Consider the following 54,383-nt stretch of genomic DNA (forward strand, 5'->3'; position numbering starts at 1 on the left):
AATCCAAAAAAACCGAGCTCATCTGACCGGAGCTTCGGTTCCGTCGTCGGATGAGCGACGGAACCCGCAAGGCTCAGGCTTCAGCCGGTTGTGTGTGCGCATTCGAAGGTGGTTCTTCCATCGGTCGGCTCCTGAAAGGACTTCGCGTGCACGCCACCCCTCATCAATCTCCTGACTTTTCCGGGCTCTGGATCCCGCTCGTCACGCCGTTCCGCGGCGGCGCCGTGGATCACACCGCACTGGCCCGACTGGTCGAACGGCTCGCGCCGACGGGCATCGCCGGCTTCGTGGTCTGCGGCTCGACCGGCGAGGCTGCCGCACTCGATGAAGACGAGCAGTTGGCAGTGCTCGACACGGTCGCCCGCGCCGCGCCCTCATTGCAGCGCATCATGGGGATCTCGGGCTATCACCTCGGCAAGACGCTCGACTGGGTGAGACGACTCGCAGAGCGGGGGATCGCCGGGCTGCTGGTTCCAGCGCCGAACTACATCCGTCCTTCGCAGAACGGCATCCGCGATTGGTTCGAGGCGATTGCCGAGGCGAGCGCCGTTCCGATCGTGATCTACGACATTCCGTACCGCACCGGCATTTCGATCGCGCGGGACACCCTGCTCTCGCTGGCCGCCCATCCGCACATTTGCGCGATCAAGGACTGCGGCGGCGACGCGGCGAAGACGCGTGCGCTGATCGCAGATGGGCGCCTTCAGGTGCTTGCCGGAGAGGATGCCCAGATGTTCAGCACCGTCGCTGAAGGCGGCGCCGGCGCAATCGCCGCGAGCGCGCATGTGCAGACCGAGCGATTCGCCAATGTGCTTCGTCTGCTGGGCGAAGAGAAGCTCAAGGAAGCGCGGGCTCTATGGCAGCCGCTGCTCCCGCTGATCGAGGCGCTTTTTGCCGATGCGAACCCCGGTCCGGTCAAGGCCTTGCTCGCGCATGAAGGGCTGATCGCCGATGAGTTGCGCCCGCCAATGACGCGCTCTGCGGCGAATCTGCTGGATCGCCTGCTGGCGATCGACGCCGCGATCAGCCGCCAGTGACCGGCGGAAAGAACGCCACCTCGCTGCCATCGCGCAGCGCGGCCTGGTCGTTGCTCATGACCTGATCGAGCGCCATGCGCACCGCACGGCCTCGCGCCAGGGCGCTGGCGTGCGGCTCGCCGCGGGCGATGAGTTCATCGCGCAGTGCGCCGAGGTTCGTCGCCGCGGTGTCGATCGCCTCGCCACCTGTTCCGAGCGCTTCGCGCACCGAGGCGAAATAGCGGACGTTGATCTTCATGCTCAGGCCAGCAACGATGCAAAGGGGATGAACTGGACCATGTCTCCTGCCTTGAAAGGCTGGCCGGCGGGCGTGTCGATCACGCCGTCGCCCCAAACGGTGGAAGTCAGTACACCAGAGCTCTGGTTGGAGAACAGATCCAGACCACCCGCGGCATTGCGACGTGCACGCAGGAATTCGCGACGACGATCGGCGCGCGGCCAATCGAAATCGGCGCGCATCGCCACCGGCTCGACCGCGACGCGCTTCGCACCTTGCAGCGTGAGGAGGAAGGGCCTCACGAGCAGCAGGAAGGTCAGGAAGCTCGACACCGGATTGCCGGGAAGGCCGGTCAGATGAGCCTCCCCGATGCGGCCATAGGCGAAGGGCTTGCCGGGCTTCATCGACAGCGACCAGAGTTCGAGGCTGCCCAGATGCTGCACGGCGGCCTTGATGTGATCTTCCTCGCCGACAGAGACGCCGCCGGTGGTGATGATCAGGTCGTTGCGCTGGGCTGCTTCGCGCAGCGCCTCGATGGTCGCCTCGCGCCGGTCCGGCACGATGCCGAGGTCGTTGACTTCACAGCCGAAGCGCTTGAGCAGCGCGCGCATGAAGAAGCGATTGGAGTTGTAGATGGAACCCGGCTTCATCGCGTCGGGTGCCACCTCGCCGGGCATCACGAGTTCGTCGCCGGTCGACAGCAGCGCGACACGCGGACGCTTCGACACCTCGAGCTGGGCGAAGCCGACGCTCGCCGCCAAGCCCAGGCCGGCGGGAGTCAGCCGGTCGCCCTTCGAGAGAACAACGTCGCCGGCGGCGACGTCCTCGCCGGCGCGACGGATCCATTGCCCTTGAGACGGCGCGATTTCGATGCGCACAGTGCCCAGGCTGCCTTCCTCGGGCATGGCTTGCGTGTCTTCCTGCATCACGACCGCATCCGCACCCTCGGGAATCTGCGCGCCGGTGAAGATCCGCGCTGCAGTGCCGGCGGCGAGCGACGTGCCGACGGTGCCGGCGGGGATGCGCTGGGCGACGCGCAATACGGCTCCCGCAGTCGCGCAATCCGCCGCGCGAACCGCGTAACCATCCATCGAACTGTTGTCGCGCGGTGGCACGGTGAGCCCCGAGACAACATCCTGCGCAAGCACCCGGCCGTCGGCCTCGAAAGTCGAGACGCTCTCGCTGCCAAGTCGGGGCGATGCGGCAGCGAGCAAACGCGAAAGCGCTTCGTCGAGCGCCATCAGAGGGGGACGCGAGGATGTTTCAGCCATGGTGCTTCACCTTGTATTCGAATCGATCGGCATGCAGCAGGAGCCACTCGGCGATGCCATCGACGTCGTCGAGGTCAAAGATCGGCAGTTCCGTGGCTTGCGGCAGGCTCTGCGGGGTGTTGGTGGCGATGCCGACGATAAAGCGGTCTTCGGTGTAGCGCACGGGGCGGGCGTCTTCGCCCTCCGCCGGCGCGCGCCAGACTTCAAGCTTGCGCAGATCGCTGTGCTTGAAACCTTCCACCAGCACCCAGTCGACGCCCGAATCGAGTTCCGCAAGCAGGTCGTGCACATCGAGCTGAGTCGGCCTGTCGAACTCACGAATGAGTGCCAGGCGCTTGTCCGAGCCGACCACCACTTCGAAGGCCCCCGCCTCGCGATGCCGAAAGGTGTCCTTGCCCGGATGGTCGATGTCGAACTTGTGATGCGCGTGCTTGACCACCGACACGCGCTGGCCCTTCCGTTTGAGCACGGGGATCAGGCGCTCGACGAGCGTCGTCTTTCCCGCACCGGAGAAGCCGGCGAAGCCGATGACTTTCATGAAATCTCCCCCAGGCTTCGCGCACTTCGTGTCGCTGCGCCACCCCCCTCGCAGGGGGCGCACCCGGCGGCCCGGCCAAGCCGGTTCCGCGGGTGCCCTGGGTTGGGCAACGCCAGTTTCATCTCAATCGCAATGCTTCGCGATGTAAGCCTTGACCGCCTCCGCGTCGGCAGGGAGTTTGACGACCCGCTTGGGCAAGTCCTCGATGCCTTCGAAACGCGCGGGACGCTCCGGCTCATGGCCCAGGGCCTCCACGATGGTCTCAGCGAACTTGATCGGCAGCGCGGTTTCGAGAACGATCATCGGGACACCCGGCGTGAGATGTTCGCGCGCGGCCTTGAGGCCGTCGGCCGTGTGCGTATCGATCAAGGTCGCGAATCGCTTGTCGGTATCGCGGATCGTCGCGAGACGATCGGCATGCGTGCTGCGGCTGCTTGCAAAGCCGAACTGGCTTGCTGCCTTTGCGAAGACCGGGTCCTGGCTGAGGTCGAAGCGTCCGGTGCGACCCAGATCGTCTTCGAACAGTGCGCGACTCTTGGCCGCATCGCGACCCACCAGGTCGAAGATGAATCGCTCGAAGTTGCTGGCCTTCGAGATGTCCATCGAAGGGCTCGAGGTCTCGTGCGTATCGGCGGCCGAGCGCACGCGGTAGACACCAGTCCGGAAGAACTCGTCGAGCACATCGTTCTCGTTCGTCGCCACAACGAGCGTGCGGATCGGCAAGCCCATCATCCGCGCCACGTGGCCCGCGCAGACGTTGCCGAAGTTGCCCGAGGGCACGGTGAAGCTCACCGGCTTGTCGTTGCTCGCCGTGGCCTGGAAGTAGCCGGCGAAGTAATAGACCACCTGCGCCAGCAGGCGTGCCCAATTGATCGAGTTGACGGTGCCGATCTTGTATTTGCGCTTGAAGGCAAGATCGTTCGACACCGCCTTGACGATGTCCTGGCAGTCGTCGAAGACGCCCGCGATGGCGATGTTGTGGATGTTCTCGTCCTGCAGGCTGAACATCTGCGCCTGCTGGAACGGGCTCATGCGCCCGTCCGGCGAGGTCATGAAGACACGCACGCCCTTCTTGCTGCGCATGGCGTACTCGGCGGCGCTGCCGGTATCACCGCTGGTCGCGCCAAGGATGTTGAGTTGCTCACCACGGCGCACCAGTTCGTACTCGAACAGGTTGCCGAGGAGCTGCATCGCCATGTCCTTGAAGGCCAGCGTCGGGCCATTGGACAGGGCTTCGAGGTAGACGCCGTCTTCCAACTCGCGCAGGGGCACGATGTCGGACGTACCGAACACTTCCTCGGTGTAGGTCTTGGCGCAGATCGCCTTCAGGTCCGCCGCAGGAATGTCGTCGACGTAGAGCGAGAGGATTTCGAACGCCAGCTCGGCATAAGGCAACCCGCGCCATGTGGCGAGCGTGGCGGCATCGACCTTCGGGTACTGCTCCGGCAGGTACAGGCCGCCATCGGGCGCGAGGCCTTCCAGCAGGATTTCGCAGAAGCGGCGACGTTCGGGGTGGCCGCGCGTGGAAAGGTAGCGCATCAGGAAAGCTCTTCCTTGCGAAGACGAATGATCGGGGCGAGCACGGTCGGCAATGCCTGCACCTGGGCAAGCACCTCGTCGAGCGTGCCTTCGCGCGTGTCGTGCGTGAGGATGATGAGGTCAGTCTGCGTCGAGCCTTCGCCGCCCACTTCGTCGGCTTCGCGCTGCAGCACCGCGTCGATGCTGATCCCGGCGCTCGCGAGCAGACCAGTGACTTTGGCGAGCACGCCGGCTTCGTCGGCCACGCGCATGCGCAAGTAGTAGCTGGTCACCACTTCCGACATGGGCAGGACCTTGAGGTCGCTCATCGCATCGGGATGGAATGCAAGGTGCGGCACGCGATGGGCCGCATCGGCGGTGTGCAGGCGCGCGATGTCGACCAGGTCGGCGATGACCGCGCTGGCGGTCGGCTCGCTACCCGCGCCCTTGCCGTAGTAGAGGGTGGTGCCTACGGCGTCGCCGTTGACCACGACGGCATTCATCGCGCCTTCGACATTGGCGAGCAGACGCTTCGACGGCACCAGCGAGGGATGCACGCGCAACTCGATGCCGTTTGCCTTTCGCTTGGTCACGCCCAGCAGCTTGATGCGATAGCCGAGCTGCTCGGCGTACTTGATGTCCTGCGCGGCGAGCTTGGTGATGCCTTCGACATGGGCCTTGTCGAACTGCACCGGGATGCCGAACGCGATCGCGCTCATGAGCGTGACCTTGTGTGCTGCATCGACGCCTTCGATGTCGAAGGTCGGATCGGCTTCTGCATAGCCGAGGCGCTGCGCTTCTTTCAGCACGGTGTCGAAGTCGAGGCCCTTGTCCCGCATCTCCGACAGGATGAAGTTGGTGGTGCCATTGATGATTCCGGCAATCCACTGGATGCTGTTTGCCGTGAGCCCTTCGCGCAGTGCCTTGATGATCGGGATCCCGCCCGCGACGGCGGCCTCGAATGCGACCATGACGCCCTTGGCATGTGCTGCCGCGAAGATCTCGGTGCCGTGCACGGCAAGCAGCGCTTTGTTGGCAGTCACCACGTGCTTGCCGGCAGCAATCGCTTCGAGCACGAGTTGCTTCGCGATGCCATAGCCGCCGATGAGCTCGATCACGATGTCGATGTCGGGGTTGGCGATGACCGCGCGCGCGTCGTCGACCACCTTCACGCCTTCGCCGACGACGGCCTTGGCACGCGCTGCGTCGAGGTCGGCGACCATGGTGATCTCGATCCCACGGCCAGCCCGGCGCTTGATTTCTTCCTGATTGCGCTGGAGCACCTTGAAGGTGCCGCTACCGACCGTGCCGATGCCGAGCAGGCCAACTTGAATGGGTTTCATGATTTCGTCTTCAATGCGGAAAAGCGGAAGGCAAGGCCCAGGATCAGGCGAGCCGGTTTCGGTAGCGTTCGAGGAAGGCGGCGATGCGATTGATAGCCTCGCGCAGGTCCTCCTCGTGGGGCAGGAAAACAATGCGGAAATGGTCGGGCGTCTTCCAGTTGAAGCCGGTGCCCTGAACCAGCATCACCTTGGTCTCCTTGAGCAAGTCGAGGAAGAACTGGCGGTCGTCCTCGATCGGATAGACCCTCGGGTCCAGCTTCGGGAACATGTAGAGCGCCGCGCTCGGCTTGACGCAGGTCACGCCCGGGATCGCGGTGATGAGCTCATAGGCCAGGTCGCGCTGACGGCGAAGGCGTCCGCCGGGGCCGACGAGTTCGTTGATGCTTTGGTAGCCGCCAAGCGCCGTCTGGATCGCCCATTGGCCCGGCACGTTGGCGCACAGGCGCATGTTCGAGAGCATGTTGAGCCCCTCGATGTAGTCGCGCGCAATCTTCTTGTCGCCTGAGACCACCAGCCAGCCGGCGCGATAACCGCACGAGCGATAGCTCTTGGACAGCGAGTTGAAGGTGAGCGTGAGCACGTCCTTCGACAGGCTCGCGATGGCTGTGTGCTTCACGCCGTCGTAGAGCACCTTGTCGTAGACCTCGTCAGCGAAGATCACCAGGCCGTGCTCTCGCGCGATTTCGACGATGCCTTTAAGTAGCTCATCTGAATACAGAGCACCAGTGGGATTGTTCGGGTTGATGACGACGATGCCCTTGGTACGCGGCGTGACCTTAGCGCGGATGTCGTCGAGGCTCGGCATCCAGCCGTTGTCCTCATCGCAAAGGTAGTGCACGGGCTTGCCACCCGAGAGGCTCGCGACCGCGGTCCAGAGCGGATAGTCGGGCGCGGGCAGCAGCAGTTCGTCGCCGTCGTTGAGAAGCGCGTTGGTCGCCATCGCGATCAGCTCGCTCGCACCGTTGCCGAGATAGATGTCGTCGAGCGTGACGCCTGCAATCCCCTGCTTCTGCGTCTCGTGCATCACCGCCTTGCGCGCCGCGAAGATGCCCTTGCTGTCCGAATAGCCGGCCGAAGCAGGCAGGTTGCGGATCATGTCCTGCTGGACCTCTTCGGGTGCATCGAAGCCGAACACGGCGAGATTGCCGATGTTGAGCTTGATGATCTTCTGGCCCTCTTCCTCCATCTGCTTGGCGGCGTCCATGATCGGGCCACGGATGTCGTAGAGCACGTTGGCCAGCTTGGCCGATTTCTTGAGCGGTTTCAAAGTCCCTCCAAGGGGGTCTGCGCAGGGGAAAACCTATAATTTGACCACAGTTCCCCGCCCTTCCCGATGAAGCTCCAGCCTGATAAATCCGACGTCCAGACACTGACTGCACATGGCCCGGGCTGGGTCGCCATCAACAACGAACGGGTCGAATCCAGCGTCGTCGTCGGCTCCCGTGGTGAGCGCTTCCCGTGGAACTGCGCGCGCTTCGATGAATTGGGGCCGGAGCACTTCGCGCAACTGGCATCGCTGGGCGCGGAATTGATCATTTTCGGAAGCGGATCGCGCATCCGGTTTCCGAAGCCGGTCTGGCTCCAGGCGCTCATGGCTCAGCGAACCGGCGTCGAGACCATGGACACGGCTGCCGCCTGTCGCACCTACAACATCCTCGCCAGCGAAGGCCGCCATGTGGTCGCGGCCCTCCTTATTGAGGATGTCCCGGGCGGGCAGTAGGAGGCATTTCGAGGTAAAATCGCGGGCTGCAAACCGGCGGCACGCCCTCATCTAGCAACGACCAATCCCCTCCGTGCTCGATTCGATCGGGCATGGAATCAAACCGGAGAAAACAAGTTTCATGGCGATCGTTGTCAACAAACCCATTCCCGAATTCGACGCCAATGCTACCGGCGGCCTGAAGGTCTCGAACACCTCGCATCTCGGCCAAGTCCTGGTGATGTACTTCTATCCCAAGGACAACACCCCAGGCTGCACGACCGAAGCCATGCAGTTCCGCGATCGTTACAAGGATTTCGAAAAAGCTGGCGCCACGGTGTTCGGCGTGTCGCGCGACAACATGAAGTCGCATGACGAATTCAAGGCCAAGCTCGAGCTCCCCTTCGAACTGATTGCAGATACTGAAGAAAAGATGTGCCACATGTTCGGCGTCGTCAAGAACAAGATCATGTACGGCAAGAAGGTCAAGGGCATCGAACGCAGCACCTTCCTCATCGGTGCGGACGGTGTTCTCAAGGCTGAGTGGCGCGGGCTCAAGGTGCCCGGCCATGTCGACGAGGTACTCAAAGCTGTCAAGGCGCTCAAGAAAGCAGCCTGATTCACCAAGTGTGAGGTTTTGCGCACCCCCGTTGGAGGCGCGCAACTAACAGAGGAAGTGACACTCGCGATGTGCATAATGGCTTCATGCCGTTGAGTTCCGCGACCGCATCCATCGAACAAAGCCGCCAGGTTCTTCAGGCGGCTTTTTCATTTTCTGGCCCCTTCATTCTTGCGAGCGAACCGCCCCATGCCCCTGCCCCCCGCCCCTACGAAACGTGCCTCCATGCTTTCGCCGAGCGCGCACGACGCGCCCGCCCGGTCTTCGCAGGGCCGAAGCGGTCGCCGTTCAACTGACAGGAAATCGGAAGACGGCGGCGCGACAGGGCCGCGGCCACTCGAACTATTCGATCGTCACGCTGACGAGGCCGGGGGAAGCGTCGAAACGCTACCCGCCCTGAAGGCGAAAGCCCCGGCTCCAGTGGCGAAGGCGCCTTCGCCCAGCACGTCCGAAACACCGGAGACGGCGGCCGTAGTCTTGCGTCAAGCTCAGCCACGCGCCAAACGCAGCAAGGCGAACGGCCCGGTCAAGCTTTTCGTGCTCGACACCAACGTGCTGCTGCACGATCCGATGTGTCTCTTCCGCTTCGAAGAGCACGACATCTTCCTGCCGATGATCGTTCTGGAAGAGCTCGACGGGCACAAGAAGGGCACCACGGAAGTCGCCCGCAACGGTCGCCAAGCCAGCCGGACCCTGGACGCCCTCGCCGCAGCGCAGGGAGCGGACATCGGCAAAGGCCTGAAACTCGACACCACCGGCCATCGCGAGTCCGGCGGCAAGCTTTTCTTCCAGACGGAGCCGCTCGAATACACCTTGCCGACCAGCCTGCCGCAGGGCAAGGCCGACAACCAGATTCTGGGCGTCGTCCAGGCGCTGAGCGACCTGAATTCGAAAGACGCGCCCGGCCGGCCGAAGCGAGAAGTCGTACTGGTGTCGAAGGACATCAACATGCGCGTCAAGGCGCGCGCACTGGGCCTGCATGCAGACGACTACCAGAACGACAAGACGCTGGATGACGGCGACCTGCTCTACTCCGGCTCGCTTGCGCTACCGCCGGATTTCTGGACCCGCCAGAGCAAGACCATCGAAAGCTGGCAAAGCGGCAGCAGCACGTTCTACCGCGTCAGCGGGCCGATCGTCCCGAACCTCTTCATCAACCAGTTCATCTACTTCGAAGCGCCCGGCGAGCCAAGCATGTATGCAAGGGTCACCGAAATCCGCGACAAGACGGCGGTGCTCAAGACGCTGAAAGACTACGGCTCCGTCAAGAACGCCGTTTGGGGCGTGAACACGCGCAATCGCGAACAGAACTTCGCGATGAATCTGCTGATGGATCCCGAGGTCGACTTCGTGACGCTGACCGGTACAGCCGGCACCGGCAAGACGCTGATGGCGCTCGCGTCAGGTCTCACTCAGGTTCTCGATGACCGCCGCTACACCGAGATCATCATGACCCGCGCCACCGTGAGCGTCGGCGAAGACATCGGCTTCCTGCCGGGAACCGAGGAAGAAAAGATGGGCCCATGGATGGGCGCGCTCGACGACAACCTCGAGTTCCTCGCCAAGGGTGACAGTGGTGGCGCAGGCGAATGGGGTCGCGCCGCGACGAATGAGCTCATCCGCAGCAAGATCAAGATCAAGAGCATGAACTTCATGCGCGGGCGAACCTTCCTGAACAAATACGTGATCATCGACGAGGCCCAGAACCTCACGCCGAAGCAGATGAAGACGCTGGTCACTCGGGCAGGCCCGGGCACGAAGATCATTTGCATGGGCAACCTGGCGCAGATCGATACGCCATACCTGACAGAAGGCTCCTCCGGCCTGACCTTCGCGGTCGACAAGTTCAAGGGCTGGCCGCACAGCGGCCACATCACGCTGGCGCGCGGCGAACGCTCGCGCTTGGCCGACTTCGCCAGCGAAGTGCTCTAGCGACGGCAACTCAACCGGTGCGCCCGGTTGAGTATTCATGCTGACAACACTCCTGACAGAACGTTGTCAGCAGCTGTCGCGCAGCATCTAGGCTTCTTTCACTGCCCAAGGAAGCTGATCATGTCCACCACCATCAACTGGTTCGAAATCCCTGTCGCCGATCTGGATCGCGCACAGACGTTCTACGAAGAACTGCTCGGCCGGAAGCTGAAGCGAGAATCCTTCGGCGGCGAACCGATGGCTGTCTTCCCCTACGAAGAGCCGGCAACCGGAGGTTGCCTCACAGCCGGCCAAACCCGTGCTGCAGCCGCCGGCAGCGGTGTCCGCATCTATCTCGACTGCATGCCAAGCATCGATGAAGCCATTTCCCGGGGCGTTGCCGCTGGCGGGCAGATCATCGAGCCGAAATCCGAGCTCCCGGCGGGGATGGGTTTCATCGCGCATCTGCGAGACACCGAAGGCAATGAAGTCGGGCTGCACGCGCTGGCCTGACACACCTCTTCTGGCGGCGCTCGAGACGAGGCCGCAATCCGACTCGCTCCACACCCGGAGCGGTGAGTCTTGATACGGAGCAAGTCATGCAACCTCAACTTCAACGACTGGGTGCGTTCAACGTCGCAGGGCTGACCGCGCGGACCACCAACCGTGACGAAAACGACCCCGAGGCCGCGCGAATCGGTACTCTGTGGAATCGCTTCTTCGATGAGCGCATCTACGAGAAGACGCCTCGTCGGATCGCCGATATGCACCTCTATGGCGTCTATTCGGCCTATGAAACCGACGCTAACGGCGCCTTCGACATCACCACAGGCGTCGCGGTCGCCGATGGTCCGGAAGCAGTGCACATTGAAGGCGGCGACTACCTCGTCTTCTCCGGACAAGGCGCCATGCCCCGGATGGTCCTCGCAGTGTGGGAAGCGATCTGGCAATATTTTGATAACCATCCGGAAATCAGGCGCCGCTATCGAAGCGACTTCGAGGCATACGCCGGCCCGGAGCAGGTCGCCATTCACATTGGAGTCGAACTGGACTGACATGAATCCGACCCTCAGCGCGCGCGGAAAGACCTGGCGGGAACGACTCGCCGGTCGGCTCCTTATCGTCGAAGACTTCGCAAAGAAGCGGATGGGGAGCTGACTGCCAGCATGCGCCGCGCTGATCGCCTCTTTCAGATTGTCCAGATCATTCGCGGGCGGCGGCTCACGACTGCCGCCTTCCTCGCCCAACGCCTGGAGATTTCGGAGCGCACTGTCTATAGAGACATCGCAGATCTCCAGCGTCAGGGCGTGCCGGTCGACGGCGAGGCCGGCGTCGGCTACCGCATTGGTTCGGGCTTCGACCTTCCACCGCTCATGTTCACTCAAGATGAGGCCGCGGCGTTGGTTGCCTCGGCCCGGCTCGCGCAGAGCTGGGTCGACACCGCAATGGCGCGGGACATCGAATCCGCGCTCGGAAAGATTCTTTCCGTGCTGCCACCCGCGGCTCGCGTTTCAGCGGAAAGTCTCGCGCTCTATGCACCGGCCTACGTGCTTGACGACGGTACGCGCACGCGACTCCAGATATTGCGAGAAGCCGTGCAATCGCGGCACAAAGTCCGGATGGACTATCACGATGTCGTCAGCCTGCCAACGCAGCGCACGGTGCGCCCCCTAGGTTGTTTCTATTGGGGAAAGGTCTGGACCTTTTCAGCCTGGTGCGAACTCAGGGAAGACTTCCGTGCCTTCAGGCTCGATCGCATCGATCAGATCGAAGTCCTGCCCGAGCGCTTCCGCGATGAACCGGGCAAGACACTTGCCGACATGCTGAGAAACCTGCAGGCAAACTCCCGCAAGGCCGAATCTGCCAAACAGGACTAGAAATCGTCGCCACCCATGGCGAGATTTTCGAACTTGGTCAACGGCTTCAGGAACGCGAGCTTCACAGTGCCGGTCGGCCCGTTCCGGTGCTTGCTGATGATCACTTCCGCGACGCCCGGCTCCTTGCTGTCCTTGTTGTAGTAGTCGTCGCGGTAGATGAACATGATCAGGTCGGCATCCTGTTCGATCGCGCCCGATTCACGCAGATCGCTCATCATCGGACGCTTGTCGGTACGGCTTTCGACGCCGCGGCTCAGCTGCGACAGCGCAATCACTGGGCACTTGAGCTCTTTCGCAAGCATCTTCAATCCGCGCGAGATTTCGCCCACGGCGGTAGCGCGGTTCTCGTCGTTCATGCTGCTCGACACGCTCATGAGCTGAAGGTAGTCGACCACGATCAAGCCCAGCTTGCCGTACTGCCGCGCGAGCCGGCGCGCGTTGGCGCGAAGCTCGCTGGTGGTTAGGCCCGGTGTTTCGTCGATGTGCAGCGACACATTGCGCAGCTTTTCGATGGCTTCCGTGAGCCGCGGCCACTCGTCGTCGGTGAGCTTGCCGGTTCGCAGGTGCCCCTGGTCGATGCGCCCAATCGAGCCGACGATACGAACAGCCAATTGCGACGCGCCCATTTCCATGGAGAACACTGCGACGGGCAACCCCTCATTCAGCGCAACATGTTCAGCAATGTTGATGGCCAGCGAAGTCTTCCCCATCGACGGACGCGCAGCAAGCACGATCATGTCGCCCGGCTGAAGTCCCGAGGTCATCTTGTCGAACTCGTAGAAGCCCGTTCGAACGCCGGTGATGTCGTTCGGGTTCTCGGCCATTTCCGTCACGCGATCGAGCAGCTCGACCACCAGCGCATCCATGGCCTGGAAGCCCTGCTTCATCCGCGTGCCTTCTTCGCCGATGTTGAAGATCTTTTGTTCGGCCTCGTCGAGGATCTTGTCGACCGCCTTGCCCTGCGTGTTGAAGGCATTCGTCGCAATCTCATCGCTGGCGGCTACGAGTTTCCGCAGGATCGATCGCTCGCGGACGATTTCGGCGTAGCGCCTGATGTTGCTCGCGCTCGGCACATACTGGGCAAGCGAGTTGAGGTAGGCGAGGCCGCCGATTTCCTCGGCCTTGCCAAGGCTCTGCAATTGCTCGTAGACCGTGATCACGTCGGCCGGCTTACTGGCGTTGATCAGCGCGCCGATTGCGGCATAGATCAGCTTGTGCTCGTGACGATAGAAGTCGCTGTCGACAACCACGTCGCCCATCCGGTCCCATGCGCCGTTGTCCAGAAGGAGGCCGCCGAGAACGCTCGATTCGGCTTCGATCGAATGCGGCGGGATGCGCAATTGCGCGATCTGGCGATCGTTCGAAGGGTCGTTATCTGCGTAGGAAAAGACGGCGGACATGAGGCTCCTTGCAACCCTGCATGCTAAGCCGCGCGACGCGCGGCGTCACGTGGACAAGGCTGTGAATATTCGGTGATCTTCCGGTGAACGACGCGGGATAACGCGGTCACCAAAAAAAGAAAAGCCGCCCGAAGGCGGCTTTCGAGACGGGCGTGGCCCGCAGTGCGATCAGGCGCTCTCGCCGTAGACCGTCACGTTGATTTCGACGACCACGTCTGTGTGCAGTGCAACGCTTACAGTGCTGTCGCCAACGACCTTGATCGGGCCGCTGGGCATGCGCACTTGCGACTTGGCGACCTTGTAGCCGAGCTTGTTCAGTTCATCGGCGACGTCGTGGTTCGTGACCGAGCCGAACAGACGGCCATCGACACCAGCCTTTTGCGTCAGCTTGACCGCCGTGCCGGCGAGCTTTTCGCCTTGGGCTTGAGCTTCAGCCAGCTTGGCGGCAGCGGCCTTCTCGAGTTCGGCGCGCTTGGCTTCGAATTCGGCCTTGGCGGCTTCCGTCGCGCGACGAGCGCGGCCCGAAGGGATCAGGTAGTTGCGTGCGTAGCCGTCCTTGACCTTGACGATCTCGCCGAGCACACCGAGGTTGACAACCTTGTCCAGAAGAATGACTTGCATGATGTCCAGTTCCTTAGACGCGGTGTTGGTCGCTGTACGGCACCAGTGCGAGGAAGCGTGCGCGCTTGATCGCGGTGTTCAGCTGACGTTGGTAGATGGCACGCGTACCGGTGAGGCGCGCGGGGATGATCTTGCCGTTTTCGCTGATGAAATCGCGAAGGGTATCGACGTCCTTGTAGTCGATTTCCTCAACGCCAGCGACGGTGAAGCGGCAGAAGCGCTTGCGCTTGAACAGTAGCGACTGGGTGTTGCGCTTCGGACGCTTGTCCTTGTTGAATTTCTTGAACGTGGCCATTTGGGACCTCTTGTCGAAAATTAATCTTGCTGAAAATCCTGGATGTGCAGAACCGGATGCTTGCCGTTACCCGGAGTGGCAAGGAAACCCTGAAATATCCAGAGACTTCCCAGTGCCTGCCGTGCCAGTCGCTCCGCGACTGAACCGAACGCCACGGCCTTGATGGCCGCCTTCACCTTCCTTGATTGACCCGCTTCGTCGATCGTGGACTCGTGTTCGAGTCTGGCGTCGACTGCGGGCAGGCCGGCGGGCGTGAAACGCAGGGCTCCGATTTCGGCGACGCAGGCAGTCAGCATGAGCTGATTGACCGCGGCGGCACTCACACCATCAGTTGTTGTTGGCGGCGTACTCGGCCTGCTGCGCCTTGCGCGCTTCTTCGCGCTCGACCGTCTTCATCATCGACGAAGGACCGGTGTCGGCCTTCTTCTTGACCACGGTCAGGTGACGCAGGACGGCGTCGTTGAACTTGAACGCGTGCTCGAGTTCGGCCATGACAGCTTGCTCAGCCTCGATGTTCACGCACAGGTAGTGCGCCTTGTTGAGCTTGTTGATCTGATAGGCCAGTTGACGACGGCCCCAGTCTTCGACGCGATGAATCTTGCCGCCGCCGGCGGTGATCATGCCCTTGTAGCGCTCCAGCATGGCCGGAACTTGCTCGCTTTGATCCGGATGGATCAGCAAAATGATTTCGTAGTGACGCATGGCACTCCTTGTGGATCTTCCGTAGAAGGGATAAAGCCACCCGCAGCGTCAGTTGCAGTGTGGCAAGGCAAAGCCGGAAATTATAGCAGGCTCATTCGCCAATGAGCGCGCGCTCCAACGCCGCAGCCTTGTCGGGGCCTACGGCGGACTGGATCTTCGGGAACAACTCGCGGAGCTGCTCGAACGTCGACGTACCCTCGACAGCCAGATTGAGCCTGAACCCACGCAGCCCAAGACTTGCCGTGAGTTGCGTCGCGATGGGATACGCATCCTTGTAACGCTGCTGTGAGGAACGTCCGGACGGAGGCAGTGCCACGACGGCATCTGACGCTGGATGAGAAGCGACCGGAACGGGCTGCGCCGGACTGGGAGCCGGCACCTCCGAGACGAGCCGCTCGAGCAAGCCCAGTTCGACAAGTTGATCGATGTCCTCACGGACGATGCCCATCCCAGACTCGATCACCTCGTCCACCGAACGCCGGCCGTCGAAAAGGATGAACGCCGACCGCTGGCGCGGCGTAAGCCGCACCGACCGATCCTTGAGCACCCGATGCCCGGTTTCTGTCTTGATAAGAATCATGCTTTCCTCGACGCCAGACGGGGAGGACCAAGCGGCTTGTTGCCGGTGTTGGTGCATTGCGCCCCTTGGGGTCAGAAGTTTGACACCAAAGATGCATCTGGTTGCAAATACATCAGCCTGACGCGGGGATTACAGCGTTTCGTGTGACAGAAGTCGTTGCGCGGCGATGACAGTCGCCCGGCGCGCAACGCCGGTCTAGTTCAACGGGTAGCGAGCTGCGTCCAGGTGTCGATCACACTGTCAGGATTGAGCGAAATCGACTCGATTCCCTGCTCCGCCAGCCAGACGGCGAAATCAGGATGGTCGCTGGGACCTTGCCCGCAGATGCCGACGTACTTGCCCTGCGCCTTGCACGCGCTGATGACGCGGCCAAGCAAAGCCTTCACAGCCGGATCGCGCTCATCGAAGTCCGCGGCGAGCAGTTCCAGTCCCGAGTCGCGATCCAGTCCCAGGGTGAGCTGGGTCAGGTCGTTGGACCCGATCGAGAAGCCGTCGAAGTATTTGAGGAACTCGTCCGGCAGCACAGCATTGCTGGGCACCTCGCACATCATGATCAGCTTGAGTTCGTTCTCGCCGCGCTTCAGACCGTGCTCGCCCAGGAGACCGGTCACACGCTCGGCCTGGCCCAGCGTGCGCACAAACGGCACCATGATCTGGACGTTCGCCAGGCCCATTTCGCCGCGCACGCGCTTGAGTGCTTCGCACTCCATGGCGAACGCCTCGCCGAAATCTGCGCTGAGGTAGCGCGCCGCGCCACGGAAGCCGAGCATCGGGTTTTCTTCCTCCGGCTCATAGCGGCTGCCGCCGATGAGCTTCCGGTACTCGTTGGACTTGAAGTCGGAAAGCCGCACGATCACTGGCTTGGGCCAGAACGCTGCTGCAATGGTTGCGATCCCTTCAGCCACCTTGTCGACGTAGAACGCACGCGGCGAAGCGTGGCCGCGTGCCACCGATTCGACTGCCTTCTTCAGGTCGGCATCAACATTCGGGTAGTCGAGGATGGCCTTCGGATGCACCCCGATGTTGTTGTTGATGATGAACTCGAGACGAGCCAACCCCACGCCCTGGTTCGGCAACTGGGCAAAGTCGAAAGCCAACTGGGGATTGCCGACGTTCATCATGACCTTGACGTCGATCTGCGGCATCTCGCCGCGCTGGACTTCGGTCACTTCGGTTTCAAGAAGCCCGTCGTAGATGAAGCCAGTGTCGCCCTCGGCGCAGCTGACGGTAACGAGCGTGCCGTCCTTCAGCAGATCGGTCGCGTCGCCGCATCCCACCACGGCGGGGATACCCAGTTCGCGCGCGATGATCGCCGCGTGGCAAGTGCGTCCGCCCCGATTGGTGACGATCGCCGAAGCGCGCTTCATGACCGGCTCCCAGTTCGGATCGGTCATGTCGGTCACCAGCACATCGCCGGGTTGCACCTTGTCCATCTCATTGATGCTGTGGACCAGGCGAACCGGACCCGTCCCGATCTTCTGCCCGATGGCACGGCCTTCGGCCAGCACAGCGCCCTTGCCGAGCAGCTTGTAGCGCTGCTCCGCCTTGCCGGCCTGCTGGCTCTTCACGGTCTCGGGGCGGGCCTGAAGGATGTAGAGCTGGCCATCGGTGCCGTCCTTGCCCCACTCGATGTCCATCGGGCGGCCGTAGTGCTCTTCGATCACTAGCGCGTACTTGGCGAGTTGCTCGACGTCCGCGTCGGTCAGCGAATAGCGGTTGCGCTGTTCCGCCGGCACGTCGGTGGTCTTGACGAGCTTGCCAGTGGAGGCTTTCTCGGCGGCCGTGGCGAATTCCATCTGGATCAGCTTCGAACCGAGGTTGCGGCGAATCACTGCACGTTTGCCAGCGCGGAGAGTCGGCTTGTGCACGTAGAACTCGTCAGGATTGACGGCGCCCTGCACCACCGTTTCGCCGAGACCGTAGCTGGACGTGATGAACACGACATCCTGGAAGCCGGATTCGGTATCGATGGTGAACATGACCCCGGCGGCCCCGAGGTCGCTGCGAACCATCCGCTGGACACCGGCCGACAGTGCCACCACGTCATGCGCGAAACCCTTGTGCACCCGGTAGCTGATCGCGCGGTCGTTGTAGAGGGACGCGAAGACCTCCTTCATCTTGTGAAGGACGTCCTCGATGCCGACCACGTTCAGGAAGGTCTCCTGCTGACCCGCGAAGGAGGCATCCGGCAAATCCTCCGCAGTGGCCGACGAGCGCACGGCGAAACTTGCCTGCGGATTGCCGGCCGAAAGGGTTGCGAACGCAGATTCGATCGCCTTCTGCAGATCGGCCGGGAAAGGCTGGGCCTCGACCATCGACCGGATCTCGGCGCCGGCTGCGGCAAGCGCGCGAACGTCTTCGGTGTCCAGCTTTGCCAGACGCGCATTGATCTTGTCGGCCAGGCCGTCATGCGCCAGGAACTGGCGGAAGGCATGGGCGGTGGTCGCGAAGCCCGTCGGGACGCGCACACCCTGCGGCAACTGGGAAATCATCTCGCCGAGGCTGGCGTTCTTGCCACCGACCGACTCGACGTCGGTCATCCTCAGGTTTTCGAACGGTACGACCAAGGCGGTCGCTTCGAAGAGTGCAGACATGGGAAAGCTCCAGAAGTTGAAACTGATGCTGCATGCAGGCGGCGCAACGCGATCATTTTTGTTGCTCTGGGCGCTGGGGCGGATGCATGGGAGGAATTCGGGCGGGGATCGAACGGCGGGATTCCCGATAATGGGCCGGATTGTAGGCGCGCCGCGATCCGGCGCGCGGTTCCGGACAAGGCCCACAGATCATGCACACGCGCACCGTTTTTTTTGTTTCCGACGGGACTGGCATCACGGCCGAAACCTTCGGCAATGCCGTTCTCGCCCAGTTCGAGATGAAGCCGCGCCATGTGAGGCTGCCCTTCACCGACACTGTGGACAAGGCGCATCAGGCGGTCCGGCGAATCAACCACACCGCGGAACTGGAAGGCGTTCGCCCCATCGTCTTCACGACGCTGGCCAACATGGAAGTGCTCGGGGTGATCGAGACCGAGTGCAAAGGCATGCTGCTCGACATGTTCGGTACGTTCGTCCGGCCGCTGGAGATCGAGCTGGCCATGAAATCGAATCACCGGATCGGCCGCTTCAGCGATGTGAGCAAAAGCAAGGAATACAACGAGCGGATCCAGGCGATCGATTTCAGCCTGGCGCATGACGACGGCCAGAGCAACAGGGATCTCGAGAGCGCCGACGTCATTTTGGTGGGCGTCAGCCGCAGCGGGAAGACGCCTACTTCGCTCTACCTGGCCATGCAGCACGGATTGAAGGCCGCCAACTACCCGCTGATTCCAGAGGACTTCGATCGCAGGCAATTGCCCCCTGCACTGCTGCCGCACCGCAAGAAGATCTTCGGCCTCACGATCCAGCCGGAGCGCCTGGCTGAAATCCGCAACGAGCGCCGCCCCAATTCCCGCTACGCCAGTATCGAAAACTGTCGACATGAAGTCAGCGAAGCCGAGGCGATGATGCGACGAGCCGGCATCCGCTGGCTCTCGACCACCACCAAGTCAATCGAAGAGATCGCAACGACCATCCTGCAGGAGTTGCGGCCAGAGCGCCTCACCTACTGAGGCGCCCAGCCCGACATCAGGCGGCCACGGGCTCCGCCTCGGCGGGTGCCGACGTCCGGATCAGGTGGTCGAAGGCGCTCAGCGCCGCCTTCGCACCTTCGCCGGCCGCAATGATGATCTGCTTGAACGGCACGGTCGTCGCATCGCCCGCCGCAAACACCCCAGGGACCGAGGTCTGGCCACGCGCATCCACGATGATCTCGCCGTGCTTCGACAGTTCGACTGTTCCCTTGAGCCAGTCAGTGTTCGGAACAAGCCCGATCTGGATGAACACGCCTTGCAGCTCCACCTGATGACTCTGGCCAGTCGCGCGGTCCTTGTAGGTCAGGGCGTTGACCTTCTGCTTGTCGCCGTTGATTTCCGTGGTCTGCGCATTGGTGATCACCGTGACGTTCGGGAGGCTGCGCAGCTTGCGTTGCAGCACCGCGTCAGCGCGCAGTTGCTTGTCGAATTCGATCAACGTGACGTGGCCGACGATGCCGGCCAGGTCGATTGCTGCTTCGACACCCGAGTTGCCGCCGCCAATCACCGCAACCCGCTTGCCCTTGAACAGTGGGCCATCGCAGTGCGGGCAGTAGGCCACACCCTTGTTCTTGTATTCCTGCTCGCCCGGCACATTGATGTTGCGCCAACGCGCACCAGTCGAGATCACGACTGAACGGCTCTTGAGCGAGGCGCCGCTTTCGAGCTTGACCTCGATCAGGTCACCGGACGGCACGAGCGCCGCAGCGCGCTGCAGATTCATGATGTCCACGTCGTAGTCGCGCACATGCTCTTCAAGCGCGAGCGCGAACCTGGGGCCCTCGGTTTCCTTGATCGAGATGAAGTTCTCGATCCCCATGGTGTCGAGCACCTGTCCGCCGAAGCGCTCCGAAGCCACGCCGGTGCGAATTCCCTTGCGCGCCGCGTAAACGGCAGCAGCGGCGCCCGCTGGCCCGCCACCCACGATGAGCACGTCGAACGGATCCTTTGCGGCAATCTTCTTCGCCTCGCGCTCCACGCCGCTGGAATCCAGCTTCGCGAGAATTTCTTCCAGGGTCATGCGGCCTTGGCCGAACTCAGTGCCATTCAGGAACACCGTCGGCACCGCCATGATCTGGCGCTCCTTGACTTCGTCCTGGAACAGCGAGCCATCGACCATCGTCGTCTTGATGCGCGGGTTCTGAACCGCCATGAGGTTCAGTGCCTGCACGACGTCCGGGCAGTTGTGGCACGTGAGCGAGATATAGATCTCGAATTCGAGATCGCCGTCGAGTGCACGGATCTGATCGAGCACGGCCTGCTCGACCTTTGGCGGGTAGCCGCCAACCTGCAGCAACGCCAGCACCAGAGAAGTGAATTCATGTCCCATCGGCAGACCGGCAAAGCGCGGGCCATGGTTTTCGCTCGGGCGGTTGATCGAGAAAGACGGCTTGCGATGGTTGTCACCGCGGCTTTCAAGAACCTTGATGAGCGAAGACGACTCCGCCACGTCCTTCAACAGTGCCTGCAGGTCGCTGGAGGCCTTGCTGTCGTCGAGCGATGCGACGATTTCGATCGGTTGCGTGATGCGATCGAGGTAGCTTTTGAGTTGCGATTTGGTGCCTGCGTCGAGCATGTGGACTCACTTCTGAATGCGAACGGAAACAAAAAGGCCCGGGAGCTTGCGCGCCCGGGCCACGGCGCGGGAAGACTGCTTAGATCTTGCCGACGAGGTCGAACGAAGGCTTGAGCGTTTCAGCGCCTTCGGTCCACTTGGCGGGGCAAACTTCACCCGGGTGAGCAGCGACGTATTGCGCAGCCTTCACGCGGCGGAGGAGTTCGGCAGCGTCGCGACCGATGCCGTTGTCATGCACTTCGATCGTCTTGATCTTGCCGGCAGGATCGATAACGAAGGTGCCGCGGTATGCAAGACCGGCGTCCTCACCCTCTTCGATCAGCACCTGGAAGGCGCGTGCCAGTTGCTGGCTCGGATCGCCGATCAGCGGGTACTTGACCTTGCCGATGGTTTCCGACGTGTCGTGCCAGGCCTTGTGCGTGAAGTGGGTGTCGGTCGACACGCCGTAGATTTCGACGCCCAGCTTCTGGAATTCGGCGTAGTTGTCAGCGAGGTCGCCGAGCTCGGTCGGGCACACGAAGGTGAAGTCAGCCGGATAGAACACGACAACAGACCACTTGCCCTTGAAGCTCTCTTCGGAGACGGGCACGAACTTGCCGTTGTGATAGGCGGTGGCCTTGAAAGGCACGACTTCGGTGTTGATCAGGGACATTGATGAGTTCCTAGTTGGCTAATGAAAAAGGCGAGCCATCAGTATAACTACTAATACACGCCTTCTGATAGCCATGACCTATTAAATGCATTGGGCGCCCCTATGCGCAGCATCGTCTCGGCAAACCCCAATGCGAACGCCTATCAGCATCACACTCATGCAGACCGCCCGCGCATGGGATTGGCTTGCAGCGCGACTGATCCCGTTCACAATCGATCGTTTCAAGAAGAAGGAAAAGATCATGAAGGGCGACCCACAAGTCATCGATCATCTACAGGCTCAACTCAAGAATGAGCTGACTGCAATCAACCAGTACTTCCTCCACTACCGGATGCTCAAGCACTGGGGCCTCGACAAGCTGGCCAAGAAGGAATATGAGGAGTCCATCGGCGAGATGAAGCATGCGGACAAGCTAATGGACCGCATCTTCATGCTCGACGGACTGCCGAACCTGCAGGATCTCGCCAAGCTCAACGTAGGCGAAGACGTTCCAGAGATCCTCGAATGCGATCTCAAGGCGGAAGTGGGAGCGCAGGCCACGATCAAGGCTGGCATTGCACACTGCGAATCAGTGCGTGACTACGTGTCTCGCGACATCCTTCAGGAAATACTGGACGACACCGAGGAACACATCGACTTCCTCGAAACGCAGATCGACCTGCTCGGCAAGGTCGGGCTGCAGAACTACCTCCAATCCCAGATGGGCGAGATCGAGTAAGTCGCTCAGTCATCTCCCGCGCCCTCGCCTTTTGTTGGCCGGGGCGCTTTTTTTTGATTCGCCGGATCGAACCGATTCACCTTTCCTCGGCCGCAGCGACAGGCGCCCAGACACGGCAAGTTGGACTGCTCCCCTTTGGGGTTGATAGTTATTGCAAATGCGAAGAATTCGTATTTATAATCGTGCCCTCTTCAGTACAGCCAGCAAGTCGCTTACAGGCCATGATCGTTTGCGTATGTCGCCGAGTCTCCGACCGTGAAATCGCACGCCACGTGCGAGCCGGCATGACGTTCGACGAAGTGCAGTTTGAACTTGGTGTTGCCACTCAATGCGGTCAATGCGAAGGTTGCGCGCGCGAAGTAGTCGCTCAGTGCAGCGCCTCGCATCCGATCGCAGCGCTCCATCGCGATACCGGACCAACAGCGATCCAGCTTGCCAATTCCATCAAGGAAAGCAAAGCATGGAACTCTTCGCGGCCCTCGGCGGCAGTCTGATCTTTGTCGCCAGCTCGGTCTGGTGGATTCTTCGCAAGTAACTCGTAGCGGTTTTGCTGCAACGGGCACCTCCAAGGGTGCCCGCACTCCAATGGCTCATCGTGTCTGACCGCTTTTCAGCTCCCCCTTCTGCCCTCGGGCTCTCGCGAAACGCCGTCATTGCGGGCGGCGTGGTGTTATTGCATATCGCTGCCCTTTGGGCGCTGCAGAGCGGACTTCTGCGCCGCGCTGCTGAAATCGTGATCCCGGTCGAGATCCTCAGCGAATTCGTCGAGCCTCCCAAGCCCAAGGAACCGCCGCCGCCACCGCCTCCCCCACCGGAGCCCAAGCGGCAGATCACCAAGACGCCTCCGCCACCTCGGCCGCAGGCGATTCGCGAGCCCAAGCCCGCTCCCAACGCGCCGACCGGCAGCCTCGAGCCACCTCCGCCGCCGGCGCCCATCGCCGCACCCGCACCGCCGGAGCCACCTGCTCCGCCGCCCGCGCCACCAGCACCGCCTTCGGTTCAGTTGCCGTCGAGCAACGCTGATTACCTGCAGAACCCGAAGCCGGTCTATCCAGCGATGAGCAAACGCCTCGGCGAACAGGGCAAGACGATCGTGCGCGTTCTCATCGGTGTGGACGGCCTACCCAAGCAGGCAAGCATTTTTCGGTCAAGCGGCTACGAGCGACTGGACGAGGCAGCACGCCAGGCCGTCATGAGTTGGCGCTACGTGCCAGGCAAGCGCAATGGCGTCGTTGAACCGATGGAGTTCAACGTCCCGATCAACTGGGTTCTCAATTAAATTTTCTGGAGTAGCTTCGTATGGATTCCCAATTTGGCCTGATGAACGTCTGGCATCAAGGTGACTTCGTCACCAAGGCCGTGGCAGTGCTGTTGATCGGCATGTCGCTCGCATCCTGGATCGTCATCCTGATCAAGGCGCTCGACGTCGTCCGGTACAAGCGTCTCGCCAAGCATTCGCAGGATTTCTGGCACAGCGAAGACTTCGCGACCGCGCTCAACAAGCTTGGCAGCGATGACGGCAATCCTTTCCGTGCGCTCGCGCTCGAAGGCCGCGAAGCTGCAGCTCATCATCGCAACACCAAGGCGCATCTCCATGACGCACTGGACGTGAGCGACTGGATCACGCGCGCACTTCGCAACGGCATCGACGAATTCACTGCTCGCCTGCAGACGGGTCTCGCCGTGCTGGCGTCGGTTGGCTCGACCGCGCCGTTCATCGGGCTGTTCGGCACGGTGTGGGGGATCTATCACGCCCTGATGAGCATCGGCTCCGCCGGCCAAGCAACGATCGACAAGGTCGCCGGCCCCATTGGCGAGGCACTGATCATGACGGCCCTGGGCTTGGCGGTCGCGATCCCTGCCGTGCTCGGCTACAACGCCCTCGTCCGCGGCAACAAGTTCGTGCTGACCAAGCTCAATAGCTTCGCCCACGACCTGCATGCCTACTTCGTGACTGGCGCGCGTGTTCAGAGCGGCGGAGAAGCCACAGTTGTCGCACTCAAGAAGGGCTGATCACCATGGCCTTCGGAACCCAAGACGAGCCCGATGAGGTGATGAACGAGATCAACATGACGCCGCTGGTCGACGTCATGCTGGTTCTTCTGATCATCTTCATCATTACCGTGCCGGTCATGAAGCACGCGGTGAACATCGACCTGCCGCGCGCGAGCAGCGAACCGGAGCAGACCAAGCCGCAGAACATTCTGTTCACGGTCGCCGCTGATGGGAGCTACTACTGGAACGAGCAGAAGATCGAGGATTCGGAATTGCTCCCGCGCATGGCCGCTGAAGCCGCGAAGGATCCCCAACCCGAACTGCACATCCGCGGCGACAAGGCTGTGCGTTACGAGCGCGTTGCGCAAGCTATGTCGGCCGCTCGGGAAGCGGGCGTGCGCAAGATCGGTTTCGTGACCGAGCCTGATTCAAAGTGATGCGACGCTGAGCGAACCCGCTCAGCGAAAAAATCTATCGCGACGATTGACTTTTTATTGCGAATCATTATCATTTGCACATCGCCTCGATAAACGGGATTTTCAAGATGCAAGTAACGCCAAATGCCTTTTCCGTCCTGAACCACCCTTCGCTGGACCAATCCGGCGGTGGCCGTGCTTCCAGTGATGCGGCTGTGCGTCCCGCCCCGCTCGTCGAAAGCGCTGAGCTTCTCAAGGGCAACAAGACCGTGGGCATCATGCACAACGGTTCCCTCTATCGCTTGCAAGCCACCAAATTCGGTAAGCTGATCCTGACCAAGTAACGTCAGCTCGCCCCTCGCGCAAGTTTCATCGTGGGGCGACTCAAGGAGACCATCTCCGAGGGTCGTTTTTTGCTAGCCAACGGTTCGCCGACTAGCCATGCACTTTTTTCCATAGTGGACACCAAATAAAAACGCCGACCCTGGGTCGGCGTTTTTCATTTGAGCCTACTGATCAAAGACCGAGTGCAGCGATTCCAGCTCGCGCGATCTGCGCGTCCTCGTTCGATTTGACGCCGCTCACACCAACCGCACCGATGACGTGTCCGTCCTTCACGATCGGCACACCGCCTTCAAGCAGACCCTGAACGCCCGGCGCAGTGAGGAAGGATGTGCGACCGCCATTGATCATGTCCTCGTAGGTCTTGCTTTCGCGGCGCCCCATTGCAGCGGTATGGGCCTTGGCGGGCGCGATGTGGGAAGAAAGCGCTGCGGCGCCGTCGAGGCGCTGCAACCAGAGCAGATTGCCGCCGTCGTCAGCGATCGCGATGGTCACTGCCCAATTGTTCTTGACGGCTTCGGCTTCGGCGGCCGCAGCGATCGCCTTGACATCGGCGAGTTCGAGGAAAGACTTGGTTTTCATGGATCGTCCCAGAAAGTTGCGCAACCTAGAAGCATAGCGCTCGCAAGTGGTCGATCGCGAAGCCTGCTAACACCGTTCGAATCCAGGTATTTGTTTTTGCGCCCTCTTGTGGCGCCCTAGAATGCGCCCCAACTGCGCGCTGCAGCACATTTGTGGAGTTTCAGCAATGAACGATCCTGTCAACACACTCGCCACCTCCGCCGGCTACGGCCAGGCACTGCCCCAGGCGGAGCGTCATCGCGTTCTGCGCAACACCTATTGGCTTCTCGCCCTGAGTCTCCTTCCGACGGTTCTCGGCGCGTGGCTCGGGGTTGCTACGGGCATCACCCGCTCGCTCACGGGCGGCGTCGGACTGATCGTGTTCCTCGCTGGCGCCTATGGCTTCATATTCGCGATCGAGAAGACCAAGAATTCCGGTGCCGGCGTTCCAGTGCTCCTGGGCTTCACGTTCTTCATGGGCCTGATGCTCTCGCGCCTGATTGCGATGGTGCTCGGATTCAAGAACGGGCCCGAGCTCGTCATGACCGCATTCGGTGGCACTGCCGGCGTGTTCTTTGTCATGGCGTCCCTCGCGACGGTGGTCAAGCGCGATCTTTCAGGGATGTCCAAGTGGCTGTTTGTCGGCGCCATGGTGTTGATGGTCGGCGCGATCATTAACGTCTTCGTCGGTTCGACCGCGGGCATGCTCGCAATTTCGGTCGCGGCGATCGGCATCTTCTCGGCGTACATGCTGTACGACCTCAAGCAGATCATCGACGGCGGCGAAACCAACTACATCAGCGCGACCCTCGCGCTGTACCTGGATCTGTTCAACGTCTTCCAGAGCCTTCTGTCGCTGCTGGGCATCCTGGGTGGCGAGCGCGACTGAACTGAAAGCGCCTCGCTCCACCAAAAAAGGGGCCTGACGGACCCTTTTTCATGCCAGATCGAACACCGCGATTGACTCGACGTGCGCGGTGTGCGGAAACATGTTCACCACGCCCGCAAACGTGCATCGATAGCCGGCCTGATGGACCAGCAAACCCGCATCGCGGGCCAGTGTCGACGGATTGCAGCTCACATAAACGATGCGCTTGGGCGGCACCCATCCCGCCTTCAGTTCCGGCTGTTGATGCAGGTCCGCCAAGGCCTTCGCCAGCGCGAACGCGCCTTCGCGCGGCGGATCGACCAACCACTTTTCAGCGGAGCCGTCAGCCACAAGCATTTCAGGCGTCATTTCGAACAGATTGCGTGCGACGAAGCGGGTCGCGGCAAGTTCGCGCCGAGTCGCCGTGGCGGGACGGTTCCGTTCGAAATTGTCTGTCGCACGAGCCACCAGCGTGTCGCTGCCTTCGATGCCCAACACTTCGGCCGCCCGACTCGCGAGCGGTAGCGTGAAGTTGCCCAGCCCGCAGAACCAGTCGATGACCCGTTCGTCCGGTTGGACGTCGAGCAACCGGAGCGCCCGACTGACGAGCACCCGATTGATGTGCGGATTGACCTGGGTGAAATCCGTCGGCTTGAACGGCATTCTGACGCCGAACTCGGGCAATTCATAAGCCAGCCCCGCGCCGCCTTCCTCGAGCAACTTGACGGTGTCCGGCCCCTTGGCCTGCAGCCACCATTGCACGCCCTCGTGCTGCACCGCGAATGCCTTCAGGCGATCAATGTCCGCACCCGACAGGGGCTCCAGATGTCGCAGCACGAGTGCAATCACTCCCAGACCAAGCCCATCCGTCGCATCGCCGCATGCGAGTTCGATCTGCGGACAGGTATCGCGCGCATCCAACGAACCGATCAGCTCACGCAGCGGCATCAGCATGTCGCTGACCTGCCGCGGCAGCACTGGGCATACCTTCATGTCCGCCAGATAGCGGCTCTTGCGCTCATGGAAGCCGATGAGCACCGTCCCCTTCTTGATCACATGTCGCACCGAAAGGCGCGCGCGATACCGGTAGTGCCATGCCGGCCCTTCAAGCGGACGCAGGATGCTCTCAGGCCGGACTTTGCCGAGGTGCCAAAGGTTGTCCTCCAACGCCCGTTGCTTCACGGCCACTTGCGCAGCGGCATCGAGGTGCTGCATCTTGCAGCCACCGCAGGCACCGGCATGCAAGCCGAAGTGCGGACAACCAGGCCGCACGCGCTGGGACGACTCGCGGCCGATCTTCGTGACCGTGCCCTGCTCCCAGTTGTTCTTCTTGCGGTGCACATTGAGTTGCACCTGCTCGAAGGGCAATGCGCCTTCGATGAAGACGACCATTCCGTTTGCCTTGTGCGCTACGCCCTGCGCATCGAGATCGAGCGATTCGACCTGCAGCCATTCATCGTTGGAGCGCTGTTGCTCCTCGTTCTTCACTTTCGAATCCGTCATTCCCCGATTGTCTCAGGCAGCGCGCCCGAGTCCGGAGCTCACAGAAGAGCGTCGCGCTGTACGCCGGCCCGCGCCAACTGCCGTCGCATCTTGGCAAGCGCCTCGTTCTGAATCTGCCGTACCCGCTCGCGCGTCAGACCAAGGCGAACGCTCAACACCTCGAGCGTTTCAGGATCGCGGTCATGCAGACCGTAGCGGCCTTCGAGCACCTCGCGTTCACGCTCGGTGAGAGCCAGGATCCAATGATCGAGGAGCCGCTCGATCTCATGCGTCTGCGTGACCCCGGTGGGATCGCCCCCCTCATCGTCCGACGCCACCGTGTCGGCGAGCGTGAAGCTGTCTTCACCACGATCACTGCCGGCGTCCAGCGAACGCGGCGCCTCTGCGAGCGCCAGAAGATCAGCCACTTCCTGGACTTCGCGGCCCAGCAACGCGGCAACATCTTCGACGCGAATGCCGTCAGGTCGACGGGCCAAGAACTCGGGATCACCCTCCAGCGTCCGACGTGCGCGCATCACTTGCTGCAGTTCGCGCACGACATGAACCGGCAGACGGATCGCGCGCGCCTGCATCATCGCGGCACGTTCGATCGATTGCCGGATCCACCAGGTCGCGTAGGTGGAAAAGCGGAACCCCCGCTCCGGCTCAAACTTGTTGATCGCATGCATCAGCCCGAGGTTGCCTTCCTCGATCAGATCCGCCATCGGTACGCCGCGACCGAGATAGCCCTTGGCGATGTTCACGACGAGGCGAAGGTTGTGCTCGATCATGGACTGCCGCGCGGCGAAGTCCCCGCCCCGCGCAGCGCACGCGGTTCGATACTCCTCCTCGGGAGTGAACAGCTCGGTCCGGCGAATTTCACGCAGGTAAAGCGTGAGCGAATCGCCGCTCTCACCCGAAAGGTCGACAGCGACCGCGCTTCGCAGGTTCTCGTCGCGCCCGTCGCTTGCTACGCCGTCGATCGGATCGTGGGCGTTCGTGTTCCCGGATTCACCAGCGTGTCCGAATTCGTGAGCCGATGTTCCGCCGTTACCCGCCGCTCGCCGCACGACCGGAGTGCGATAAGGGCGAGAGTTGGCCATGGCACGTTAGCGTGGCGGCAGGTACCGAGCCGGGTCGACCGGCTTGCCCTGACGGCGTATTTCGAAGTGCAGCTTGACGCGGTCAGCGTCGCTGTTGCCCATCTCGGCAATCTTCTGTCCCTTCTGCACGGACTGGTCCTCCTTGACCAACAGCGTACGGTTGTGCGCGTAAGCGGTCAGATAGGTGTTGTTGTGCTTCAGGATGATGAGATTGCCGTAGCCCCTCAAGCCGGCGCCGGCGTAGACCACGCGACCATCTGCAGCCGCGAGAACCGAATCGCCGGCCTTGCCGCTGATGTCGAGGCCCTTGTTCTTGGCCTCGTCGAAGCCCGCGATCAAGGTACCTTGCGCAGGCCAGATCCAACCCACATCCTCGTCACCCGATGCCGATGCTGCGGGCGGAGTCGGCGATGCGGTCACAGGCGCGGGCGGCTTGGCGGTGCCATTTGTGGTCGCATTGGCAGACGACGCAGCCGCGGCAGCCGTGGCGGGTGCGACGATTGGTTGCGTCACCGGTCGGGAGGCGGCGCCAGATGCCTCCGTGGTCGATGCGACCGGCGGTGCCAACGGCGCCGCTGCCCCACCCACAGGCGGGATCACACGCAACACCTGTCCCACTTCGATAAGGTCAGGGTTGTCGAGATTGTTCCACTTCGCGATGTTCTGCCAGCTCTGGCCTGTCTCCGCACCAATACGGCGAATCGTGTCGCCGGGTCGCACCGCGTAGTAGCCGGGCTTGCCGTAGTTTTCGATGCCTGGCAGCGGCTTGCCCGACGGATCGGTGGTAATCGGGGGCACACCGATCCCAGGTTGGACGCTCGTTGTGCCAGCAGCAGGCGCGCGTGTCATCGCGCCGCGATCCTCGACAGGCACCGGTCCGCTCGGCGTTGAACATCCCACAATCACGAGCGCAACTGCCAGCGTCATGCCGGCAAGCCAGCCCCGATTGCCAATACCCTGCATGTGTTCTTCCTTCAAGCAATTCCCGATTTTAGGGGGACAAAGTGAACCGCCTCAAGAACGCGGCGCTCGATTCCACGTGCGGTTTTGTCAATGACAACGAGGGCTTGTCCGCCGGTCGATGATCGGGTCGGTGCGACGATCCTGCCGCCCACGGCGAGTTGTGCGACCCACGCTTCGGGCACTGCCTCTCCGCCTGCTGCAGCGATGATGCCGGCGTACGGCGCGCCCTTGGCGTAGCCGACCATTCCATCTCCCAACAAGAGGTGAACGGTCGCGAGACGAAACGGCCGCAGATTCGCGCGCGCACGCTCGTGAAGCCCTCGCAGTCGCTCGATGCTGTAGACCTCGCTCGCCACATGACTCAGCACTGCAGCCTGATAGCCGCAGCCCGTGCCGATCTCGAGGACGCGACCCAATCGATCGGCCGGTTTGTTCGCGAGCGAAGGCGCTCCGAGCAACAGCTCGATCATGCGCGCAACCACGTTCGGCTTTGAGATGGTCTGCCCCAGTCCGATCGGCAGGCTGGTGTCTTCGTAGGCCTGATTGACCAGCGCACTATCGACAAACATGTGTCGCTCGACCGTGCCCATTGCCCGTAGCACGCGCCCATCGGCGATGCCTTGAGCAGCAAGGCGTTGCACCATGCGCGCGCGCACAGCATCCGATGCCATGGATGGTGTCGCGTGCACCGTGGGTCTCGCGGGCGTTGGCGAAGTCCGTCCGCGAACTGCCGGAGGTGCCCCGGTCGTCAGCCGCGCCGGGAATCCAGGACGTTGGCCTGCCATGTCAGGAAGACTCGCCGAGTCTCGCCACCGTGTCTCGCCAGTTGCCCAGACAGGCATGGTCGGTCAGGTCGATCTGCAATGGCGTCAATGCGACATGGCCCGCCGCCGTCGCATGGAAGTCGGTGCCCTCTCCACTGTCCTTGGCGCCACCTGCGCCGGCGATCCAATACATGGTCTCGCCGCGCGGGCTATCCTGGGTGATCACTTTCTCGGCGGCATGACGGCGGCCGAGCCTGCACACCTTCACCGGCTTCAACTCTTCGAATGGCAGGTTGGGGATGTTGACGTTGAGCAGGAATGCAGGGCCGCCGATCATCTTCTCGCGTTTGATCTGCTGGACGAGTCTTCTGGCTGCACGGGCGGCCGCATCGATGTGCGCCCAACCCTTTTCGATCTGGGAGAAGGCAATGGCAGGAATGCCGAACAGATAGGCCTCCATCGCCGCACCGACGGTGCCAGAGTAGATCGTGTCGTCACCCATATTGGCGCCGTTGTTGATGCCCGAAACCACAAGGTCCGGTTTGTAGTCAAGCAAGCCCTTCAGGGCGATGTGCACGCAATCCGCCGGCGTACCGGTCACATAGCGAAAACCGTTGTGCGCGGCATGCACGTATAGCGGCGCAGCAAGCGTCAGTGCGTTGGACTTGGCGCTGTTGTTGTGCTCGGGTGCGACCACCTCGACGTCAGCCACATCCTTCAATGCGTCGTGCAGCGCCACGATGCCTGGAGCCTGGTAACCGTCGTCGTTCGAAATAAGTATCTTCATGGGCGTCTGGAAGTCCGAAAGATTGTAGGCGGCAGGTGCGTCGCGGCTGGGACAACAGCGCCCTTGCCCGAGGCCTATCATGGCCCGCTCTCTCAATCATCACCCCCGCCTCATCTACAGGAGACACGAGCATGCATGCATGGCTCTGCGAAAACCCCGTCGGCGTCGATGCGCTGACATGGAAAGAACTGCCGACACCACAGCCAGGCCCCGGCCAGGTCCTGGTCGAAATCAAGGCAGCGAGCCTGAACTTTCCCGATCTTCTGATCGTCCAGAACAAGTACCAGATCAAGCCCCCGCTGCCGTTCGTGCCAGGATCTGAATATGCCGGCGTGGTCGCGGCGGTCGGCGAAGGCGTCAAGAACCTGCGCGTGGGTCAGAACGTCGCCTGTCTTTCCGGCACTGGCGGCTTTGGCACTCACACGCTCGCACCAGCGGCCCTGTGCATGCCATTGCCCGACGGATTTGGTCATGTCGATGCGGCTGCATTCATCATGATTTACGCGACGTCATGGCATGCGCTGATGGATCGCGCCCAATTGAAGGCCGGTGAAACCGTCCTGGTTCTCGGCGCCGCAGGTGGCGTCGGCACGGCTGCAATTCAGATTGCAAAAGCGGCCGGCGCCAAGGTGATCGCCGCGGCCTCCACCGATGAGAAATGCGAGCTTTGCAAGTCCATTGGCGCAGATGCGACGATCAACTACACGACCCACGGTCTTCCCAATGCATTCCGCGATGCAGTCAAGGCCGCGACCGACGGCAAAGGACCCGATGTGATTTACGACCCGGTCGGCGGCGAATTCGCCGAGCCCGCATTCCGGTCGATTGGATGGCGCGGCCGCTATCTTGTCGTCGGTTTCGCTGCAGGCCCCATTCCCTCGCTGCCGCTGAATTTGGCGCTTCTCAAAGGCGCCTCGCTGGTCGGCGTGTTCTGGGGAGATTTCGCCAAGCGCGAACCCAAGGCGAATGCGCATATGATGGCCGAATTGGCCAAATGGTATGGCGAGGGAAAGATCAAGCCGGTGATCGACAGCACCATGCCTATGGCGGACCTGAAGGCTGCCTACGCGCACATGGGCTCGCGCGGCGTGAAGGGCAAGCTGGTCCTCGTCAACTGAGGCGCAGCGCGACAAGCCAACAAAAAAGCCCGCGAATCGCGGGCTTTTTTACTGAAGACCAGGGGTTACTTGATTTCGAAGTCCGACAGCGATTTCCCCGCAGCCAGCGCTTCCGTTACCCAGCGCGGCTTGCGACCACGGCCACCAGACCATGTCTCTCCTGTCGGGCTGCGGTACTTTGCAGCTGCCTTTGCAGGAGCCGCGACCACATTCCTTCTGCCGCCACGCGCCGCAAGTTTCAGATCGGAGGCAGTCAAACCGTATTCCGCGATCTTCCTGCGTACTTCCTCGATCACACCAGCCCGCTCTTGATTCCTGAGCTCTTCGGCTTGCTTGCGCAATTGCGCAATCTGCTCGTCGTGCTTCTTGATCTGGGAATTGATGTCGGCAAGGGTTGAGGCCATCGGTGCTAATCCTCCGAATTGGAAAGCAAAAATTTTAATTGAGATTCCAATTACAGCAACCGAGACGCGCAAAAAAAAGCGCCGACCCAAGGGTCGGCGCTTTTTGATCAATGCAGTTTGGGGTGGCTGATGGGACTCGAACCCACGACGACCAGAATCACAATCTGGGACTCTACCAACTGAGCTACAGCCACCGCAGAGCCCGCAATTGTAGCGTGAAAAAGCTACCTTTCGGCGCCGATCGCAGAATCAGATGGCTTCGGGACCAAGATTTCGGCCTTGAAGCGGTTCTTCAGCATGTCGTAGTAGGCGGCCGTCTCGGCGGCTCCCACAGCTTGCCCGAACTGTTCACCTTCCTGCTTGGCCACCTCCGGCGCGGGCGGCGTGCGCGGCACGTTCTTCACGACCCGCACGACGGCGAAGCCTTGGGCGCCCAGGTCGGCACCGACCAGCGCGGGCAACTTGGCACCGTCGGCCCGCAGCGCAGCCTCGATCACTTGCGGCGGTTGCGCCTGCGGCTCAAGCCGCGAGACCGTGACAGGAGAACCGAATGCGGCACCAGCCGGATCGGCCTGCCAAGCCTTGAGCTTGGCCGCCCCCTCCGCCTTCGCAAGGGCCGCCGAACGCTCAGCGACGAGCTGTGCGCGGACCTTTTCCTTGACTTCATCGAACGGCATTGCGCGCGCCGGCGAGTACTGCGTGACCCGGCCGGCCGCGAGCTGGTTCGCCCCGACCTCGATGGCCTCAGTGTTGTGCTTGCGCTCCAGCGAATCGGGCGCAAAAAGCGCGTTCAGGAAATTCCGGTTTGCCAGGGGGCCGGCAGCGCCCGGCGTAGGCACGCGTCGAACGTTGGTCGCCGTCTGGATGGTGAGGTTCAGCTTCTCCGCTGCCGGCTTCAGGCTGTCGGGCTGCTGATAGACGATATCGGTGAACGTTTCGGCCGCCTTGGCGAACTCCTGGGTCGCCTGTTGGCTCCGGACTTCGTTCTCGATCGTCGCACGGACCTTCTCGAACGGCGGCACAACTGCCGGCTTGATGTCACTCAAGTGAATGATGTGAAAGCCGAATTCGGATTCGACAACGTTGCTGATCTCACCCTTCTTGAGTGCGAACAACGCGTCCTCGAAAGGCTTGACCATGGCGCCGCGCGTCACGAAGTCGAGGTCACCGCCCTTCTCTGCGGAGACGGGATCCTGCGAATTCTTGCGCGCCACGTCCGCGAAGGTGGCAGGCGCCTTGCGAACTTCGGCGAGCAGTTCCTCTGCCTTTGCGCGAGCCTTCTCGCGGTCGGCGGCGGGTGCGCCTGCAGGAACGGCAATCAGGATATGGCTTGCGCGACGCTCTTCCTTGCTACCGAAGCGGGCGCTGTTCTGGTCGTAGTAGCTGCGCAGATCCGCATCGCTGATCGCGATGTTCTTCTTGGCTGCTTCGAGATCAAGCAGCAGGTATTCGACATTCGCTTCTTCCGGCGCCTGGAACTGCGCGGAATGATCCTTGTAGAAAGTCTGCAGATCTTCGTCGGTGACATTGACCTTGGAAGCGAAATCGGCCGGCTTGAAAAGCGCCACCTGGATCTCGCGACGGTCATAGAAAGCATTGAGCGTTGCAGCGGCTTGTGCGGCGCTCGCGAACGCAGTCCCGGAAATCCCGAGCGACACCTGCTGCGTCGCAAGCTCTGCGCGAATCGCGGCTTCGTATTGTTCCGGCGTGCGGCCGGTGGCCCGCATGAAGCCTTCGCGATCGAACTTGCCGTCAGGCGTCCGGAAGGCGGCGAGCCCGGTATTTTCCGCAAAGAGACGCGCAAGCCGTTCTTCGGAAACCGTCATGTTCGACTTCGCGGCGGCGGCTGCCAGCACGCGATCGCGAACCATGCGCTCCAGCGTGGCATAGCGCGCGGCGTCCGAATCGAGCATGGCGGGCTCGATGTTCGGCGCCTGCTGGCGGATGCGATCGACCTCGTTGCGGTGCTGTTGCTCCCACTCCGGGCGCGTGATGTCGGCGCCATCCACGCGCGCCACTTTCTCGGCCTTGCCGCTTCCCTCGTAGCGATTGACGCCGAACAGCACGAACGAAGGAATGATCAGCAAGAACAAGAACCCCATGATGATCTTGTTGTACTTGCGGAAGGAATCAAACATGCTGGAGCACTCTCTTTGACGGATTGCGAAACGGCAACAAAAAAGGCGAACGCTTTGTTCGCCTTTTGTGTCGGGTGGTGGGTGCTGAGGGGTTCGAACCCCCGACCTACGCCTTGTAAGGGCGCCGCTCTACCAGCTGAGCTAAGCACCCCACCGTAAACATCGATCTCAGTTCAATGCGTCCTTGAGCGCTTTGCCGGGACGGAACTTCGGAATCTTGGCGGCCTTGATTTTAATCGCGTCGCCGGTGCGCGGATTGCGACCGGTGCGCGCAGCGCGCTTGCCCACAGCGAAAGTACCGAAACCGACGAGCGACACCGAGCCGCCTTTCTTGAGCGTGGTCCGAATGGCGCCGATGGTGGACTCGAGTGCGCGCGTGGCGGCTGCTTTGGAAATGTCGGCGTTTTTTGCGATGTGCTCAATCAGTTCGGTCTTGTTCACAAGGGCCCCTTGTAGAAAAAATGTTGATCAGGGTCAGAAGCGATCACGTCCTCGCGACGAATGCCGCGAGGTGCGAATAGGAAATTGGGTGACAGTTCTGACGCGCCGGCAGCGCACTGCCGACAGGGATTACAACCACTGGTCTACGGGGTGTCAATACGACACTCACCCCATAGACCACAACGAGGAGCGCGATTCTAGTGGCCTTTTGCGATGCCCTTTCAGAGGGCCTCTGCAATGGCCTTTCCGAGATCGGTCGTGCGCCCGCTTCCGCCGATGTCGGGCGTCCTCGGTGCACCGCTTCCGGGGTCGAGAACCTTTTCGATGGCGGCCAGGATCGCATCGTGCGCAGCCTTGTGGCCAAGGAACTCCAGCATCATCGCGCCGCACCAGATCTGGCCAATCGGGTTGGCAATGCCCTTGCCGGCGATGTCCGGCGCAGAGCCGTGAACGGGCTCGAACAGCGAAGGCGTCGTGCGCTCGGGATTGAGGTTCGCGCTTGGCGCAATGCCGATCGTGCCGGTGCACGCGGGGCCCAGATCCGAAAGGATGTCGCCGAAGAGATTGCTCGCCACCACCACGTCGAAGAAGTCCGGCCGCTGCACGAAGTGCGCGGTCAGGATGTCGATGTGGAACTTGTCGAGCTTCACGCCTGGGTAGTTCTTCGACATCGCCGCGACCCGCTCGTCCCAGTAAGGCATCGTGATCGAAATGCCGTTGGACTTGGTCGCGCTAGTGAGATGCTTCTTCGGCCGCGACTGCGCGAGCTCGAACGCAAACTTCAGCACCCGGTCGACACCGAGGCGCGACATCACCGTTTCCTGAACCACGATCTCGCGCGCCGTGCCTTCGTACATGCGGCCGCCGATGCTCGAGTATTCGCCCTCGGTGTTTTCACGGACGATGTACATGTCGATCTCGCCCGGCTGTCTCGGCGTGCCGTCGCGGCGAACCACGGGCGCCACGATGCCGGGCATCAAGCGCGCCGGCCGCAGATTGATGTACTGGTCGAACTCGCGCCGGAACAACAGCAGCGAGCCCCAAAGCGACACATGGTCCGCAATCTTCTCGGGCCAGCCGACCGCGCCGAAGAAGATGGCGTCATGGCCGCCGATCTGCTCCTTCCAGTTGTCGGGCAACATCTTCCCGTGCTTCTCGTAGTAGTCCCAGCTCGAGAAATCAAAGTGATCGAACTTCAGGTCGATGCCGAACTTGCGCGCTGCCGCGTCGAGCACACGCAGCCCCTCGGGCACGGTTTCCTTGCCGATGCCGTCGCCGGCGATGACTGCGATTCGTTGGGTACTCATGACTCAATCCTTGTTGGTTGCGTTGAAAAACGAAAGGGCCTCGGCGACCAGTTCGGCGGGAGCTTCTTCGGGAATGTAGTGGCCGCAAGCCAGCGTACCGCCGGTGACGTCCCGCGCCAGGTCGCGCCAGTACGCGAGTACGTCGAAGCACCGACCCACCACACCATGCTCGCCCCACAACACCCGCAGCGGCATGTCCAGCTTGCGGCCGGCGGCGATATCGGCGCGATCATGTTCGAGGTCGATCGTGGCAGAGGCGCGATAGTCCTCGCAGATCGAGCGCGCCGTGCCGTCGATGGCCGCGCAGCGCTCGTACTCGGCGAGCGCTTCAGGCGCGAACGGCGCGAGCCCTGCGTGCCTTCCGCCCATCACGCTTCGTACGTAGCGCGCTGCATCTGACGCGATGAGTGCCTCCGGAAGCGGCGGCGGCTGGATCAGGAAGAACCAATGCCAGTAGGCGCGCGCGAAGGCTTCCGTGGTGTTCTGGTACATCGCCAGCGTCGGCGCGATGTCGAGCAGCATCAAGCGCTCGACTGCCTCGGGATGATCGGCCGCGAGCCGATGCGCGACGCGGGCGCCGCGGTCATGCGCGAGAACGCCGAAACGCTCGAAGCCGTGTGCTCGCATGACCGACAACGCATCAAGCGCCATCTCCCGCTTGCTGTATCGAACATGCGCCTCGTCCGCCTCGGGTCGACCGGAGTCACCGTAGCCGCGCAGGTCCATCGTGACCACGGTGAACTGCTGCGCCAGCATCGGCGCGACGCGATGCCAGATGGTGTGCGTCTGCGGGTGCCCGTGGAGCAGCAACAGCGGCGCACCGCTGCCTCCCACTTTCCCGTGCAGACGCACGCCGTCGCGCGAGAGATCGAAGGAAGTGAACGAAGCGAACATGGGGCGCATTGTGCGTTGCGCATTGCTCCCGCATCAAGCAACAATCGGCCAATTCATACTTTCCGACTTGGCAGCAATGGAACGCAGCGATCTGGAACTCGTCGTGGCCATCCGCGACCGCGGCAGCCTGGCGGCAGCGGCGCTCGCGCTCGACGTGGTTCCTTCGGTCGTGACCAAGCGACTGGGCGCGCTCGAAGCCCGGCTGGGGCAACGCCTGTTCGAGCGGACGACACGCAGGCTGAGCGCGACTGCGGAGGGCGAAGCGGTATGCCTGCATGCTCGCGCACTCCTCGACGGTTTTGCGGCGCTAGAGAACGAGCTCGGAGAGCGCCAGACCCAATTGAGCGGCACGATCCGGCTGGTCGCCACCTTCGGTTTCGGCCGGTTGTGGCTCGGGCCGGCGCTGGCCTCGTTCAACGAGCGCCACCCAGGCTTGCATATTCAGCTCACCCTTGCCGAGAGGCTTCCCGAGCTCGGCGCCGAGGGCTATGACGGCGCCGTGTGGTTGTGGGCGCCCCAAGCCCGTCATGCGGGGGATTGGGTAACGAGGCGGATCGCGCGCAACCAGCGCGTCCTCGCGGCCTCGCCCGCCTATCTGGCGCGACGAGGCGTCCCCGCCGACGTCGCCGCGCTCGCATCGCACGACTGCCTCGTGGCGCGTGAGAACAGCAGCGGCGATGAACGCGAATTCGCAGTCTGGACGCTGCGCCACCTCAAGGACGGCACCAATGCCCGCGTGCGCGTGCGGGGCCCGCTTTCCAGCAACTCAGGCGAACTGGTGCGCGATTGGTGCCTCGCCGGCCGGGGCGTGATGCTGCGCAGCCTCTGGGACATCGCACCCGGCCTCGCGTCCGGGCAACTCGTCCGCGTGCTGCCGCAGTTCGCGATGCCGGACGCCGACATCCAGTGGGTTGCACCTTGGCGGCCGAAAACACCGAAGCGCGTTCGGCTGCTGATCGATTTCCTCGTCGAGCGCTTCCGCAACGAGCCGTGGAAAGCCGCGGGCGGCCGCTTGCCCTGAAGCCCTTCAGCGCTGGCCGCGGACCGCGAGGCTCACGCCCACGGCCGTCATCGCGATGCCGACCAGCGTCATCGCGGTGATCGGTTCGGCGAACAGGATCCAGGCCATCACGGCAGTGCACGGCGGCACGAGGTACAACAGGCTCGTGACGGCGGTGGCGGTGCCACGCTGGATCAGCATGTAGAGCAGCGAACTGCCGCCGAGCGACAAGGCCAGCACCGACCACGCCATCGCGCCGCCCGACGACAGGTTCCATTGGATGTTCTCGGATTCCATCGCCGCAAAGGGCAAGGTCACGATGAACGCCGCGCCAAGCTGGATCGCGTTGGCGCTTCGCACGTCGCAGGGCGCCACGAATCGCTTCTGGTAGAGCGTGCCTGCGGTGATCGAGAGCAGCGCCGTGATCGCCAGCGACATCGTGAGCACGCTGACTTCGCCGCCCTGCTCCAGCTTGCGCCACACCACGAGCACCAGACCCGCAAAGCCGAGCAGCAGACCGAGCCATTGCCGGCCGGTGACCACGCCGCCGCGCAAGGATAGCCAGACCGCGGTCAGGACCGGCTGGATACCCACGAGCAGCGCGACCAGCCCCGATCCCATGCCGGCCCTGACGGCTGCCCACACGCCGCCCAGATAGCCCGCCTGCATCAGCACGCCGGTGACCGCGAGGTGCCCCCACTGAACGCGGTTGCGCGGCCAAGCGACGCGCGCGAGCACGACCCACACGAAGAAGCAGATCACCGAAAGCGCATAGCGCACGACGAGGAACTTGAGCGGAGGCGCGTAGGGCATGCCGTAGCGCGCCACGATGAAGCCGGTGCTCCAGATGAGCACGAAGACCCCCGGCATGGCCCGCAGCCAGCCCGCCGGGCGGGCCGTGTCGATCATTTGGCGCGCGCCCGGATCTCGGGAATGGCCTTTTGCAGGTAGTAGACCATCGACCAGACGGTGAGGACGGCGGAGATCCAGATCAGCCATTGCCCCCACGCGCCGGTGTCGATCACGCCAAAGAGCATGCCGTTGAAGAGCAGGAACGGAATCGCGACCATCTGCACCGTGGTCTTGATCTTGCCGACCATGTGGACCGCGACACTCTTGCCGGCACCGATCTGCGCCATCCACTCGCGCAGGGCCGAAATGGCGATCTCGCGGCCAATGATGATCAGCGCCACGAAGACGTCAGTGCGATTGAGATGCACGAGCACGAGCAGCGATGCGCAGACGAGGAACTTGTCGGCCACCGGATCGAGAAACGCACCGAAGGCGGAAGTCTGGTTGAGCTTGCGCGCGAGGAACCCGTCGAGCCAGTCGGTCGCCGCGAACACGATGAACATGACCGTGGCGATGAGATTGCGCGTCGGCTCCGATAGCGGCAGGTAGAACACACCCACGATCAGCGGAATCGCGACGATGCGCGCCCAGGTCATGATCGTTGGCAGGGTCCAGAACATTGCGAGGAGTATATGCACACCCCCAGCCTCGCCCACTTCGTGTGGCTCTGCACCCCCTTGCAGGGGGCAACGCCTGCGGCCCGGCAGGAGCCGGTTCCGCGGCGTTTCACGAACGGGGCCTGGCTGCGCCGGCCCCTCGCTCTCTCAATGCAGGGCTTTGTAGATTTCTTCGGCCAGGTCTTGGGCTATGCCTTCTACCGATGCGATGTCTTCTACGCTGGCGGCTGCTACGCCGCGGATGCCGCCGAAGCGTTGCAAGAGGCGCGCGCGGCGCTTGGGGCCGATTCCGGGGATGTCTTCGAGTTGGCTGCCGCCGACGCGTACCTTCGCGCGCTTGGCGCGCATGCCGGTGATTGCGAAGCGGTGTGCTTCGTCGCGGATTTGCGCGACGAGCATCAGCGCCGCCGAATCGCGGCCGAGGTAGACCTTTTCGCGGCCGTCGGCAAACACGAGTTCTTCGAGGCCGACCTTGCGGCCTTCGCCCTTTTCGACGCCGACGATCAAGGACAGCGGCAAACCGAGTTCGCTGAACACTTCGCGGGCCATCGACACTTGGCCCTTGCCGCCGTCGACCAGCACCAGGTCCGGCATGCGTGCCGATCGCGTGCCCGCGGGCGCGTCCGAACCTGCGCCAGCCGCATCGCCGGCGGGTGGCGCATCGGTCTCGGCGGCCATGGCCTCGGCGAGCTTGCCGTAGCGGCGATGCAGCACCTGGCGCATCGCGGCGTAGTCGTCGCCGGGGGTGATGCCGTCGATGTTGTAGCGGCGGTACTCACGGTTTTGCATCGCATGGTGCTCGAAGACCACGCACGACGCCTGCGTCGCTTCGCCGGCGGTATGCGAGATGTCGAAGCACTCGACGCGGAAGTTCTCGAGGTCGTCCGGCGCGAGTTCGAGCGCGTCGACCAGCGCGCGGGTGCGCGCCTGCTGCGATCCTTCTTCCGCAAGCAGCCGCGCGAGTTGCAGGCTGGCGTTCTTGCTCGCCATCTCCAGCCAGTGCCGCCGCTGCTCGCGCGGCTGGAACACTGCCGTGATGCGAGTCCCCGCCTGCTGGGAGATGGCCTCGATCAGCTCGCGGCTCACCAGTTCGCTGAGCACCAGCGTTGCCGGCACTGGCACGTCGATGTAGTGCTGCGCGATGAAGGCCTCCAGCACCTGCACCTCGACGGGCGGGGGCGGGAGGGCATCGTCATCTTCCGAACCCTCGCCGTGCTGGATCAGGGCGGCATCCTCGACGTGCACCGGGAAGTACGCCCGGTCGCCGAGATGCCGCCCGCCCCGCACCATCGCAAGATTGACGCAGGCCTTTCCGCCCTGGACCTTGACCGCAAGGATGTCCACGTCCTTGTCCGAAGCGATCTCGACCGACTGCTGGTGCAGCACGCGCGACAGCGCCGACATCTGGTTGCGCAGCTCGGCCGCCTGCTCGAATTCGAGCTTTTCGGCGTGCGCCATCATTCGCGCTTCGAGCTGGGTCAATACCGCCTGGGTGTCGCCCAGGAGGAAAGCCTCTGCATTGGCCACGTCCTGCGCGTAGTCCGGCGGCGAGATGTATCCAACGCACGGCCCGCTGCAGCGCTTGATCTGGTAGAGCAGGCAGGGCCGCGTGCGATTGCTGTAGACCGTGTCCTCGCAGGTCCGCAGCCTGAACACCTTCTGCAGGAGCTGGATCGATTCCTTCACCGCCCAGGCGCTCGGATAGGGCCCGAAGTAGCGGTGCTTGCGATCAACCGAGCCGCGGTAATACGCCAGCCGCGGAAACTCGTGCGACGCGATCTTCAGGTACGGGTAGCTCTTGTCGTCGCGAAACAGGATGTTGTAGCGCGGCTTGAGCGTCTTGATCAGGTTGTTCTCGAGCAGCAGCGCCTCGGCCTCGGAGCGCACCACCGTGGTCTCCATCCGCGCGATCTTCGAGATCATGTGGCCGATGCGCGTGCCGGCGTGGTTCTTCTGGAAGTAGTTCGCGACGCGCTTCTTCAGGTTGCGCGCCTTGCCCACATAGAGCACCGCGCCCGCCGAATCGAAATAGCGGTAGACGCCCGGCAGTTGCGGCAGTGCCGCGACTTCATTGAGCAGTTGTTCGGAATGCGTTTCTGACATCGGTTTACTGGGGAGCCGCTTCCACGGGCACCGGCTCGCACCGGACTTCGGTCTTCACGGAATTGGCGATGAAGCATGCGTCATGCGCCGCATGGTGCATTTCCTCGATCTGTGCAGTCGAGGGAAGGCGCTCGCCCGAGAACTGCACTTCTGGCCGCAGCGTGACAACGGTCATTACGATCTTGCCCGCCGCGTTGGCACCCATACGGCCGACGGCGCGGTCGAGGTAGCGCTCCACGCAGAAGCCTCTCGAAGCCGCGATCGACAGGAACCACAGCATGTGGCAACTCGACAGCGAAGCAACGAAGGCTTCCTCTGGATCGACGCCAGCAGGATCGGACAGCGGCACCGGCACCACGTGCGGCGACGACGAGCCCACCAGTTCGGCGCCGCCGTCGAAGCGGATCGCATGGCGGCGGCTGTATCGGTTGCCGACGAAGTCCTGGCCGTCGCGCCGCCAGGTGATTTCGGCTGTGTGCTGGGCCATGGATGCTGTCTCCGGTGAATCGTTTTGGGGCTGTAGAGTATCCCGCGATGCGTTGGGACATTTTCTGCAAGGTGATCGACAACCACGGCGACGTCGGCGTCTGCTGGCGGCTCGCGGCCGGGCTCGCGGGCCGCGGCGAAAAAGTGCGCCTCTGGATCGACGAACCATCCGCACTGGCATGGATGGCGCCCGCCGGATGCCACGGTGTCACGGTGGTTCATTGGACCGACCGCGACGCCGGGTGGCGCGCCGGCGGCGCACCGGCTCCGGATGTGCTGATCGAGGCGTTCGGCTGCGATCCGGCACCGGAGGTCATCTCGCTTTTCGCGAATCAGCAACAGGCCGAGGCGGCCCGGCATCGTTGGATCAACCTCGAATATCTCTCCGCGGAACCGTACGTCGAGCGGTTGCATCGCCTCCCCTCGCCAGTCTTCAGGGATCCCGGCGCGGGCCTGACCAAGCACTTTTTCTATCCCGGATTCACCAACGCGACCGGTGGCCTGCTGCGCGAAACCGACCTCATGGCGCGTCGCGAGCGCTTCGACCGCGCCGAATGGCTGGCAGCGCGCGGAATTCCCTGGCAAGGCGAAAGGCTGGTGTCGCTGTTCTGCTACGAACCACAAGCCCTCGGCAACCTGATCGGGCAACTGGAAAGCGCCGGCGAGCCGACCCGCTTGCTGGTCACCGCTGGCCGCGCCACCGCCGCACTCCCACCCGGGCCGGACCAGCGCGGGGCCCTGTCGATCTCCTGGCTGCCCTATATGTCGCACACCGATTTCGACCATCTGCTCTGGGCCTGCGACCTCAATTTCGTCCGCGGCGAGGATTCGCTGGTCCGCGCGCTCTGGGCGGGCGCGCCGTTCGTGTGGCAGATCTATCCGCAGGACGACGACGCGCACCACACCAAACTCGACGCCTTCCTCGACTGGTTGAACGCGCCACGCTCGCTGCGGGATTTTCATCACCGCTGGAACGGCTTTTCTCCGAGTCTCCTGCCCGTGCTCGACCGCGCGACGCTCGCGGAATGGGGCTCGGCGGCCCGTGCAGCGCGCGACTCTCTGCTGGAGCAGGAGGATCTTTTGACCCGCCTGATTCGTTTCGTGACCCAAAAAAGCTAAAATTACGGGCTTTGCGAAATTCCGGCCTGGACAGCCCCGATCGCCAGATCGCCCCCGGCACCAGCCCTTTTCGCCGAACCCGCCGCGGTGCAATTGCAACGAGCGGCCTACATCCAGAGATCCTGATTATGAAAATCGCTCAAGAAATTCGCGCCGGCAACGTGATCATGCACGGCAAGGACCCCATGGTCGTCCTCAAGACCGAATACAGCCGCGGCGGCCGAAATTCCGCCACCGTGCGCATGAAGCTCAAGAGCCTGATCGCCAACTTCAACACCGAAGTGGTCTTCAAGGCCGACGACAAGATGGAGCAGATCATCCTCGAGAAGAAGGAGTGCACCTACTCCTACTTCGCCGACCCGATGTACGTCTGCATGGACACCGAATACAACCAGTACGAAGTCGAAGCCGAGAACATGGGCGACGCCCTCAACTACCTCGAAGACGGCATGCCGGTCGAAGTGGTGTTCTACGACGGCAAGGCGATCTCGGTCGAACTGCCGACCAGCGTCGAGCGCGAAATCACCTGGACCGAGCCGGCCGTCAAGGGCGATACCTCGGGCAAGGTCATGAAGCCCGCGAAGATCGCCACCGGCTTTGAAGTCGGCGTGCCGCTGTTCGTCTCGCAAGGAGACCGCATCGAAATCGACACGCGCACCGGCGAATACCGCAAGCGCGTCTGAGCGATTTGAGCGCTCACTCTAAAAGGCTCCTCCGGGAGCCTTTTTTGCGTCCATGCACCATGAATGGGCCCGGAACCTGCAAGGCGCAAAATGCTCACCCGCTTCTCGCGCAAACACATGTCCAACAATACACACGACCTTCACGACAAACGGCTCGCCGACGCATGGGCCACCCTGCAGGCCCACGCGGACAAGGGACTTCCGCTCCATACCGATCCCTCGCGGCTGGCCTTCGCCGACCCTGAATTCCTCCTTCGCCGCGAAACGCGCGGCCTGCGCATGCAGCTCGAGCTCATGAAGCCCGACATCGAGATGCGCGCCCACGGCATCGAGAACACGGTCGTGGTGTTCGGCAGCGCGCGCTTCCGCAGCGAGGAAGAATCCGGCGCGCTGATCGCCCAGGCCGAAGCCTCGGGCGACACCGCAGCCGCCGAGCGCTGGCGCAGGCTCGCGCGGAGCTCGCACTACTACGAGAAGGCGCGCGCCTTCGGCAAGCTGGTGGCCCAGTACAGCAACGACCGCGATCCGGAAGACAAGCTCTTCATCTGCACCGGCGGCGGCCCGGGCATCATGCAGGCCGCCAATCGCGGCGCCTACGAAGGCGGCGGTATTTCAGTCGGCCTCGCGATCGCCCTGCCGATGGAGGAAGAAGCCAACCCCTACGTCACGCCGGCGCTGAGCTTCAAGTTCCACTACTTCGCGATCCGCAAGATGCATTTCATGATGCGTGCGAAGGCGCTGGTCGCTTTTCCGGGCGGATTTGGAACGCTGGACGAGCTGTTCGAGGTCATCACGCTCGTGCAGACGCGCAAGGCGAAGCCGGTGCCGATCGTGCTCTTCGGATCGGACTACTGGAAGCAGTTGATCAACTTCGAGTTCCTCGCTGAGGAAGGCGTGATCTCCCCGGGGGACGTGAAGCTCATCGAATACGTCGACGCGCCTGAGGACGCCTGGACATACATCAAGCGTTTCTATAAGTTGTAGCTCGCCCCCAGGCTCGCGCACTTCGTGTCGCTCTCCACCCCCTGCCGGGGGCAACACCAGCGGCCCGGCGGAGCCGGTTCCGCGGTGTTCCTGGCTTCTCCATGCCCGGTCAATGCGTTGCGGGGTTTTCGGGCGGAGGGGCCTGCAGGCCCCAGACGGAGCGTGTGCCGAGGGCGACCACCCCGCCGACGATCCAGAACACACCTGCCACGCCGATCACTGCGCCGGCAGCGCCGAACAGCATCGGCATCGCGACGCTCGAGGCGTTGAGGGTCATCACGCGAAGACCCAGCGCCTCGCCGTGGCGCTCGTGCGGTGTGATCTGGTGGAGCATGCTCATCACCATCGGCTGCACCGCGCCGAGTGCAATGCCCAGCACGACGGAGCACACACCCATGCCGATCGCCGTGGTCATCAGGGGATAGGCGGCAAAGACGAGCGCGGTGATCACGTTCGATGCGGTGATGACGGCGCGCTCGCTGAAGCGGGATGCAACCAGCGGCAGCACGACGCGAATGGCAGCGGCCGCAACCGCGAAGGCGCCGAGGATGGTGCCGATCGTCGATGCGCTGAGGCCGCGCTCATGGCCAAGAATGGGCAGCACGAAGGTGTGCACGTCCCACGAGGCCGACTGCAACCAGTTGACGAACAGAAGCCGCCTGAACATCGGCTCGACCAGAAGATCCCATGCCCGCGCCTTGGCGGTACCTTCCGGTGGTCTTGCGGTGGGTAGCTCGTGCGTTCCACGGGCCAGGAGCCAGCACGCGATCGGCAACAGCGCCAGCAATGCGAACGCAACGCGATAGCCGATCAGGTCGCCCGGCGTCGGGCCCGCATGGTCGATCAGGAGCCCGGTGACGAACGGCCCGACGAAATTGGCCGCGGCAGGTGCGATAGCCAGCCAACTGAACACCTGCTTGAGCTGGGCGGGCCCGCTTGCCGCGCGACCGACATGACGTTGCAGTGCAATCACCGCGATGCCCGTCGCGCCGCCAGTGAGCAACGCTGCGAGACACAGCACCGGAAACACAGGAAACGCCCCGGCCAGCGCCGCACCGCTTGCGGCCGAAACCACCGCAATCGACAGCGGACGCCGCAATCCATGTCGATCGGCGAATCGACCCGCCGGCAGCGCAAGAAAGACCTGCGTGAGCGCGAACAAGGAAAGAAGCACGCCGACCGATGCGGCGCTGTGACCGTCCCGCAGCGCGAGCAACGGCGCCGCGAGCCGGGTGCCTGTCATCGCCGCATGCAGGCAGACCTGCGCGAGGATCAGGCGAAGCAGGCCGGCGGTCACGAGGCGCTGTCGTCGTCGCCGTCGATGAGGGGAAGCAGGCCTTGGGTCTGCGATTCCGGCAGGGCCTCGACCTTGCGCAGTGCCAGGCGCATCTGCTTGGCGCGCGTGTCGGCCTTGTCGATGGTGTCGGAGGCCTTGGAGACCTGTTCCTTGATGCGCGCGACCCAGTCGCCGTAGCGCTCGAACTCGGTCTTGACCGCTCCCAGCACTTTCCAGACCTCGGAAGCCTGGTGCTCCAGCGCGAGCGTGCGGAAGCCCATGTGCAGGCTGTTGAGCATCGCGAGCAGCGTGGTCGGCCCGGCGAGCGTCACCCGATGCTGCCGCTGGATCGCATCCATCAGCCCAGGACGGCGCAGCACTTCGGCGTAAAGGCTCTCGACAGGGAGGAAAAGAATCGCGAAATCGGTGGTGTGCGGTGCGGCGAGGTAGTTCTCGGAAATCGACTTCGCTTCAGAACGGATGCGCGCTTCGAGCGCCTTGGCTGCCGCTTCGGCCGCGCCGGGGTCGGCGCGCTCGTGCGCATCGAGCAGGCGCTCGTAGTCGTCGCGCGGAAATTTGGCGTCGATCGGCAGCCACACCGGCGCGCCATCGCCACCACGGCCCGGAAAGCGGATCGCGAAGTCCACCCGCTGGCCGCTGCGCGGCTTGGTCTCGACCTGCTTGGCGTACTGGTCCGGCGTCAGGACCTGTTCGAGCAGGGCCTCCAGCTGGACTTCGCCGAATACGCCACGCGTCTTCACGTTGGTCAGCACACGCTGGAGGCTGCCAACGCCGACCGCGAGTGTCTGCATTTCGCCGAGACCCTTGTGCACCTGCTCCAGTCGGTCGGCGACCTGCTTGAAGCTTTCGCCCAAACGGGCTTCGAGCGTGCTCTGGAGCTTCTCGTCGACCGTCTTGCGCATCTCGTCGAGCTTGGCGGTGTTGGTCTGCTGGAGCTGCGCGAGCTGCGCCTCCATCGTCGCGCGCACTTCGGCCAGCCGACGCGCGTTCGACTCGCTCAAGCCCTGCAACTGGTTGTTGAGGGTGTCGGCGAGCGTCTTCTGGAGCATCGCAAGCTGCTGGGCGAAGGCATCGATCTGCGCGTTCTGCGTGCGCGTCGATTCCGCACTCTGATGCACCAGCGCCTGCTGGAAAGTGACGAAGGCCTGAGCGGTTTCCTGCCGGGCGCCGCGCGAAGACTCGCTGATCTCGTGGCGAAGCTCACGCTCGGTGCGTTCGTTGCTTGCGGCCAGGGTAGCGATCAGCGCCGAGTGGTCGGGCGGCGAAGGCTTGCGCGCCAGAAGCCAGACGATAAGGATGAAATTCAGGGCCGCGAGGGCCAGCAGGATCCAGGTTTCGATCACGGGTCTTGTGGTTTTCTTATCGGGTTGCGAGAACGGTGGGGTTGAGCGGCGTGACCGGCTTGTTGTGCACCAGATAGCCGATGAGGTTGTCGACCGCGAGATCCGCCATCGCGCGGCGCGTGGGCACGGTCGCGCTGGCAATGTGCGGCGTGAGCACCACATTCGGCACCTTGAGCAGCTCGGGGTTCACTTTCGGCTCGCCCTCGAAAACATCGAGTCCGGCAGCGGCGATGCGCTTGTCGCGCAGTGCCACGGCCAGCGCCGCGTCGTCCACGATGCCGCCGCGCGCGATGTTGATCAGTGTCGCGGTCGGCTTCATGAGCGCGATTTCGGCCGCACCGATGGTGTGGTGCGACGCGGGCGTGTAGGGCACCACCAGCACCACGTGATCCGCGGTCTTCAGGAGCTCTTCCTTGCCGACATAGGTGGCCTTGCACTCGGCTTCGAGCTGGGCGTCGAGCCGCGAGCGGTTGTGATAGATCACCTTCATGCCGAAGCCATGGGCGCCGCGCTTGGCGATGCCCTGCCCGATCCGGCCCATGCCGACGATGCCGAGCGTCGAACCATGGATGTCGGAGCCGGCAAACATGTCGAAGCTCCACTTCTCCCACTTGCCGGCCCGCAGGAAATGCTCGCTCTCGGCGATGCGGCGCGCGGTGGCCATCAGCAGCGCGAAGCCGAAGTCGGCGGTGGTCTCGGTGAGCACGTCCGGTGCATTGGTGCCAAGCACGCCCCGGGCCGTCATCGCGTCGATGTCAAAGTTGTTGTAGCCCACAGCCATGTTGGCGCAGATCTTCAGGCCGGGGCAGGCGTCGAGCACTTCGGCGTCGATGCGCTCGCTGCCGGTGGTGAAGACGCCCTGCTTGCCCTTCAGCTTGGCGATGAGCTGCGCCTTGGTCCAGCTTTCATCGCCCTGGTTGGCTTCGACCTCGAAATGCTCTTCGAGGCGGGCGATGGTTTCGGGAAAGATCGAACGGGCGACGAGGACTTTGGGCTTGTTCATGATCAACGGAAGAAGATGAAGGTGGCAAGAACGAAGAGCGGCACCAGGATGCCGCCCGACCACAGCATGAAGCCGAAGAAGCTCGGCATGCGCACGCCGCGGCTTTCCGCGATGGCCTTGACCATCAGATTGGGCGCGTTACCGATATAGGTGTTGGCGCCCATGAATACGGCGCCGGCAGAGATGGCTGCCAGCGTCGTCGCATAGGTGGTCATCAGGGCCTGCGGATCGCCACCGGCCGTATTGAAGAACACCAGGTAAGTCGGTGCATTGTCGAGGAAAGAGCTGAGGATGCCGGTGGCCCAGAAGTACATCGCCGGGTCGGGCTGCCCGTCCGGCCGGGTCACCGCTGCGACGACGGCGCCGAAAGGACCGTCGACACCCGCCTTGAGCATGGCGATCACCGGCACGATGGTCACGAAGATGCCCGCGAAGAGCTTGGCGACCTCGACCATCGGCCCCCAGCCGAAGTGATTGGCCTCGTGCACCTTGGGCACCGTGATGCGCAGCGACAGCAGGGTGATCGCGATCAGCGCCACGTCGCGCACCAGTCCCGGCAAGCCCACCTCCGTACCGAAGACGTCGAATCGCACGGGCGACTTCCAGACACCGCTCAGAAGCACGAAAAATACGACGCCACCGAGCAGCAGGAAGTTGACCGCGCCTTCGAAGGCGATGCCGCGCGTGTCAGGCGTCGGATCGAAAGGCAGCAGGTCCTCATTGCGGAAGTACCAGGCATCGAGCAGGTAGAAGAGCACCAGCAGGATGCCGGTCATGAACAGCGTTTCCGGCAGGATGTTCAGGAGCGTCCAGGTGAAGTCGACGCCCTTCAGAAAGCCCAGGAAGAGTGGTGGATCTCCCAGCGGCGTGAGCGCGCCGCCCACGTTCGACACGATGAAGATGAAGAACACGACCACGTGCACCTTGTGCCGCCGGTTGTCGTTGGCGCGGATGAGCGGCCGGATCAGCAGCATCGAGGCACCGGTAGTGCCCATCAGGCTCGCAAGCACGGCACCGATCGCCAGGATCGCCGTGTTGAGCCGCGGCGAGCCGCGCAGGTTGCCGCGGATGTGGATCCCGCCCGAGACTGCAAACAGTGCAGCCAGAAGAATGACGAAGGGGATGTATTCGCCGACGAGCGCATGCGCCAGCTGGGCGCCGGCGAGCGGCGCACCGTGAATCGCGGCAAACGGAAGCAGAAAAGCCAGCCCCCAGGCCACTGCAACCTTGCCGTAGTGGTGATGCCAGAACGCCGGCACCAACAACGGCATCAGCGCGATCGACAGGAGGATTCCGGCAAACGGCACGCTCCACCAGACCGAAAGACGGGCGCCGTCGAGGTCAGCCGCCCATGTCGCGGCCGGCGAGATCAACAGGACGGATACCAGCGAACGCAGGACGCCCTTCGCCGACCTCGATGCCTTCATGCGGCAGGCTGCTCGATGTCGAAGACCTGGCGCAGATAGGCAAGATAGCGCTCGTCCTCGCACATGTTCTTGGACGGCGTGTCGGACAGCTTGGCCACCGGCTGGTCGTTGCAGCCGATCATCTTGATGACGATCTGCAGCGGCTCATAGCCGAGGTCGTTGGTCAGGTTGGTGCCGATGCCGAAAGCGAGTTGGCAACGGCCCCTGAACTGCTGGTAGAGCTCGATCGTGCGCGGCACCGTCAGGCTGTCGCTGAAGATGAGCGTCTTGGTCTGCGGATCGACGCGATTCGCCGCATAGTGGGCCAGCATGCGCTCGCCCCACTCAAACGGGTCGCCGCTGTCGTGACGCGCGCCGTCGAAGAGCTTGCAGAAATACAGGTCGAAGTCGCGCAGGAAAGCGCTCATGCCGTAGACATCCGACAGTGCAATACCGAGGTCTCCGCGATATTCCCGCGCCCAGGTCTCGAAGCCGAATATCTGGCTGTCGCGCAAGCGCGGCCCGAGCGCCTGGCAGGCTTGCAGGTACTCGTGCGCCATCGTGCCAAGAGGAATCAGCCCCAGCTTCATCGCATACAGCACATTGCTGGTACCCGCGAACTGCGGCAGCTTCGAAAGCCCGCGCGGCTGCGGCGAAGTCACGGCGCCCAACTTGTCGGAGAGCGTGCGCAGCACTTCCTCGTGCCATTCATTGGAGAAGCGCCGACGCGTACCGTAGTCGGCGATCTTCAGGTCGGCCAGGTGGTCGTCCTGCAACTGCCCGATCTTGGCCTCCAGCCGGCGACGGCCTTCGGCGTAGTCAGGCTGCGGCTGCGTATTGCGGAAGTAGACCTCGTTGACGATCGCCAGCACGGGGATCTCGAACAGGATCGTGTGCAGCCAGGGCCCGCGGATCCGGATGTCGAGTTCGCCGGAGGGCATCGGGATGATGTTGATGTACTTCTCGTTCAGGCGGAACAGCCCGAGGAAGTCCACGAAATCGCTCTTGATGAAGCGCATCGAGCGCAGGTAGCTGAGCTCCGCATCCTTGAACTGCAGCGAGCACAGGTGGCGAATCTCCTCGCGGATCTGCCCCGCGAAGCGGGCGAGGTCCACACCCGGGTTGCGGCACTTGAAGCGGTATTCAACGCGCGCACCGGGGAAGTGATGCAGCACGACCTGCATCATGGTGAACTTGTAGAGATCGGTATCGAGCAGGCTTTGAATGATCATGGTGAGCGCGCTTGTCCCCAGGTAATCGACGTGCGTTCGATTATCACGGCCGCAGTCGGCAAGTGCCTACGACCCCTTCCCCGAGAGTCCTACCGCCGTGTCGATGCTGCGACGCGACAGTGATTTCACGCCGGTGGAGCCACACGGGCACCGGCGATGAAACCTCATCTGACTGAAGGAGATCCGCCATGAACAAGGACACCGTCGAAGGCAACTGGAAGCAGCTCAAAGGAAAGATCAAGGAGCAATGGGGCAAGCTGACGGATGACGATTTCGACGTCATCGCCGGCAAGCGCGACCAGTTGCTGGGCCGCATTCAGGAGCGCCACGGCATCAGCCGGGACGAGGCCGAACGGCAGGTCGCCGACTGGGAAAAGCGCGACGGCCGCACACCTGCCATCTGGATGGAGCGCGTCTGACGGCGCGAGACCCCCAGCGCGCACTCACCCCTACCGATTTCGCAACTTCAGAGGACACTGCCATGAAAAAGCATCTGCTCATGATCGCCATCGCTTCGACCTGCTGCCTCGTAGCGGGCCAAGCCAGCGCGATGACCCAGGACGAATACAAGGTCGCCAAGGAAAAGATCGAGGCCGACTACAAGGTGAACAAGACCCAATGCGACACCTTGAAGGACAACGCCAAGGACGTGTGCCACAAGGAAGCCAAGGGCAAGGAAGCCGTGGCCAAGGCTGAACTCGAACAGCAATACAAGCCGAGCGACAAGCACGCCCGCGACGTGCAGGAAGAAAAGATCAAGGCCAACTACGAGGTCGCCAAGGAAAAGTGCGACGACCTGAAGGGCGACTCCAAGAGCGCTTGCGAGAAGCAGGCCAAGGCCGACCAGGATCGCGGCAAGGCTGAACTTCGCGCGATGAAGTAACGCTCTCCCCCAGCCTCGCCCACTTCGTGTGGCTCGGGCACCCCCTTCCGGGGGCAACCCCTGCGGCCCGGCAAAGCCGGTTCCGCGGGGTTTTTGGCTTGTGGGGTCAGGCGCGCAATTCGTCTACCACCGCCTGTAGCGCTGCGGGCAACTTCACGGGGCGCTGCGTTTCGCGATCGACGTAGACGTGCACGAAATGGCCTTGTGCCGCAGGCGTGTCGGCGCCTTCTGCGAAGAGGCCGATTTCGTATTGGACGCTCGAGGTACCTGCCCGCACTACCCGGATTCCGGCTTCGACGGTCTGCGGATAGGCCAGCGGTGCGAAGTAGTTGCAGCGGGTTTCGACCACGAAACCGATCGTCTTGCCCTCATGGATGTCCAGCGCGCCGCGCTCGATGAGGTGCGTGTTCACCGCCGTGTCGAACCAGCTGTAGTAGACGACGTTGTTGACGTGGCCGTACATGTCGTTGTCCATCCACCGCGTGGGGATCTTGCGGAAGACGCGATAGCTGCTGCGGGGATGGGGAATCGGTCGGTCGCTCATGGCGCGGCATTTTGCCAGCGGCGCCAGTAGTCGAACGCAACCCGGAAGGTGCCGAGCTGGACCTGCACCGTCTCGGCGATCTCCGCCGCATAGCCACCCGCCATCGCGAATGCCAATGGAATGCGGCGCTGCCACGCGAAGTCGAATACGCGGCGGTCGCGCGCTTCCAGGCCGTCGAAGCTCAGCTTGAGGCGGCCGAGCCTGTCGCGCTCGAAAGGGTCCGCGCCGGCCAGGTAGATGATCAGCCCGGGCGTGAAGCGGCGCTCCATTTCGTCGAGCGCATGCTCCACCGCGGCAAGGTATTCCGCGTCGCCACAGCCGTCTGGTAGCTCAACGTCGAGGTCGCTAGCTTCCTTGCGGAACGGGAAGTTCTTCTGCCCATGGATCGACAGGGTGAAAACGCTCGGATCGCCGCGAAAGATGCTTGCGGTTCCGTTGCCTTGGTGCACATCAAGATCGACGATCGCGACCTGCAGTCGCGTGCGCGCCTGGCGCCCATGCTCCGCCTGCATGAGCCTTGCAGCGACGGCCGCATCGTTGAAGACGCAGAATCCGCCGCCCTTGTCGGCACTCGCGTGATGGGTGCCACCGGCCATGTTGGCCGAAACGCCCTCCGCGAGCGCAGCCCGGCAGGCCGCGATGGTTGCGCCCGTGGAACGACGCGACCGCTCGACCATCGCCTCGCTCCACGGGAACCCGATCTCGCGCATGGCCGCAGCGCTCACGCTGCCGTCGCTGATCGACGCGATCCACTGCGGGGTGTGGGCGAGAGCCAGTTCGCCGTCGGAGGCGCGCGGCGCCTCGAACATGTCGACCTGCGGCAGTTGCCGTTCGAGGCCATCGCGCAGCAAGGCGTACCGCCCCATCGGAAAACGGTGACCGGGAGGCAGCGGCAGAACAAACTGGCCCGAATAAAAGGCACGCATCGAAACATTCTCGCGATTTAGAAATTGCCTTCTAAATTGCTGCATAGCAACAAAAAACTCTTGTCCAGAGCGTTGGCCTAGCTAATACTTGAGGCCATGCTGCACCGCAACATACGAGAG

At 62.9% G+C, this 54,383-nt stretch carries 59 protein-coding genes and 2 tRNA genes; 22 read left to right on the top strand and 39 right to left on the bottom strand.

Annotated elements, in window-relative coordinates; translation table 11 throughout:
* Positions 1-146: 146 nt before the first annotated feature.
* Positions 147-1,037 carry a 4-hydroxy-tetrahydrodipicolinate synthase gene (dapA, locus tag FHW64_RS16250; RefSeq protein WP_311733316.1) on the top strand — a complete coding sequence of 297 codons (891 nt, stop codon included), beginning with the start codon at positions 147-149 and terminating at the stop codon, positions 1,035-1,037.
* Here dapA and moaD read toward each other — a convergent pair.
* From moaD to FHW64_RS16280, 6 genes are all read right to left on the bottom strand, one after another.
* Positions 1,024-1,275 carry a molybdopterin converting factor subunit 1 gene (gene moaD, locus FHW64_RS16255; protein ID WP_184528052.1) on the bottom strand — a complete coding sequence of 84 codons (252 nt, stop codon included), beginning with the start codon at positions 1,273-1,275 and terminating at the stop codon, positions 1,024-1,026. The genes dapA and moaD overlap by 14 nt on opposite strands.
* A gap of 2 nt (positions 1,276-1,277) precedes the next feature.
* A complete protein-coding gene (gene glp, locus FHW64_RS16260; RefSeq protein ID WP_260304825.1) occupies positions 1,278-2,525 on the bottom strand; it encodes a gephyrin-like molybdotransferase Glp in 1,248 nt (415 codons plus the stop codon).
* Entirely contained in the window at positions 2,518-3,063 is a 546-nt protein-coding gene (gene mobB, locus FHW64_RS16265; protein ID WP_184528054.1) for a molybdopterin-guanine dinucleotide biosynthesis protein B, read from the bottom strand. The genes glp and mobB overlap by 8 nt, the downstream gene beginning before the upstream one ends.
* A gap of 123 nt (positions 3,064-3,186) precedes the next feature.
* Complete coding sequence (gene thrC, locus FHW64_RS16270) at positions 3,187-4,602, bottom strand: threonine synthase (RefSeq protein ID WP_184528056.1); 1,416 nt, start codon at positions 4,600-4,602, stop codon at positions 3,187-3,189.
* A complete protein-coding gene (locus tag FHW64_RS16275; RefSeq protein WP_184528058.1) occupies positions 4,602-5,924 on the bottom strand; it encodes a homoserine dehydrogenase in 1,323 nt (440 codons plus the stop codon). The genes thrC and FHW64_RS16275 overlap by 1 nt, the downstream gene beginning before the upstream one ends.
* A gap of 43 nt (positions 5,925-5,967) precedes the next feature.
* A complete protein-coding gene (locus tag FHW64_RS16280) occupies positions 5,968-7,191 on the bottom strand; it encodes a pyridoxal phosphate-dependent aminotransferase (protein ID WP_184528060.1) in 1,224 nt (407 codons plus the stop codon).
* A gap of 66 nt (positions 7,192-7,257) precedes the next feature.
* On the opposite strand from FHW64_RS16280, the gene FHW64_RS16285 reads away from it, so the two are divergent.
* From FHW64_RS16285 to FHW64_RS16310, 6 genes are all read left to right on the top strand, one after another.
* On the top strand, positions 7,258-7,644 hold the full coding sequence (locus tag FHW64_RS16285; protein ID WP_184528062.1) for an Mth938-like domain-containing protein: 387 nt from the start codon (positions 7,258-7,260) through the stop codon (positions 7,642-7,644).
* Positions 7,645-7,765: 121 nt separating this feature from the next.
* Positions 7,766-8,242, top strand: coding sequence for a peroxiredoxin (locus FHW64_RS16290; RefSeq protein ID WP_088957623.1), 477 nt, complete (start codon positions 7,766-7,768; stop codon positions 8,240-8,242).
* 189 nt (positions 8,243-8,431) lie between these two features.
* Complete coding sequence (locus FHW64_RS16295) at positions 8,432-10,174, top strand: PhoH family protein (RefSeq protein ID WP_184528064.1); 1,743 nt, start codon at positions 8,432-8,434, stop codon at positions 10,172-10,174.
* A 120-nt stretch (positions 10,175-10,294) separates the two neighbouring features.
* Positions 10,295-10,666 (top strand): VOC family protein, encoded by a 372-nt coding sequence (locus tag FHW64_RS16300; RefSeq protein ID WP_184528066.1) that lies wholly within the window; start codon positions 10,295-10,297, stop codon positions 10,664-10,666.
* An 86-nt stretch (positions 10,667-10,752) separates the two neighbouring features.
* Positions 10,753-11,208, top strand: coding sequence for a GyrI-like domain-containing protein (locus FHW64_RS16305; RefSeq protein WP_184528068.1), 456 nt, complete (start codon positions 10,753-10,755; stop codon positions 11,206-11,208).
* Between the two features lie 111 nt (positions 11,209-11,319).
* A complete protein-coding gene (locus FHW64_RS16310) occupies positions 11,320-12,030 on the top strand; it encodes a YafY family protein (protein WP_184528070.1) in 711 nt (236 codons plus the stop codon).
* On the opposite strand, the gene dnaB is transcribed toward FHW64_RS16310, so the two are convergent.
* From dnaB to ppsA, 7 genes are all read right to left on the bottom strand, one after another.
* On the bottom strand, positions 12,027-13,430 hold the full coding sequence (gene dnaB, locus FHW64_RS16315) for a replicative DNA helicase (RefSeq protein ID WP_184528072.1): 1,404 nt from the start codon (positions 13,428-13,430) through the stop codon (positions 12,027-12,029). The two genes, FHW64_RS16310 and dnaB, sit on opposite strands and share 4 nt — an antisense overlap.
* 168 nt (positions 13,431-13,598) lie before the next feature.
* Positions 13,599-14,051 carry a 50S ribosomal protein L9 gene (rplI, locus tag FHW64_RS16320; protein ID WP_184528074.1) on the bottom strand — a complete coding sequence of 151 codons (453 nt, stop codon included), beginning with the start codon at positions 14,049-14,051 and terminating at the stop codon, positions 13,599-13,601.
* A 13-nt stretch (positions 14,052-14,064) separates the two neighbouring features.
* On the bottom strand, positions 14,065-14,346 hold the full coding sequence (gene rpsR, locus FHW64_RS16325) for a 30S ribosomal protein S18 (RefSeq protein ID WP_019655919.1): 282 nt from the start codon (positions 14,344-14,346) through the stop codon (positions 14,065-14,067).
* Positions 14,347-14,366: 20 nt separating this feature from the next.
* The gene (priB, locus tag FHW64_RS16330) at positions 14,367-14,642 is read right to left on the bottom strand and encodes a primosomal replication protein N (protein WP_184529146.1); all 276 of its coding nucleotides are present in this window, start codon (positions 14,640-14,642) and stop codon (positions 14,367-14,369) included.
* Positions 14,643-14,673: 31 nt separating this feature from the next.
* Positions 14,674-15,048 (bottom strand): 30S ribosomal protein S6, encoded by a 375-nt coding sequence (gene rpsF, locus FHW64_RS16335; RefSeq protein ID WP_184528076.1) that lies wholly within the window; start codon positions 15,046-15,048, stop codon positions 14,674-14,676.
* A gap of 91 nt (positions 15,049-15,139) precedes the next feature.
* Positions 15,140-15,628 (bottom strand): hypothetical protein, encoded by a 489-nt coding sequence (locus FHW64_RS16340; protein ID WP_184528078.1) that lies wholly within the window; start codon positions 15,626-15,628, stop codon positions 15,140-15,142.
* Positions 15,629-15,828: 200 nt separating this feature from the next.
* Positions 15,829-18,222 (bottom strand): phosphoenolpyruvate synthase, encoded by a 2,394-nt coding sequence (gene ppsA, locus FHW64_RS16345; RefSeq protein ID WP_184528080.1) that lies wholly within the window; start codon positions 18,220-18,222, stop codon positions 15,829-15,831.
* Positions 18,223-18,413: 191 nt separating this feature from the next.
* On the opposite strand from ppsA, the gene FHW64_RS16350 reads away from it, so the two are divergent.
* A complete protein-coding gene (locus FHW64_RS16350) occupies positions 18,414-19,235 on the top strand; it encodes a pyruvate, water dikinase regulatory protein (protein WP_184528082.1) in 822 nt (273 codons plus the stop codon).
* A 16-nt stretch (positions 19,236-19,251) separates the two neighbouring features.
* Here the strand turns inward: FHW64_RS16350 and ahpF are convergent, their stop codons facing one another.
* The gene (gene ahpF, locus FHW64_RS16355; RefSeq protein ID WP_184528084.1) at positions 19,252-20,832 is read right to left on the bottom strand and encodes an alkyl hydroperoxide reductase subunit F; all 1,581 of its coding nucleotides are present in this window, start codon (positions 20,830-20,832) and stop codon (positions 19,252-19,254) included.
* Positions 20,833-20,911: 79 nt separating this feature from the next.
* Positions 20,912-21,484, bottom strand: coding sequence for an alkyl hydroperoxide reductase subunit C (gene ahpC, locus FHW64_RS16360; RefSeq protein WP_184528086.1), 573 nt, complete (start codon positions 21,482-21,484; stop codon positions 20,912-20,914).
* 241 nt (positions 21,485-21,725) lie between these two features.
* Between ahpC and bfr the strand changes: the two genes are divergently transcribed.
* The 6 genes from bfr to hemP all read left to right on the top strand — a co-directional run bounded on the left by bfr (position 21,726) and on the right by hemP (position 24,957).
* Entirely contained in the window at positions 21,726-22,202 is a 477-nt protein-coding gene (gene bfr, locus FHW64_RS16365) for a bacterioferritin (protein WP_184529148.1), read from the top strand.
* A 221-nt stretch (positions 22,203-22,423) separates the two neighbouring features.
* Positions 22,424-22,696, top strand: coding sequence for a bacterioferritin-associated ferredoxin (locus FHW64_RS16370; protein WP_093161543.1), 273 nt, complete (start codon positions 22,424-22,426; stop codon positions 22,694-22,696).
* A 101-nt stretch (positions 22,697-22,797) separates the two neighbouring features.
* Positions 22,798-23,481, top strand: coding sequence for an energy transducer TonB (locus FHW64_RS16375; RefSeq protein ID WP_409350627.1), 684 nt, complete (start codon positions 22,798-22,800; stop codon positions 23,479-23,481).
* A 20-nt stretch (positions 23,482-23,501) separates the two neighbouring features.
* Entirely contained in the window at positions 23,502-24,215 is a 714-nt protein-coding gene (locus tag FHW64_RS16380) for a MotA/TolQ/ExbB proton channel family protein (RefSeq protein ID WP_184528088.1), read from the top strand.
* Between the two features lie 5 nt (positions 24,216-24,220).
* Positions 24,221-24,634 (top strand): biopolymer transporter ExbD, encoded by a 414-nt coding sequence (locus FHW64_RS16385; RefSeq protein ID WP_184528090.1) that lies wholly within the window; start codon positions 24,221-24,223, stop codon positions 24,632-24,634.
* Between the two features lie 107 nt (positions 24,635-24,741).
* Entirely contained in the window at positions 24,742-24,957 is a 216-nt protein-coding gene (gene hemP, locus FHW64_RS16390) for a hemin uptake protein HemP (protein ID WP_184529152.1), read from the top strand.
* 172 nt (positions 24,958-25,129) lie between these two features.
* Here the strand turns inward: hemP and FHW64_RS16395 are convergent, their stop codons facing one another.
* On the bottom strand, positions 25,130-25,537 hold the full coding sequence (locus tag FHW64_RS16395; RefSeq protein WP_093161537.1) for a heme-binding protein: 408 nt from the start codon (positions 25,535-25,537) through the stop codon (positions 25,130-25,132).
* 166 nt (positions 25,538-25,703) lie between these two features.
* On the opposite strand from FHW64_RS16395, the gene FHW64_RS16400 reads away from it, so the two are divergent.
* Positions 25,704-26,405, top strand: coding sequence for a Bax inhibitor-1/YccA family protein (locus FHW64_RS16400; protein WP_184528092.1), 702 nt, complete (start codon positions 25,704-25,706; stop codon positions 26,403-26,405).
* Positions 26,406-26,453: 48 nt separating this feature from the next.
* Here FHW64_RS16400 and rlmD read toward each other — a convergent pair whose 3' ends face one another.
* Genes rlmD through surE form a run of 5 tightly spaced genes read right to left on the bottom strand, consistent with a single transcriptional unit; the run spans position 26,454 to position 31,483 of the window.
* Positions 26,454-27,887, bottom strand: coding sequence for a 23S rRNA (uracil(1939)-C(5))-methyltransferase RlmD (gene rlmD, locus FHW64_RS16405; RefSeq protein ID WP_184528094.1), 1,434 nt, complete (start codon positions 27,885-27,887; stop codon positions 26,454-26,456).
* Positions 27,888-27,925: 38 nt separating this feature from the next.
* Positions 27,926-28,969, bottom strand: a complete 1,044-nt coding sequence (locus FHW64_RS16410; RefSeq protein WP_184528097.1) for a sigma-70 family RNA polymerase sigma factor — start codon at positions 28,967-28,969, stop codon at positions 27,926-27,928.
* A gap of 6 nt (positions 28,970-28,975) precedes the next feature.
* On the bottom strand, positions 28,976-29,932 hold the full coding sequence (locus tag FHW64_RS16415) for a peptidoglycan DD-metalloendopeptidase family protein (RefSeq protein WP_184528099.1): 957 nt from the start codon (positions 29,930-29,932) through the stop codon (positions 28,976-28,978).
* Between the two features lie 11 nt (positions 29,933-29,943).
* On the bottom strand, positions 29,944-30,717 hold the full coding sequence (locus tag FHW64_RS16420; RefSeq protein ID WP_184528101.1) for a protein-L-isoaspartate(D-aspartate) O-methyltransferase: 774 nt from the start codon (positions 30,715-30,717) through the stop codon (positions 29,944-29,946).
* A gap of 1 nt (position 30,718) precedes the next feature.
* Positions 30,719-31,483 carry a 5'/3'-nucleotidase SurE gene (gene surE / locus FHW64_RS16425; protein WP_184529154.1) on the bottom strand — a complete coding sequence of 255 codons (765 nt, stop codon included), beginning with the start codon at positions 31,481-31,483 and terminating at the stop codon, positions 30,719-30,721.
* Positions 31,484-31,614: 131 nt separating this feature from the next.
* Here surE and FHW64_RS16430 point away from each other — a divergent pair, with 131 nt between their 5' ends.
* Positions 31,615-32,601, top strand: coding sequence for an NADPH:quinone oxidoreductase family protein (locus FHW64_RS16430; protein ID WP_184528102.1), 987 nt, complete (start codon positions 31,615-31,617; stop codon positions 32,599-32,601).
* Positions 32,602-32,666: 65 nt separating this feature from the next.
* Here the strand turns inward: FHW64_RS16430 and FHW64_RS16435 are convergent, their stop codons facing one another.
* The 7 genes from FHW64_RS16435 to FHW64_RS16465 form a co-directional block, all read right to left on the bottom strand.
* The gene (locus FHW64_RS16435; RefSeq protein WP_184528104.1) at positions 32,667-33,005 is read right to left on the bottom strand and encodes an H-NS family nucleoid-associated regulatory protein; all 339 of its coding nucleotides are present in this window, start codon (positions 33,003-33,005) and stop codon (positions 32,667-32,669) included.
* 118 nt (positions 33,006-33,123) lie between these two features.
* Positions 33,124-33,199, bottom strand: a tRNA-His gene (locus FHW64_RS16440).
* A gap of 30 nt (positions 33,200-33,229) precedes the next feature.
* Positions 33,230-35,143, bottom strand: coding sequence for a SurA N-terminal domain-containing protein (locus FHW64_RS16445; protein ID WP_184528106.1), 1,914 nt, complete (start codon positions 35,141-35,143; stop codon positions 33,230-33,232).
* Positions 35,144-35,218: 75 nt separating this feature from the next.
* A tRNA-Val gene (locus FHW64_RS16450) sits at positions 35,219-35,294 on the bottom strand.
* Between the two features lie 17 nt (positions 35,295-35,311).
* Positions 35,312-35,584 (bottom strand): HU family DNA-binding protein, encoded by a 273-nt coding sequence (locus FHW64_RS16455; RefSeq protein ID WP_007830705.1) that lies wholly within the window; start codon positions 35,582-35,584, stop codon positions 35,312-35,314.
* Between the two features lie 221 nt (positions 35,585-35,805).
* Positions 35,806-36,891, bottom strand: a complete 1,086-nt coding sequence (locus FHW64_RS16460; RefSeq protein ID WP_184528109.1) for a tartrate dehydrogenase — start codon at positions 36,889-36,891, stop codon at positions 35,806-35,808.
* A 3-nt stretch (positions 36,892-36,894) separates the two neighbouring features.
* Positions 36,895-37,785 (bottom strand): alpha/beta fold hydrolase, encoded by an 891-nt coding sequence (locus FHW64_RS16465; protein WP_184528111.1) that lies wholly within the window; start codon positions 37,783-37,785, stop codon positions 36,895-36,897.
* Between the two features lie 76 nt (positions 37,786-37,861).
* Here FHW64_RS16465 and FHW64_RS16470 point away from each other — a divergent pair, with 76 nt between their 5' ends.
* Positions 37,862-38,806, top strand: a complete 945-nt coding sequence (locus FHW64_RS16470; protein ID WP_184528113.1) for a LysR family transcriptional regulator — start codon at positions 37,862-37,864, stop codon at positions 38,804-38,806.
* Positions 38,807-38,812: 6 nt separating this feature from the next.
* Here FHW64_RS16470 and FHW64_RS16475 read toward each other — a convergent pair whose 3' ends face one another.
* The 4 genes from FHW64_RS16475 to FHW64_RS16490 form a co-directional block, all read right to left on the bottom strand.
* Positions 38,813-39,694, bottom strand: coding sequence for a DMT family transporter (locus FHW64_RS16475; protein WP_260304958.1), 882 nt, complete (start codon positions 39,692-39,694; stop codon positions 38,813-38,815).
* Entirely contained in the window at positions 39,691-40,257 is a 567-nt protein-coding gene (gene pgsA, locus FHW64_RS16480; protein WP_184529158.1) for a CDP-diacylglycerol--glycerol-3-phosphate 3-phosphatidyltransferase, read from the bottom strand. Before pgsA ends, FHW64_RS16475 begins: the two co-directional genes overlap by 4 nt.
* Positions 40,258-40,401: 144 nt before the next feature.
* Positions 40,402-42,357: an excinuclease ABC subunit UvrC gene (gene uvrC / locus FHW64_RS16485; RefSeq protein ID WP_184528115.1), complete on the bottom strand. Its 1,956-nt coding sequence runs from the start codon at positions 42,355-42,357 to the stop codon at positions 40,402-40,404.
* A gap of 4 nt (positions 42,358-42,361) precedes the next feature.
* Positions 42,362-42,844 carry an OsmC family protein gene (locus tag FHW64_RS16490; RefSeq protein ID WP_184528117.1) on the bottom strand — a complete coding sequence of 161 codons (483 nt, stop codon included), beginning with the start codon at positions 42,842-42,844 and terminating at the stop codon, positions 42,362-42,364.
* Between the two features lie 47 nt (positions 42,845-42,891).
* Here FHW64_RS16490 and earP point away from each other — a divergent pair, with 47 nt between their 5' ends.
* The 3 genes from earP (at position 42,892) to FHW64_RS16505 (ending at position 45,629) form a co-directional block, all read left to right on the top strand.
* Positions 42,892-43,962 (top strand): elongation factor P maturation arginine rhamnosyltransferase EarP, encoded by a 1,071-nt coding sequence (earP, locus tag FHW64_RS16495; protein WP_184528119.1) that lies wholly within the window; start codon positions 42,892-42,894, stop codon positions 43,960-43,962.
* A 128-nt stretch (positions 43,963-44,090) separates the two neighbouring features.
* A complete protein-coding gene (efp, locus tag FHW64_RS16500; RefSeq protein WP_088957656.1) occupies positions 44,091-44,645 on the top strand; it encodes an elongation factor P in 555 nt (184 codons plus the stop codon).
* A gap of 117 nt (positions 44,646-44,762) precedes the next feature.
* The gene (locus tag FHW64_RS16505; protein WP_184528121.1) at positions 44,763-45,629 is read left to right on the top strand and encodes a TIGR00730 family Rossman fold protein; all 867 of its coding nucleotides are present in this window, start codon (positions 44,763-44,765) and stop codon (positions 45,627-45,629) included.
* Between the two features lie 109 nt (positions 45,630-45,738).
* Here the strand turns inward: FHW64_RS16505 and FHW64_RS16510 are convergent, their stop codons facing one another.
* Genes FHW64_RS16510 through pncB form a run of 5 tightly spaced genes read right to left on the bottom strand, consistent with a single transcriptional unit; the run spans position 45,739 to position 51,910 of the window.
* Positions 45,739-46,926: an MFS transporter gene (locus FHW64_RS16510; protein ID WP_184528123.1), complete on the bottom strand. Its 1,188-nt coding sequence runs from the start codon at positions 46,924-46,926 to the stop codon at positions 45,739-45,741.
* The gene (locus FHW64_RS16515) at positions 46,923-48,266 is read right to left on the bottom strand and encodes a DNA recombination protein RmuC (RefSeq protein WP_184529160.1); all 1,344 of its coding nucleotides are present in this window, start codon (positions 48,264-48,266) and stop codon (positions 46,923-46,925) included. Before FHW64_RS16515 ends, FHW64_RS16510 begins: the two co-directional genes overlap by 4 nt.
* A 19-nt stretch (positions 48,267-48,285) precedes the next feature.
* Positions 48,286-49,272 (bottom strand): D-glycerate dehydrogenase, encoded by a 987-nt coding sequence (locus FHW64_RS16520; protein WP_184528125.1) that lies wholly within the window; start codon positions 49,270-49,272, stop codon positions 48,286-48,288.
* Positions 49,273-49,274: 2 nt separating this feature from the next.
* Positions 49,275-50,699 (bottom strand): sodium:proton antiporter, encoded by a 1,425-nt coding sequence (locus FHW64_RS16525; protein WP_184528127.1) that lies wholly within the window; start codon positions 50,697-50,699, stop codon positions 49,275-49,277.
* Positions 50,696-51,910, bottom strand: a complete 1,215-nt coding sequence (gene pncB / locus FHW64_RS16530; protein ID WP_184528129.1) for a nicotinate phosphoribosyltransferase — start codon at positions 51,908-51,910, stop codon at positions 50,696-50,698. The genes FHW64_RS16525 and pncB overlap by 4 nt, the downstream gene beginning before the upstream one ends.
* A 188-nt stretch (positions 51,911-52,098) precedes the next feature.
* On the opposite strand from pncB, the gene FHW64_RS16535 reads away from it, so the two are divergent.
* Both FHW64_RS16535 and FHW64_RS16540 read left to right on the top strand, forming a co-directional pair.
* Positions 52,099-52,329, top strand: coding sequence for a CsbD family protein (locus tag FHW64_RS16535; protein ID WP_184528131.1), 231 nt, complete (start codon positions 52,099-52,101; stop codon positions 52,327-52,329).
* A 62-nt stretch (positions 52,330-52,391) separates the two neighbouring features.
* On the top strand, positions 52,392-52,793 hold the full coding sequence (locus FHW64_RS16540) for a hypothetical protein (protein WP_184528133.1): 402 nt from the start codon (positions 52,392-52,394) through the stop codon (positions 52,791-52,793).
* Positions 52,794-52,899: 106 nt separating this feature from the next.
* On the opposite strand, the gene FHW64_RS16545 is transcribed toward FHW64_RS16540, so the two are convergent.
* Together FHW64_RS16545 and FHW64_RS16550 are read right to left on the bottom strand one after the other, a co-directional pair.
* Positions 52,900-53,337, bottom strand: coding sequence for a thioesterase family protein (locus FHW64_RS16545; RefSeq protein ID WP_184528135.1), 438 nt, complete (start codon positions 53,335-53,337; stop codon positions 52,900-52,902).
* The gene (locus FHW64_RS16550; RefSeq protein ID WP_184528137.1) at positions 53,334-54,263 is read right to left on the bottom strand and encodes a histone deacetylase; all 930 of its coding nucleotides are present in this window, start codon (positions 54,261-54,263) and stop codon (positions 53,334-53,336) included. Before FHW64_RS16550 ends, FHW64_RS16545 begins: the two co-directional genes overlap by 4 nt.
* Positions 54,264-54,383: the final 120 nt, after the last annotated feature.

This window comes from Variovorax sp. Sphag1AA (assembly GCF_014192575.1).
GTDB lineage: Bacteria > Pseudomonadota > Gammaproteobacteria > Burkholderiales > Burkholderiaceae_C > Variovorax.

What these genes read in the sequence shown, in the direction of transcription:
- FHW64_RS16395 (WP_093161537.1), bottom strand. Translation starts at nt 25,537, where the DNA reads ATGAAAACCAAGTCTTTCCTCGAACTCGCCGATGTCAAGGCGATCGCT.
- FHW64_RS16465 (WP_184528111.1), bottom strand. Translation starts at nt 37,785, where the DNA reads ATGTTCGCTTCGTTCACTTCCTTCGATCTCTCGCGCGACGGCGTGCGT.
- mobB (WP_184528054.1), bottom strand. Translation starts at nt 3,063, where the DNA reads ATGAAAGTCATCGGCTTCGCCGGCTTCTCCGGTGCGGGAAAGACGACG.
- hemP (WP_184529152.1), top strand. Translation starts at nt 24,742, where the DNA reads ATGCAAGTAACGCCAAATGCCTTTTCCGTCCTGAACCACCCTTCGCTG.
- FHW64_RS16535 (WP_184528131.1), top strand. Translation starts at nt 52,099, where the DNA reads ATGAACAAGGACACCGTCGAAGGCAACTGGAAGCAGCTCAAAGGAAAG.
- FHW64_RS16415 (WP_184528099.1), bottom strand. Translation starts at nt 29,932, where the DNA reads ATGCAGGGTATTGGCAATCGGGGCTGGCTTGCCGGCATGACGCTGGCA.
- FHW64_RS16400 (WP_184528092.1), top strand. Translation starts at nt 25,704, where the DNA reads ATGAACGATCCTGTCAACACACTCGCCACCTCCGCCGGCTACGGCCAG.
- FHW64_RS16445 (WP_184528106.1), bottom strand. Translation starts at nt 35,143, where the DNA reads ATGTTTGATTCCTTCCGCAAGTACAACAAGATCATCATGGGGTTCTTG.
- priB (WP_184529146.1), bottom strand. Translation starts at nt 14,642, where the DNA reads ATGCTGACTGCCTGCGTCGCCGAAATCGGAGCCCTGCGTTTCACGCCC.
- rlmD (WP_184528094.1), bottom strand. Translation starts at nt 27,887, where the DNA reads ATGACGGATTCGAAAGTGAAGAACGAGGAGCAACAGCGCTCCAACGAT.
- FHW64_RS16285 (WP_184528062.1), top strand. Translation starts at nt 7,258, where the DNA reads ATGAAGCTCCAGCCTGATAAATCCGACGTCCAGACACTGACTGCACAT.
- FHW64_RS16420 (WP_184528101.1), bottom strand. Translation starts at nt 30,717, where the DNA reads ATGGCAGGCCAACGTCCTGGATTCCCGGCGCGGCTGACGACCGGGGCA.
- ahpC (WP_184528086.1), bottom strand. Translation starts at nt 21,484, where the DNA reads ATGTCCCTGATCAACACCGAAGTCGTGCCTTTCAAGGCCACCGCCTAT.
- FHW64_RS16300 (WP_184528066.1), top strand. Translation starts at nt 10,295, where the DNA reads ATGTCCACCACCATCAACTGGTTCGAAATCCCTGTCGCCGATCTGGAT.
- glp (WP_260304825.1), bottom strand. Translation starts at nt 2,525, where the DNA reads ATGGCTGAAACATCCTCGCGTCCCCCTCTGATGGCGCTCGACGAAGCG.
- FHW64_RS16490 (WP_184528117.1), bottom strand. Translation starts at nt 42,844, where the DNA reads ATGGCCCAGCACACAGCCGAAATCACCTGGCGGCGCGACGGCCAGGAC.
- FHW64_RS16385 (WP_184528090.1), top strand. Translation starts at nt 24,221, where the DNA reads ATGGCCTTCGGAACCCAAGACGAGCCCGATGAGGTGATGAACGAGATC.
- FHW64_RS16520 (WP_184528125.1), bottom strand. Translation starts at nt 49,272, where the DNA reads ATGAACAAGCCCAAAGTCCTCGTCGCCCGTTCGATCTTTCCCGAAACC.
- FHW64_RS16540 (WP_184528133.1), top strand. Translation starts at nt 52,392, where the DNA reads ATGAAAAAGCATCTGCTCATGATCGCCATCGCTTCGACCTGCTGCCTC.
- rplI (WP_184528074.1), bottom strand. Translation starts at nt 14,051, where the DNA reads ATGCAAGTCATTCTTCTGGACAAGGTTGTCAACCTCGGTGTGCTCGGC.
- pgsA (WP_184529158.1), bottom strand. Translation starts at nt 40,257, where the DNA reads ATGTTCTGGACCCTGCCAACGATCATGACCTGGGCGCGCATCGTCGCG.
- FHW64_RS16435 (WP_184528104.1), bottom strand. Translation starts at nt 33,005, where the DNA reads ATGGCCTCAACCCTTGCCGACATCAATTCCCAGATCAAGAAGCACGAC.
- earP (WP_184528119.1), top strand. Translation starts at nt 42,892, where the DNA reads ATGCGTTGGGACATTTTCTGCAAGGTGATCGACAACCACGGCGACGTC.
- FHW64_RS16340 (WP_184528078.1), bottom strand. Translation starts at nt 15,628, where the DNA reads ATGATTCTTATCAAGACAGAAACCGGGCATCGGGTGCTCAAGGATCGG.
- FHW64_RS16545 (WP_184528135.1), bottom strand. Translation starts at nt 53,337, where the DNA reads ATGAGCGACCGACCGATTCCCCATCCCCGCAGCAGCTATCGCGTCTTC.
- surE (WP_184529154.1), bottom strand. Translation starts at nt 31,483, where the DNA reads ATGAAGATACTTATTTCGAACGACGACGGTTACCAGGCTCCAGGCATC.
- FHW64_RS16370 (WP_093161543.1), top strand. Translation starts at nt 22,424, where the DNA reads ATGATCGTTTGCGTATGTCGCCGAGTCTCCGACCGTGAAATCGCACGC.
- FHW64_RS16350 (WP_184528082.1), top strand. Translation starts at nt 18,414, where the DNA reads ATGCACACGCGCACCGTTTTTTTTGTTTCCGACGGGACTGGCATCACG.
- FHW64_RS16505 (WP_184528121.1), top strand. Translation starts at nt 44,763, where the DNA reads ATGTCCAACAATACACACGACCTTCACGACAAACGGCTCGCCGACGCA.
- FHW64_RS16430 (WP_184528102.1), top strand. Translation starts at nt 31,615, where the DNA reads ATGCATGCATGGCTCTGCGAAAACCCCGTCGGCGTCGATGCGCTGACA.
- pncB (WP_184528129.1), bottom strand. Translation starts at nt 51,910, where the DNA reads ATGATCATTCAAAGCCTGCTCGATACCGATCTCTACAAGTTCACCATG.
- efp (WP_088957656.1), top strand. Translation starts at nt 44,091, where the DNA reads ATGAAAATCGCTCAAGAAATTCGCGCCGGCAACGTGATCATGCACGGC.
- FHW64_RS16295 (WP_184528064.1), top strand. Translation starts at nt 8,432, where the DNA reads ATGCCCCTGCCCCCCGCCCCTACGAAACGTGCCTCCATGCTTTCGCCG.
- FHW64_RS16470 (WP_184528113.1), top strand. Translation starts at nt 37,862, where the DNA reads ATGGAACGCAGCGATCTGGAACTCGTCGTGGCCATCCGCGACCGCGGC.
- FHW64_RS16305 (WP_184528068.1), top strand. Translation starts at nt 10,753, where the DNA reads ATGCAACCTCAACTTCAACGACTGGGTGCGTTCAACGTCGCAGGGCTG.
- ahpF (WP_184528084.1), bottom strand. Translation starts at nt 20,832, where the DNA reads ATGCTCGACGCAGGCACCAAATCGCAACTCAAAAGCTACCTCGATCGC.
- FHW64_RS16475 (WP_260304958.1), bottom strand. Translation starts at nt 39,694, where the DNA reads ATGATCGACACGGCCCGCCCGGCGGGCTGGCTGCGGGCCATGCCGGGG.
- uvrC (WP_184528115.1), bottom strand. Translation starts at nt 42,357, where the DNA reads ATGTCAGAAACGCATTCCGAACAACTGCTCAATGAAGTCGCGGCACTG.
- dnaB (WP_184528072.1), bottom strand. Translation starts at nt 13,430, where the DNA reads ATGTCCGCCGTCTTTTCCTACGCAGATAACGACCCTTCGAACGATCGC.
- rpsF (WP_184528076.1), bottom strand. Translation starts at nt 15,048, where the DNA reads ATGCGTCACTACGAAATCATTTTGCTGATCCATCCGGATCAAAGCGAG.
- FHW64_RS16550 (WP_184528137.1), bottom strand. Translation starts at nt 54,263, where the DNA reads ATGCGTGCCTTTTATTCGGGCCAGTTTGTTCTGCCGCTGCCTCCCGGT.
- FHW64_RS16275 (WP_184528058.1), bottom strand. Translation starts at nt 5,924, where the DNA reads ATGAAACCCATTCAAGTTGGCCTGCTCGGCATCGGCACGGTCGGTAGC.
- FHW64_RS16290 (WP_088957623.1), top strand. Translation starts at nt 7,766, where the DNA reads ATGGCGATCGTTGTCAACAAACCCATTCCCGAATTCGACGCCAATGCT.
- ppsA (WP_184528080.1), bottom strand. Translation starts at nt 18,222, where the DNA reads ATGTCTGCACTCTTCGAAGCGACCGCCTTGGTCGTACCGTTCGAAAAC.
- FHW64_RS16460 (WP_184528109.1), bottom strand. Translation starts at nt 36,891, where the DNA reads ATGAGTACCCAACGAATCGCAGTCATCGCCGGCGACGGCATCGGCAAG.
- thrC (WP_184528056.1), bottom strand. Translation starts at nt 4,602, where the DNA reads ATGCGCTACCTTTCCACGCGCGGCCACCCCGAACGTCGCCGCTTCTGC.
- FHW64_RS16380 (WP_184528088.1), top strand. Translation starts at nt 23,502, where the DNA reads ATGGATTCCCAATTTGGCCTGATGAACGTCTGGCATCAAGGTGACTTC.
- FHW64_RS16310 (WP_184528070.1), top strand. Translation starts at nt 11,320, where the DNA reads ATGCGCCGCGCTGATCGCCTCTTTCAGATTGTCCAGATCATTCGCGGG.
- FHW64_RS16525 (WP_184528127.1), bottom strand. Translation starts at nt 50,699, where the DNA reads ATGAAGGCATCGAGGTCGGCGAAGGGCGTCCTGCGTTCGCTGGTATCC.
- FHW64_RS16410 (WP_184528097.1), bottom strand. Translation starts at nt 28,969, where the DNA reads ATGGCCAACTCTCGCCCTTATCGCACTCCGGTCGTGCGGCGAGCGGCG.
- moaD (WP_184528052.1), bottom strand. Translation starts at nt 1,275, where the DNA reads ATGAAGATCAACGTCCGCTATTTCGCCTCGGTGCGCGAAGCGCTCGGA.
- rpsR (WP_019655919.1), bottom strand. Translation starts at nt 14,346, where the DNA reads ATGGCCACGTTCAAGAAATTCAACAAGGACAAGCGTCCGAAGCGCAAC.
- bfr (WP_184529148.1), top strand. Translation starts at nt 21,726, where the DNA reads ATGAAGGGCGACCCACAAGTCATCGATCATCTACAGGCTCAACTCAAG.